Below are 54,853 nucleotides of genomic sequence, written 5' to 3'. Positions count from 1 at the left end.
TTCCACAGGTGGTGGCCGCTCGTGAGCGTGTTCGTGCCCCACAGCAGGATCAGCTTCGACTCCGCGAACGTCTCCGGATCCATCCCGGCGGCGGTGCCGGTGACGTACGTCGCGCCCTGCCGTCCGGCGACGCTGCAGGCCGTCATGTCATGCCGCGACGCGCCGAGCACGTTCCACAGCCGCTGGCCGGCGCGGCCCTCCAGGCCCTGGACGTATCCGAGCGTCCCGGTGCCCTGGAACGGCCAGATCGCCTCGCCGCCGTAGGTGTCCTTGACGTACTGCAGCTTGGCGGCGATCGTCGTGAGCGCCTCGTCCCACGAGATCCGCTCGAACCGCCCCTCGCCCTTGGCGCCGACCCGCTTGAGCGGGTACAGCAGGCGATCGGGCGCCTTCGTGTGCTCGAGATACCCGTTGACCTTCGCGCACAACGCGCCCGCGGTGAAGGGATGTGCGCGGTTGCCTTTGAGGTTGATCGCCTCGCCGTCGTCGTCGACCGTGACGACCCAGCTGCACCCGTCTGGGCAGTCGAGCGGGCAGGCGCCTAGGACCTCGTGCACACCTTCAGGCTACTTTCCCGGGAAACATGGATCTACCCCCACACGCCCGAGCGGTGCTCACCGGCCCCGATCTCGTCGCCCGCAACCTCGCGGGGCTCGAGCGGGACCCGCAGCGCAAGTGGATGCTGCGGCGCCCGCGTGCGGTCCGGCGCTCCTACGTCTCGGTGGTGGTCGACGGCGCGGGTGACGAGGAGCGCTGGATGCTCCTCCAGGACGAGGAGACCCGCGATTCCTACGTGGCCGACGTGCTGTCGCGCGAGGCCGAGCCGGACCGCCAGGCGATGTGGCTCCTCGGCCAGCCGCGGGCGGTTCGTGAGTCCTACGTCGCCGACGTCATAGATGCTCGATGAGGTCGGCGAGGATCTTGTCCGGGTGGGTCTCGACGTCATCCTCGGTGAAGCGGATCACCGTGTAGCCGGCGGCGCGGAGGGCCGCGTCGCGGATCCGGTCGTCGGTCTTGGTGCGTGCTCTTCGGTGGTTGGGGCCGTCGATCTCGACGCAGAGTCCCGGCCAGTACGCGTCGACCTCGAAGCCGTTGACGATCGTGTTGGTCTGGGGCGTGGGGAGGCCGGCACCGCGGACCAGGCGCTTGAAGCGCTTCTCGAGGCGGGTGCGGGTGCCGGCGCTGCCCGAGAGGTGCAGGCGCAGCGCCTCCTCGAGGACGTCGAGGTTGTGGCGGCCGTTGCTGCGATCGATCGCGGCGCGGGTCGCCTTGAGGCTGAAGATCTTCAGGTACGCGGCTTCGTGGATCAGGTTCGCGAGCTCGTCGGCGTCTTCGCCGTCGTCGCTGAGGTCGATCAGCATGCGCGGGATCGTGGTGACCGGGATGCGGTTGACGATCGTGATGTCGCACGGGTCGAGGTTGCGGCACGTCCGTAGCCGGAACCCGGCCTGCGGCCGGCGGTGCCCGGGCGCCACCACGTCGATCTCGTCCGGCTCCCGCTTCGTGAGCCGCATCAGCACCGCGCCACACAGGCCGGTGAGCGCGGAGCGGTCGCCCGCCGCGAGGATCGCGGCCATCCATTCTCCCTCCCGCGAGAGGTTGGGATGCCCGTAGGCGTAGACGCCGCGGTACTTCCTATAGAGCCGCCCAGCGCGTACCCAGTCGGCGATCGTCGAGCGCGGCAGCCCGAGTTGCGACGCCCTGATCGCCCCATGCTGGTGCGCCGCGAGGAGGGGTGCGCCACGTTTGTGCGGCCTGTCCGAGCGTTCGTGGATCACCCCCCGGACCATCGCCGAGAGGTACGAAACGGAACAAGACGCAAGCGTGCCGAAACACGCGCGGAAGCGTCACAAAATACGCTCACCCGCATGCGGATCATCGTGCTCGGCGCGGGGCATGTGGGGCGGGCCATCGTGGATGCGCTCTACGAGGAGCACGAGGTCACGGTGATCGACACCGACGCGGACCGCCTCCAAGCGCTTGCCGACCGCTACGACGTGCGGATCGTCGAGGGCAATGGGACGACCAAGCGGGTGGTCGCCGAGGCGGGCATCCAGGACTGCAGCCTCTTCATCGCCTCGACCTCGCGGGAAGAGGCGAACCTCGTCTCCGCGATGCTCGTCAAGAAGCTGAGCCGCGCGATGGTGGTGGTCCGGACGACGAGCGTCGAGTACCTCGACGCGTGGCGGGAGCGGGAGATCGACGTCGACTTCATGGTCTCCTCCGAACTGGAGACCGCGAACGCGATCAGCGGGCTGATCGGCATCCCGGCGGCGCGGCAGACCGACGTCTTCGCCGACGGGCAGGTGCAGATCGTCGAGTTCGACGTCCCGGCCAACGCGTCCGTCGTCGGCAAGCCGCTCAAAGCCGCCCCGATCCCCAAGGACTCGAAGGTCGTGAGCATCATCCGCGGCAACGCGATGCGCCATCCGAGCGGGGCCGAGACGATCGAGGCCGACGACCGCATCGTCGTGATCGCCTCACCCGCTTCCGCAAGACAGTGGAGCCGCGTGATGTCCGACGAGCAGGAGCGCGTGGACGACATCGTGATCTTCGGGGCGGGCCAGATGGGCACGACGATCGCCCGCGTGCTGCTGGACCGCGACATTCGCGTGCGCTTCGTCGAGGGCAGGGCGGAGCGGGCGCGCGAGGTCGCCGAGGAGTTGCCGGACGCGCGGGTCTTCCACGCCTCCGCCTTCGACGGCGAGTTCTTCGCGCGCGAGCGGATCGGCCGCGCCACCGCCGCGGTGTTCGCGCTCAACGACGACCCCGGCAACCTGTTCAGCGCCGTGCTCGCGAAGGCCCACGGCGTGAAGCTGACGATCGCGCTGGCGCACGACCAGTCGTCGATCAAGGTCTACGAGAACGGCGGCGTCGACGTCGCGATCAACCCGCGTCAGGTCGTCGCCGAGGAGCTCGTGCGCTTCGGCCACGACCCGCGCATCCGCCAGATCGCGATGCTCGACGACGACCGCTTCGAGATCCTCGATCTCACGGTCAGAGGCGACTCCGAGCTGACCGACACGCGCTTCGACGAGCTGCCGCAGACCGGCTCGGTGATCGGCGCGATCATCCGCGACGGCACGCCGATCTTCCCCCACGGCGACGACGTCCTCAAAGCCGGCGACCGCGTGATCGTGTTCGTCGAGTCACGCCGCGCCTCGCTGGTCGAACGGGTTCTATGAGGACCGGCATCGACGTCGGCTCCGCCCTCGACCTCGTCGGCGGCGTCCTGAAGTGGCTCGCGCCCGCCTTCCTCGCGCCCACGGCGGTCGCGATCGGCTATGGCGAGCCGTTCTGGTCCTTCCTCGTGGCCGGTGCGATCACCGGCACCGCCGGCCTCGCGCTCGACCAGATCACCGGCGAGAAGCACGGCGCGGCGATCACGCCGCGGGAGAGCTTCCTCGTCGTCGCGCTGATCTGGCTGCTCGTGCCGATCTTCGGCGCGCTGCCCTTCGTCCTCGACGGCGGTCCGCAGCTCAGCCGCCCCGTCGACGCCTACTTCGAGACCGTCTCCGGCTTCACCGCCACCGGCGCGACGCTCGTGCCGAAGATCGAGGAGCTCGCCCGCTCGATGCTCTTCTGGCGCCAGCTCACCCACTGGCTGGGCGGCATGGGCATCATCGTGCTCGCCGTCGCGATCCTGCCGCGCCTGCGGATCGGCGGCCGGCAGCTGCTGCAGTCCGAGCTCGCCGGCCCGACCGAGATCGAGCAGCTCGGCGACACGATCCGTTCGACCGCCCGGCGGCTCTGGCGGCTCTACGTCGTCCTCACGCTGATCGCGATCGCGGTGCTGATGTTCTTGAGCGTCACGAACCTCGACGACGTGATGACGCCGTTCGACGCGGTCGGTCAGGCGCTCTCGGTCGTCGCGCTCGGCGGGTTCAGCACCCGCACCGTCTCGATCGCCGCGTTCGCCCCGATCACGCAGTACGTGATCCTCGCGTTCATGGTGATCGCGGGGATCAACTTCCTGCGCCTGTACCGCTTCTTCGTGCAGCGGCGCGTCGATGTGCTGGTCAAGGACGAGGAGCTGCGCCTCTATCTCGCGCTGATCGCGATCGGCACGACCCTGATCGCGATCGAGGTCATCGGCAGCGGCGTCGAGCACGGTGAGGCGGGCTTCCGCCACAGCCTCTTCCAGGCCACGGCGATCCTCACCACCACCGGCTTCGCGACCACCGACTACGCGCTCTGGGGACCGCTGGCGACGCTCACGCTGCTGCTGTTGATGTTCAGCGGCGCGAGCGCCGGATCGACCGGCGGCGGCATCAAGATCGTCCGCCACCTCCTGATGTTCAGGCTCGTCAAGCGCGAGCTCGAGCAGACCGTGCACCGCGAGGTGATCGTGCCGATCCGGGTCAACCGGCGCGTCGTGGACGAGAAGGCGCTGCGCAGCGCCATCGTGTTCGTCCTGCTCTACCTGCTGACGTTCGCCGTCGGGGCGCTCGGGCTGGTCGCCGACTCGCGCCGCGCCGGGGAGGAGCTGAGCGCCTTCGACGCGTTCGGCGCCGCCGCCGCGTGCCTGGGTAACGTCGGACCCGCGTTCGGCTTCGCCGGACCGTATGGCTCGTTCGCGCCCTTCAGCGATCTGTCGACCTGGATCTGCACCGTGCTGATGTGGCTTGGACGAGTCGAGATCATTCCTGTTGCCGTCGTCCTGACCCGCGCCTACTGGAGAGCCTGAACATGACCTTCGATCCGTCCGGCCTGACCGCCTACGTCAACGGTGAATACGTCGACGCCACCAAGGCGTCCGTGTCCATCTTCGATCACGGCTTCCTCTACGGCGACGGCGTCTTCGAAGGCATGCGGGTGTTCGACGGCGGACTCTTCCGCGCCAACCTGCACCTGGACCGGATCGAGCGCAGCGCCCGCACGATCGGGCTGCCGCTGCCGGTGCCGAAGGACGAGCTGCTGAACATCATCGGCGAGGTCGTGCGGCGCTCAGAGCTGCAGGACGCCCACGTGCGCCCGATCATCGCCCGCGGCTTCGGCGGCCCCGGCATCGACCCGCGCAACTGCCCCGAGCCGACGCTGATCGTCTCCGCCTACCCGTTCCCGCCCTTCCTCGGCAACGACCCGATCAAGCTCTTCACCAGCGCGGTCGTGCGCAAGGCGCCGCGCAGCCTCGGCGCGCACGTGAAGTCCCTCAACTACCTCGACGCGATCGTCGCCAAGCAGCAGGCGGGCGAGCTGGGGATGCACGACGCGGTCATGCTCGACCACCTCGGCGCGGTCGCCGAGTGCACCGGCGCGAACCTCTTCATCGTCGTCGGCGACACGCTCGTCACGCCGACCACGCGCGCCGCCCTGCCGGGCATCACGCGCAGGACCGTGCTCGAGATCGCGCGCGAAGAGGGGATCGCGGCGGAGGAGCGGGACGTGTGGCCGGCCGAGCTGCACTGCTGCGACGGCGCGTTCGTCTGCGGGTCCGGCGCCGGCGTCGTGCCGATCGGCTCCTTCGACGGGCGCCCCGTCGTCCAGCCCACCCACCCGATCATCACCCGCATCCAGGACGCCTACAAGGCACGCACGCGTGACGCCGCGTACCGAACGGAGCTCTACATTGCCGTCTCATGAGGTTCTCCGTCACGGTGCTGGCGCTCTTCGCGCTGCTCGCACCGCAGGCAGCACAAGCTAAGAGCGGGACGTTCGCCAAGCGCGACGCCCTCACCCACGGCGTCGCGGGTGACGAACGCTACGTCTTCGTCACCGAGCCCGGGATCGGCGTGGCGCCCAACGGCGCCCGCGTCGTCGCGCTCGATCGCTTCACCGGCCGCGAGGTCGCCGCGCTCCCGGCGCCCGAGGGCGGGTTCAAGCTCCCGTTCACGCTGCGCGTCCCCCGCACCGGCCACTTGGTCGTCCTGGACAGCGGAGGCTTCCCGCCGGTCGGACCGCCCGTCGTCTACGACTACAGCTACGGCGCCAAGCACGGCTTCACCGCCAAGCTGACGCGCACCGTCAACTTCGCGGGCAACCCGATGGGCTTCGCCGAGGACGTCGACGTGCTGCCCAACGGCGAGTACGTCGTGTCGGAGTCGATCTTCGGCGGTCTCTGGATCGTCGGCCGCGACGGCGCGATCCGCCGCGGTCTCGTCCCCGACGACGGAGCGTCCGCGCTGCGCAAGCTCGGCCCGTGCCAGGACAGCGGCGTCGCCCGGACGGTCGGCGACCTGCCGTTCGCGGCTCCCGGCGGGTTCCTCCCGGGCGCCGGCTCGCTCGCCGTCCACGGCAAGACGCTCTACATCAGCTCCACGTGTGAGGGCGGCATCCAGGAACTGCCGATCAAGGTGCTGCTCGACAGCAGCAAGCCGGCCGTCGAGCGCGCCGAGAAGATCAAGACGCTGACCGCCAAGGCGGACGGCGACCTCGAGAGCCTGAAGGGCATCACGTTCAACCGCTGGGATCCGAAGGACGACTGGATCTACGCCGGCGACCCGTTCCACCTCAAGCTGATCCGCGTCAACTCGCGCACGGGCAAGCGCGAGGTGCTCTCCGACGACTCGCGGCGCTTGGACTTCACGATCGCGGCGACGTTCCTCCCGCCGGTCCGCCACGGCGCGGCGAACCCGCTGATCACGACCTCCGATCAGGAGTACCGCTGGAGCCCCACCAACGCGGCGCTCAACGGCGTCGACCACTTCCAGCTGCCGTTCATCATGGCCGAGTTCTACCCGAAGGGCCGGCGCTAGGGGCGGTCAGATCCCGCAGCTCTTCGGGGAGGAACGGCAGGTCGAGCAGGCTGAGCTTGACCTGATTGCGGCGCTGGTGGCGGTCGCGGTCGAGCCGGACGACCTGGCCGGCGTTGGGGATCAGGCGGATCGCGATCGTCTCGCCCGCCTGGGTGCGGTGCAGGACGCGGCCGTCGACCTCCACCGCCGGCCGCCCGCTCCCCTCCAGCAGCGTCAGCTCCACCGGCTCGTCGGCCGAGACCACCATCGGCCGGCTGATGCCGGACATCGGCGCCAGCGGGGCGATGATCACGGCGTCCAGCAGCGGTGACACGACCGGTCCGCCCGCCGCGTAGGAGTACGCGGTCGACCCGGCGGGCGTCGCCACCACGAGGCCGTCGCAGCGGTAGCGGCCCATGCGCTGGCCGCCGACCGACAGGGCGGCGTTGACGACGCCGTCGTCGGGGACCCGCACGAGCGCGACATCGTTGAATCCGACGCTCTCCGCAGCACCCGCGCGCACCTGGAGCGCGCTGTGCTGCTCGATCGTGAACTCGCCGCGCTCGAGCCGGTCCAGCGCCGCGGGCAGCTCGTCCGGCTCGACCTCGACCAGGAACCCGAGGTTGCCGAGGTTGACGCCGAGCACCGGCACGGCCCGCTTGACCACCAGCCGCAGCGCGCCGAGCATCGTCCCGTCACCGCCGATGCTGACGAGCGCGTCCGTCTCCTCGGCCAGCTGGTCGGAGACGATGACGCCGGGAGGGAGCCGCGCGGCGTCCTCGGCGCGCGCGACGAGCCGGCTGCCGTGGGACTGCGCCCAGGCGACGATCGCCGTCGCGCTGGGACCGGGGTCCCGGCGCGGGTGCAGCACGAGGCCGATCGTCGGTGCGCGCTCCGGTGGGGTCATCGGCGCAGCATCTCGACGACCAGGAACGCGAGCTCCAGCGACTGCTGGGTGTTCAGGCGCGGGTCGCAGGCCGTCTCGTAGCGGTCGCTGAGCTCTGAGTGGGAGATCATCTGCGCGCCGCCCAGGCACTCGGTGACGTCCTCGCCCGTGTGCTCGATGTGGATGCCGCCCGGGTGGGTGCCGAGCCGCTTGTGGACCTCGAAGAAGCCTTCGACCTCGTCCATGATGCGGTCGAAGTGGCGGGTCTTGTGTCCGCTCGGGGACTCCTCGGTGTTGCCGTGCATCGGGTCGCACTGCCACACCACGCGATGCCCGTTGCGGCTCACCGCCTCGATGATCGGCGGCAGGTGCTCGCGGACCTTGTCGTTGCCCATGCGCGAGACGAGCGTCACGCGCCCGTCGACGCGGTTGGGGTCGATGCGCTCGACCAGCTCGACCGCATCGTCCGGCGTGGTCGTCGGCCCGATCTTGACGCCCACCGGGTTCGCGACGAGCGCGGCGAGGGCGACGTGCGCGCCTTCGAGCTGGCGGGTGCGGTCGCCGATCCACAGCTGATGGGTCGAGAGCAGGTAGAGCTTGTCCTCGTCGAGCCGCAGCAGCGCGCGTTCGTAGTCGAGCACCAGCATCTCGTGGCTCGCGTAGAGCTCGACCGTGCGCAGCGAGCTGTCGTCGACGCCGCAGGCGGACATGAACTGCAGGCTGCGCTCGATCTCTCCCGCGACGCGCTCGTAGCGCTCGCCCGCGCTGGACTGGCGCACGAAGTCCATGTTCCACTCGTGCAAGTGATGCAGGTCGGCCAGGCCCGCGCCGGTGATCGCCCGCGCCAGGTTCATCGCCGCCGCGGCGTTGGCGTAGGCGCGGACGAGCCGCGACGGGTCCGGCCGGCGGCCCGCCGCGGTGGGCTCGAGCGCGTTGACCATGTCGCCCCGGTAGGACGGCAGGCCCGTCGCGTCGGTGTCGGAGCTGCGCGGCTTCGCGTACTGGCCGGCGAAGCGCCCGAGCTTGACCACCGGCATCGCCGCGCCGTAGGTCATGACGACCGCCATCTGCAGCAGCGTGCGGATCGTCCCGCGCAGGTGCGGCTCGGTGTTGTCGTTGAACGTCTCGGCGCAGTCGCCGCCCTGCAGCAGGAAGGCCTCGCCGCGCGCGACCTCCCCGAGCCGTGTCTGGAGCCGGTCGACCTCGGTGGGCACGGCGATCGGCGGGACGCTCTCGAGCAGCAGCCGCACCCGCGTGACGAAGTCCGGATCCGGCCACGCGGGCTGCTGCGCGGCTGGTCGGGCGAGCGCGTCTCTGAGCGCCGCGGCCAGAGCCTGGGGGAGCGGGGGAAGCTCTGGAAGCGAGTCCACGGGCACGTCGACGGTCCAAGTCATGCCCGTCAGTAGAACAAAAACGGCCACCAGTTCTTCATCGGGCGCCCGTCGTCGTCCAGCGCCGTGTTGTCCAGGCCCGGCATGTTCTGCCGCCAGTAGACGACCCACCGGCCCATGCAGTCGGGCGCGAGGTCGCGGTAGCGGTCCAGGACGGCGGGGGTCCACGGCCGTGCTTCCTGGTCCGGCTGGCGCCAGGTCTCGATCGTCGAGAGGACCGGATCGGCGGCGTCGAGGTCGTAGTCGAAGCGGCCGTTGGGCATGAAGTGGACGTTGCCGCCGGCGGGGATGTAGTCCTCGACGCTGTGCTTGCGCCAGCCCGTGCGATAGCGCAGGGTCGTCGGCGTGGGGTAGTCGACCGGCTGCGGGCCCTTCAGGTACAGCGACTCGAACGGCAGCCCGTAGCGGCGGCCCAGATCGAGCATCGCGTACTCGCGGAAGTAGCGCTCGTAGTAGGGGATCGTGCCGGTCGTCGCCATCCGCTCCAGCGAGTGGCCGAGGCTCTCCATCGCGCAGCCGACGCCGCGGGTGAAGTTGACGAACAGGATCCGCAGGCTGCGGCCGATCCACGGCGCGCGATGGTCCCCGGAATTCCCGGCCTGGCGTTCGTAGCCGTCCTTCGGGCGCAACTGCGTGTCGTACGTGCGCTTGACCTCGACGGTCTCCCACGGCGCGCTGTGATCGGTGTGATCGGCGAGCAGCCAGACCTCGTTGACGAGGCCGCGCTCGGTCAGCTCGCCGAGGTTCAGGCCGTCGTGGAGCTTGAACTCGTGCAGCGCGCCATAGTCGAACCCGACGCCGTCCGCCGCGCGTGGGTACTGCGCGGAGTTGCGGTCGCGGCTGCCGCGCGGCTCGGTCAGGTCGACGATGTCCACCAGCTCGTAGTCGAGGAACACCGGCGCCCGCGGATCCCGGTACCCCTGCCAGCGCGAGGACTCCCGCAGCGCGGCCATCAGCGCGCGCAACGTGTCGCGAGCCGCCGCGTCGGTGAGGCCGTTGACGAAGTTGACCGCCAGCACCCGCGGCCGCAGCAGCCGGATCCGGTCGTGATTGCCGATCAACCACGGGTCCGAGTTCACCGCGCTCTCGGCGTTCGGCCAGACCAGATCGGAGTCAGCGGTCACGAGCGGCTACGCGCCATTTCCGTATCCGGCCAATGTTTTGCGCTGCGGCGGAGTCTTCCCATCCATGACCAGCAAAGCACTGAAGGCCACACTCCTCGCGACGGCGATCGCGCTCGTCGCTCCCGTCGCCGCGGCCAATGCCGCCACCGACGGAACCTCGAACACCATCATGGTCGCCGAGTCCGTCGCCCATAGGGAACAGTTGAAGTGGACGTTCGAGGACATCCTCGTGACCAGCGTGACCGTCCCGAAGGCCGGGTTCATGGACTACATCGACGACGTGTGATCAGATGGCGGCGAGCTCGCTCGCGGACAGGCCGTCGAGGCCGAGGGTGGCGACGGTCCGGACAGCGCCGGCCCGGAGGTCGCGCCCGAGCACGGCCGACGCGATCGTGATCACTCCGTCGATCACCGGCGTCGGAACGTCCACGTGGGCGGCGAGGTCGGCGAGGAAGACCAGGGAGAAGCCAACGTCCTCGGTCAGGTAGCGGTGCTCGAGCCTGTCCTGCGCGGCGATGCCGAGGAAGCCCGGGGCCTTGCTGTAGCCCGTCGAGTAGTTCAGCTCGGTCATGTAGCCCTGCTTGACGCCGATCTCGGGCTCGGAGAGGACCTTCACGCCGAGCGCGGCCGCGATCGCCAGCCGCTCGTTGTCGACGGCCTCGATCAGCCGCCCGACGCCCTCGGTCACGCCCTCCTCGTAAAACAGGAAGCCGCCGCTGGTGCGCTCGAGCAGGGCCGCGTTGAGCAGCGTCACCGCTGGGTGGATCACCGGGTTGCCGTTCTGCAGCGTGGTCTGGAAGACGCTCTCGGCCTTCTCGACCGCCGGCCAGACGTCCTTGATCAGGTCGTAGAGCCTGTCCGTCCCCGCCCGCGGGAGCCCCGCGAGATAGACGCCGGTCTTGAGCTTGAGGAAGACGTTGATGACGCCCGGCTCGGTGATCCGCACCGCGTAGGGCAGCGTGCTCGTCTCGCCGACGATGTAGCGCTCGTCGTCGAGATCGAACCCGGCGCTGCGCTTGAAGGCGATCGCGCCGGCGCACGACCCGGGGCAGATCAGCACCGCCGCGCCGTCGTCCAGGTAGGGCCCGGCGAGGAACGCGTGCGGCTCGGTGGCGTACGCCGGGCCGACGATCACCGTCAGCTCGGCAGCCTCCATCGCCTCGGCGATGTCGTTGCCGGCGTACCGGATCGGGGCGAAGCCCTCGAGATCGCCAAACGCGGTGACGCCGCCCGCCGCGTCGATCGCGGCCAGGTGCGAGCCGAACTGCGGCGGTGCGTAGAGCGAGACGTCGTGACCGTGCTGGGCGAAGTCGAACGCTGACGCGACCCCTCCGTTACCCGCTCCGAGAACTGCGACGCGCATCCAGACCTCCCGCCGTAAACCGTGCGCTCACCCTAACGGCGTGAACCGCAGCTCGAGCGGTGAGTAGCCCGGAGTGCGCGGGCCGCAGCCCGTCATCGCCACGACGCCCTCGTCGACGCCGTCGAGCCCGAGCCGAGCTTCGATGTCGTGCGAGTTGACCGCCAGCGTCACGTAGGAGCCGAGCCCGAGCTCGGCCGCGACGAGGTACTGGGTCTGACTGAGATGCCCGACCTCGGCGAGGATCGCGGCGTAGGCCTTGTCGGTCGCGCGGTACTTCCAGTAAGAACGCTCGAAGCGGCTGGTCAGGACGAAGGACACGTGCGCGTCGCCGAAGTAGTCCTGGCCGCAGGTGAACACCGTCGCCAGCTCGCGCACCGCGTCTCCAGGCAGCGGCGAGAGCAGGGCGAGCGCGTGCTCGCGCACGTCGTAGTGATAGATCCCGGGCGCAACGCCCTCGACCTGCGAGATCAGCGCGTAGGCCTCGATCGAGTGCCGCGCCCCGCCCGCCGGGCTGGTGCGGCGGATGACCGTGCCGAGGTCCGTCTCCGCCGTGCCGTGCGCGCCGAACACCCACTGCAGCACCGTCGCGAGATCGTCGGAGCGCATGGTCTCCGAGCGCGCGAACGACCGTGTCGTGCGCCGCGCCGCAAGCGCCCGGAACAGCCCCTCGTCCCGCGCCGCCCGGGGCAGCGCCACGCGCGGCGCATCCGCCGGCGCGGCCGAGTGAAACGCCGGCGGGGAGGCGCCGAAGGAGTCCACGAACGCCCGCTTGAGCTCGGGCGAGGCCGCGCGCTCACCAGGCTGGTACGCCGGGTCCTCCCGGAGGTCCATCCCCGAGCGCTTGGTCATGAAGTGGTAGCCGGCCGCGTGGACGTTCCAGCCGTGCTCGAGCAGATCGGCCTCGCGGGCGCGCAGCGAGGCGAACGGCTCGTCGTCGGAGTCTGAGATCAGCAACCCGCGGCGGGCGAGCGAGACGACGTGCTCGTCATCACCCGCATCGACGAACTGACCGGCGGGAACGGACAACAGCGCGCCGAACTCGGCGTGGGTCATCCGCTCCCGCCGGCCGGTGAGGAGCGCGAGCGCGTGAATGTCGGGCGGTTGCGACGTCAGGTCGACCACGCCGCCCAGGAGGGCGGCGAGGTGGACGCGCTGCTCGTCCACGAGTTCGAACAGGACGAAGCTCGCCCGCTTCACGCGCACGGGCTCGGCCTCAGTCGGACAGGTATGCGATCAGCGTCCGGAACTGCTTGCGGTTGTCCTGCATCGAGGCGTACAGGCCCTCGAACTCGGTCGCCGGGGCGAGCTTGAGCTTCTCCGGCGGCGTCCAGCCCGACGCGTCGACGTTGATGCTGGCGAGCGCCTTGACGGGGTCGGCTTCGAGGTGGTCCCGGAAGCCCTGGTCGTTCGCGAGCTTGTCCGCGAGGGTGAGAGCGTGGCCCTGGCTGATGGCAACGCCCAAGAGGTCGTCAGGCACGGCAGTCTCCTTCTGTTGTTGGCTGGCTGTGTCCGCGAGCGCTTCCAGCGCCGCCGAGACATTGATGAGACCGTGGCCGGTGGCCAGGTCGCGCCCGCGCTGCGCGGGATGGTTGAAGCGCGGGTGGTTGTGGCCGACGTAGACGTCCGTCGCGCCTGCGCAGAGCGCGTCGCACACCTGCTTCGGCGTCGCCTGCCTCCACATCCCGCGAAGCACCGCGGCCGCGCCCGCAACCTGCGGGCAGGCCGCCGACGTGCCGGAGAACAGCGCCCAGCCGTCATAGGGCGTCGTTCCGTCGGGCGGGTCGTCGCCACCCGCGAAGGCGCGCTCGAGGTCGATCCGGCACCCGCGCGGGACCGGCATCGCGATGTAGGAGGCGCGCGGGCGCATCCCCACGAGACCGGACACGGTCGGCACGTCCACGCCGCCGAACCAGTCGCTGTGGTACCCGCTCGCGTACGTCGACGCCTGCAGGTCGAGGTCGGCGTTGGCGTACACGCCGCCCGCGGCGATCACGCCCGGGACCTGCGCCTCGACCCCGCAACTGCCGTTGCCGGCGGCGAAGACGACGATGATGCCCTGGTCGATCGCGTCGAGGATCTCGAGCACGAGCGCCCGGTCGGCCGCGTGCGGTTCGGGCGGGAGCGGGTCGGGGTAGTCGCCGCCCCACGAGTTCGACAGCACGTCGGGACCGTCCATCTTCGCGCGCATGAACCCGGCGACCGCGGCGACCATGTCCCCCTGCTGGTTGGAAGCACGGACCGGCCACAGCTCGGCGTCCGGTGCGATCGCGAAGACATTGGCGGCCTCGCCGGTCCCGTGCCCGATCGGGTCGCCCGCCGGCGTCGTGCCGGGGACCACCGTGACCGGGGGCCGCACCGCGTAGGCGTGCGCCTCGAAGAACGGATGGGCGCCGTAGCCGCTGTCGACCATCGCGACCGTCACGCCGCGTCCCGTGTAGCCGGCGCGGTGAGCGGCCGGGGCCTTCAGGATCATGGCGACGTCGTCGGGAAGCCGCAGGTGAAAGCGCGAGTTCGGCGGCGGGATCGGGCCTTGCGGCGCCCGGGGGCGCTCGATGACCACGCCCTCGATCTCGTCCGGCTTGGCCTTGCCGGCGCCGGGCGCGTCGGGCTGGCCCGGGCCCACGATGTCGATGTGCGTGACGTCCTCGATCCGCCCGCCGCGCGCGCGGGTGCGCTGCTCGTAGGCGACGAGCTCGCCGTCGGTCAGCGCCGCCCAGGCCTGCGGCGGCCCGGCGATGGCCATGCCCAGCCGGCTCTCGGCCACGATGTGGAACTCGAGCTCCTCGAGCGTCTTGCGCGCCGCCGCGCGGTCCTCGTCCGTCGCGAAGAACTTCGGCAGGTCGGTCAGGTCGTCGGCGTCCAAGAACGACACTCCGCCCTGCGACCGGATCGAGACGTAGCCGACGACCACGCCCGGCAGGGCGTCTCCGGTCTCGAAATGGATGATCCCTGACGGGACGGACATCGCGGGGGCTCCCTCCTCTTACAGCGGACTCTCGTAGAAATGCTTCGGCGGGACGATCGCCGCGTACTCCACGTGCTCGCGCAGCGCGTCCGGGACCGCGAGGTCGATCGGGTCGCCGGGTCCGAACGCGGTCCGGACCGCCGTCGCGTCTCCCATCGCCAGCAGGCCGACCGCGAGCGGCATGACCTCGAGTCCGAACTGCGCGAGCCAGTCCGCGACGATCTGCGAGCTCGCGCCCTGCCGGAGCTCGACGACCACTTCCATGTGCTGCTTCTCCATTTGCTTGAACTTGAGTGGATCCGTCGACGCTCGAATACCTGGATTGTCAGCAGGAAGACAATCGGTTCGAACCTGGGGGCCACCGGCGCCATCGCGCGGTTGAGGTTCCTCGGCCAACGGGGGTAGCTTCCGGCCCACCGGCATGCAATTCCGAATTCTCGGGCCACTAGAGGTCGCCGGCGACGATGGCGTCCTGGCGCTTGGCGGGGTCAAACCGCGCGCGGTTCTCGCGGTATTGCTGCTGCATGCCAATGAACCGGTGAGCGCCGAGCGGCTCGCGCTCGCCCTCTGGGGAGAGGACGCGCCCGGCCGCGCGACCAAGACCGTGCAGGTCCACGTCTCGCGGCTGCGCAAGGCGCTCGGCGGCGGGGACATCGTGGCCACGACCCCCGGCGGGTACCGCCTGCGGGTCGAGCCGGGGGAGCTGGACTCCGAGCGCTTCAACGCGCTCGTCGCGACCGGCCGCGACGCGCTCGCCGCGGGGGAGCCCGAGCACGCGGCCGCCGTGCTGCGCGAGGCGCTGAACCTGTGGCGCGGGCCGCCGCTGGCGGAGCTGGCGTTCGAGCCGTTCGCCCGGCAGGCGATCACCCGCCTGGAGGAGCAACGGCTGATCGCGCTCGAGGCGCGCGTGGACGCCGATCTCGCCGCGGGCTGGCACGCCGCGCTCATACCCGAACTTCAGCAGCTCTCCGCCGCGCACCCGACCCGCGAGCGCCTCGCCGGGCAGCTCGTGCTCGCGCTGTACCGCTCCGGGCGCCAGGCCGACGCGCTCGCCGCCTACCGCACCACCCGCGACCTGCTCGTCGACCAGCTCGGCCTCGATCCTGGCCGTGAGCTGCGGGCGCTCGAGCAGCGCGTGCTCCAGCAGGACCCGGCGCTGGACCTCGTCACAGTCAAAGAGCGCCGACCGGTGCCGGTGGTGGTCGAGGAAACGCCGTCCGCGGTCGTCGTCGCTCCGCCGGTCATCCGTCGCAGCGTCACGGTGCTCGTCGTCACTTTGCGGACCCTCAGCCGCTACAACCACGCCGATCCCGAGGTCGGGCGCCGCCTGATGGCGCTCGGCCGCAACGAGGCCGTCCGGATCATCGTGCGCCACGGCGGCCGCTTCCACGCCGGCCTCGGCTCCCAGCTGCTCGGCGTGTTCGGCCTCTCCGCCTCGCACGAGGACGACGCGCTGCGCGCGCTCAACGCCGCCGTCCAGCTGCGCGAGGGCGTCACGACGCTGATGCATGGCGAGCCCGGCACGCTCGACCTGCGAATCGGGCTCGACGCGGGTGAGATCGTCGCCGAGGGCACCGGCGAGGAGATGTCGCTGTTCGGGAACCCGCTCGACGGCGCGGTCGGGCTGGCCAGCATCGCGCGCGAGGGCCAGATCCTGCTCAGCGAGGCGACCCGCCGGCTCGCGCCGGACGCGATCCGCGTGCAGCCCGCGGACCACGACGCGTGGCTGCTGAGCGCGATCATCCCCAACGCGCCCGCGGTGCGCCGCCGTCACTCGATGCCGATGGTCGGCCGTGACGAGGAGCTCGCGATCGCGTTGGCCGCGTTCGAGCGGGCGACGACGACGCGCAGCGCGCAGCTGCTGACCGTCGTCGGCGAGGCGGGGCTGGGCAAGTCGCGGCTCGCGCAGGAGTTTCGGCACCGCGTCGTCAAGCGCGCGACGACGCTCGTGGCGCAGTGCGGCGCGCTCGGCGACGGCAGCTCGCTGTGGCCGCTGCGCGACGCGCTCGCCGACCTCGCCGGCGGCGGCTCGCGCGATGCCATCCGGCGCCTGCTGGGCGACGCCGAGGACGCCGATCAGGTCGCCGATCTCGTCCACGCGGGGCTCGGCCTGGGCGACATCGCGGCCGATCAGGACCGGGTGCCGTGGGCGCTGCGCCGCCTGCTCGAGACCATCGCGGACGCGGGGCCGCTCGTGCTCATCCTCGAGGACGCGCACGCCGCCGAGCCGCGGCTGATCGACCTGCTCGAGTACCTCGTCGAGTGGCTCACGACCGCGCCGCTGTTCGTGCTCTGCCTCGCCCGTCCGGAGTTCCTGGAGTCGCGGCGCGCGTGGATCGGCGGGCGCGCCGGCGTCGCGGCGATCTCGCTCTCGCCGCTCAGCGGGGACGACGCCGCGCGGCTGCTCGAGCACCTCGTGGACGAACGCTCGGCACCGCTTTCGCGCCCCACCGACGTGCTCGACGCCGCCGAGGGCAACCCGCTGTTCATCGAGCAGATGTTCGCGATGCGCATCGAGGACGGGTGCGGCGGCGAGCAGCGCATCCCGGCCACGATCCAGGCGCTCGTCGCCGCGCGGCTGGACCGGCTCGGGGACGGCGAGCGGGCGGTGATCGAGCGGGCGTCGGTGATCGGCCGCCGGTTCGCCGCCAGCGCGGTGACGGAGCTGCTGCCGGTCGAGTCGCGGCCGGCGGCGGGGCAGCACCTGCGCGAACTCGTGCACCGCGGGCTGATCACGCCCGACCGCAGCCCGATCGGCGGCGAGGACGTCCTGCGCTTCCACCACATCCTGATCCGCGACGTCGCCTACGCCGTGTGCGCGAAGGAGGTCCGCGGGCGCGTCCACGAGGACTTCGCCAACAGCCTGGCGCGGCGCGAGGAGAACGTCGACGAGTCCGTCGGCTACCACCTCGAGCAGGCGTTCGGCTACCGCGCCGAGCTCGAGCGGGTCGACGAGGAGGCGCGCCAGCTCGCGACGAGCGCGGCCGAGCGGCTGGCGGTCGCGGGCCGCCGCGCGCTCGCCCGCGGCGACGCGAGCGCGGCCAGCCGCCTGCTGACGCGCGCCGCGAGCCTGTTCGAGGCCGGCGGTGACGTCCGGCCCGACGTGCTGCTCGCGCTCGGCTCCGCGCTGTGCGACAGCGGCGACTTCCCCGCGGCCGGCCCGATCCTGCGCACCGCGCTCAAGGCCGCCCGTGCCCAGCACGAGGAGACGCTCGTCGCGCGAACGATGCTCGAGCTCTCCAACCAGCGGCTGTTCGCCGACCCGCACCCGGACGTCGCCGCGATGCACGAGACGGCCGAGGAGGCGATCAAGATCTTCGACCGCTACGGCGACGACTCGGGGCTCGCGCGCGCTTGGAATCACATCGGCTTCCTGCACTGGACGCGGCTGCACATGGGGCTGGTCGAGGCGGCGCTGGACCGCTCGATCGTCTACGCCACGCGGGTGGGCGATGCGCGTGAGCGCTCCGAGGCGTTCAACACGCTGCTGCGCGCGACCGTCGTCGGCCCGAGCCCGGTCGACGTCGGCATCCGGCGCTGCGAGGCCGCGCGCGGGAACGTCGCCGAGGGCATCTCCCTCACCGCCGTGACCGACATCACGATGGCGGTGCTGGAGGCGATGCGGATGAACATCGACATCGCCCGCGACCTCTACCAGGGCGCCCGCCAGCGGTTGGAGGAGCACGGGCTCGGCCTCAAGCTCGCGGGCCTGGAGATCTACGCCGCGATGGTCGAGTTGATCGCCGGCGACCCGAGCATCGTCGAGCCGGGGCTGGAGCGCGCCTACGCGGCGCTTGAGCGGGTGGGCGAGCGCGGGCGGCTGCCGACCGTGTTGGCGTTCCTGGCCCGCACCCGCTGTGCCCTGGGCGCCTACGACGACGCGCTGCGCTTCACCCACCTCAGCGAGAAGCTCAACTACCGCCACGACGCGGCATCGCAGATCCTCTGGGCCGGCACCCGCGGGCGGGTGCTGGCGCGGGCGGGGGAGACCGGCGAGGCCGAGCGGCTGGCCCGCTTCAGCGTGACGACCGCGCAGAGCACCGACGCCGACTTCCTGACGGCACAGGCGCTGACCGACCTCGCCGACGTGCTCGACGTACTCGGCAAGGGCGACGAGGCCGTGGCGGCGCTCGACCAGGCGATCGTGCTGCACGAGGCCAAGCAGAACGTGGCCTCCACCCGCTCCGCCCGCGCGCTCAGGGCCGCGCTGGTGGGCTACTGAACGTGTGCTCGATCAGGTTGGCGCTCGCGACGCGAGCGTCGAGTTTCTCGCGCTCTGTTCACGAAAGTCGACGCTCGCTCACCTTCCCACGTGTCACGTTCGCCCTGGGCGGGGTGAGAACGCGGAACCTCCGACTCAGGACGCCTCAGAGCGCCCCTCGATGCATGCCAGCGCCGCTCGCTGGCGTGGGCGCAGCCACGGCGCGGCGAGGACCAGCGTCTCGTCTTCAGTGGCGATGCGCAGCGGCCGGGCCAACCCGCAGCCCGCTTCGAGCTCGATGTCGACGGCGTCCAGCTTCCAGCGCTCGAGCCGGGTGCCGGGCGCGCCGAGCAGCCACCGCACGCTCGCGACGAGCAGCAAGAGGTCCGTCTTGCGGAGCACCAGCAACATGTCGGGCGCGAGCGTCACGACCCGCGGCGCGGCGTCGGAGCACCGGACGAGCGCGGCCGCCCGGACATCTGCTTCGACCCAGCGCTGCGCCAGCCGCACCATTCGCCGTGTCCCGAGTGTGCTGGCCTGACGTCGCGTCATCACGGATGAGTCTCCGCGGACGCGGCGGTCCGGACAATCGGGAAGCGACCCCGAACTTGGCCGCGGGCGACCCCCGCACCGACTTCCGGTCGGTGGTTGACCCGTCGACGGGACCGGCGTAGCGTCACGCCGACCCCGAGGAGGTTGCAATGCTCGATCAATCACCGCCGAGCCGGCTCGAGCGGCTCCGTCAGCGCCGGCGTGATCGCAAGCAGCGCCGGGCATGGCGGCGCGAGCGGCGCAAGGTCGGCGTGGACCTGCACGACGCCTCGACGATGGCCGAGAGCAGTCAGTTCAAGAGCGGGTTCTTCACGAAGAAGTGAGAGAGGCGGAAGCGCTCATTCGAGGCGCTCGATGCTCACCGCGGTGGCGCCCGGGAGGACGTAGACGTTGCAGGTCGGCTCGCCTGTCAGCAGGCGCGCGAACCCGTTGCGGGCGTAGTTGCCGCCCGACGCTCCAGGCCCGCGGAACACCTGCGGCAAGATCCTGGTCGGTGAAGCCCAGCGCCGACATGAACGTCACGGGTCGCGGCACGCGCGCAGCATCTCCGCGGCGCCCGCCGGCTTCATGAGAGGACGGCGCGCTCGCTCATGTGGCTTGGAACCAGGCCAGGTCCGCGGCCCAGGGCGTCACCCGCTGCTGCGGCGGCGCGTAGGTCGTCCGCACGTGCTCGCCGACCGGGACGAAGAGGCGGCTGAACGCGGTCTTGGCGCCCGGCTCGGCCAAGGCCGCGAGGGCGGCGGCCAGGCGGCGCGTCCCGCGTCGGCTCGCGAGGAACGTGTCGACGATCGGGAGGCTCGCGTCGGCGCGGCGGGCGATCCGCTCGCGCGGCGAATCGCCCAGCGACGCGTCGGCGATCGTGTGGTGCAAGTCCCATGCCCTGCGGAACGGCGGCGCGTGATGGCCGACCACGCCGTCGGGATCGGTGTGGTAGAGCTGGTGATTGCTCAGGTTCAAGGTGCCGGGCCCGATCCCGGCGTCCATGTAGACCCCGCCGTAGGTGCGGACGGAGAACAGCCGGACGCGTTCCGCCGGCCACTGGTCGTCCACCTCGACGATCTGGATGCCCGCGCCCGCGAGCTCCTCGACCGCATCGACGCCTGGGCGCGTCCAGAGATACTGCGTCCACGGCGTGCCCGAGTCCTGGCTCTTGGCGACGACCTCCTGCATGGCCAGAAGGCATGCCTTGGTGGTCTCCGGCATCGGTCCGCCGGCCCAGAAGCGATGGAGGTTGCGCTCGATCTCCGCCGGACGCTGCCTGAAGCTCCCCAGCCCGGGCATCGGCCGCCGCGGCGGGATGTGCCGGAACGTGCGGAGGTCTGAGAGCACGCGGTCGATCTCCGTCCAGCCCCCCGGGTTCTTCACCCGCAGGTCGGCCATGACGAGCTGGATGTAGCCGTGATCGCCGAGCGCCAGGGCCGCGACCACCGACTCCTTAACGCGCTGGAGCTCGTCGCCGCCGAGCGTGTCGCCCTCGAAGCTGTCGACCGCCAGCGGCAGGCGCGAGACGCTGTGGGTGGCGCGGCGCTCGCGGCAGTGCGTAACGGCGACGGCGGGTGAGCGATGGAGTTTCTGGCGAGCGGCGAAGCGACGGTCGGCGATCATCGTCGGGTCAAGCTACGGTCGCCGCACCGCCCCCACCATGTCCTTTGACAGGGTCAGCCGTTGGGCACGAGCCGGAACCGCGTGGTGCTGGCGTCCTTACCCGTCTTGACGCACTGCGCCTGCGTGTAGCCCGTCATCGGCGTGTAGTGGCACTTGACCTTCCCGATCCCCCAGCGCGCGCCGTAGACCGTGATCGTCGCGGGCGGCGTCTTCCCGCCGCTCGCGCCCATCTGCACCTGCATCGCGACCGCCTCGGCGACCAGGCAGCGCGGGGCGTACCCGTCGGCCTTGGACTTGGCCATCTTGATCCGCAGCAGCTTGACCAGCGGGTCGCCGCTGGGATCGAGCAGCAGGTACTTCTTGCCGTCACACGCGTGGTACCTCAGCTTCGCGGCGGCCTGGCCGGTCGCCGGCGTCAGCGCGAGGAGCGCCAGCGCGGCGCCGACGGCGAGGAAGGAGAGTCGGGTGAGCACGCCGGCCACGCTAGATCCACCCGTCTTGCGCGGCAAGGGCCAGAAGGCCGCGGATGCGGGGGTTCGACACAGCCGTAATAAATGCGACACCATACGTCTGGCGCGCGAAGGCCGTGGTGGCAGCGCGCCGCGAAACGCCATGAGCGAACCCCCCGAGATCAATGACGGAGAGCTTCGGAGGCTGCGCTCGGAGGTGGCCGCCCAAAAGCGTGATCTCCACGAGCACGATGAGCTGGAGCACCGTCAGGAGTCGCTGATCACTCGCCTACGCCGAGAGGCCGAGGTCCGCGACGACGATCTCGCCGCGCTGCGCGCGCGCCTGGAGGTAGCCGAGCATGAACTCGACGATCTCCGCGCGATCCGGGACGCGCTGACCCCACCGGAGTTGCCGCAGCGCCCTGGCCTGGAACTGGCCGCGGCGTATCTCCCGGCGTCGGCGGAGCGTGTCAGCGGCGACTTCTACCTCGTCTGCGAAGGGCCGCAGGATTCCACGGTGCTGGTCGTCGGTGACGTCGTTGGCCACGGCCTGCACGCGGCCAGGCGGGCAGCGTTCGCGCGTACGACGTTCGCGGCGACCGCGCCCTTCTCCGACGATCCGTCGCGCCTGCTGAGCTGGGCCAATACCGCCCTGGTCGAGCGCGCGGGCATCACCGAGGACTTCGTCACCGCCGCCTGCGTCTCGTATCTCCCTAGTGAGCGCCTGTTGCGCTGGGCCTATGCCGGCCATCCGCCGGCGTTGCGGCTGGCCGACGGTCGCGAGCTGTTGGCGAGCGTGCAGGGAGCGCCGCTGGGCATCGCCGCGGACCCGGGTTGCGTGGAGGGTTCGCGACGGGTGGCGGCCGGTGAGGGCGTGTTGCTCTATACCGACGGGCTGACCGAAGCCCGGCACGAGAGCCAATTCCTCGGGCTCGATGCCGTGGCCGCCACGCTCGCGGGACTCCACGATCCATCGCCGGGCGAAGCGATCGCCGTCCTGCGTGCGCAGGCCGCCGATTTCGCCTACGGCGCCTTGACCGACGACCTCTGCCTGCTCGCCGCCCGCATCGTCTAGATCGGTCGCGACTCGCGACCCGCAGGTGTCAAGCTGGGCGCTTCGGCTGACTCCTGGATCGCCGCGCCCGCGCGAGTGGGCGCCGGGATCAGCGCGGCGCCGGTGAGGATCAGGGCGAAGGCCGTGACACGCACGCCGATCACGAAGGGATCGTTGCCCAGCCGATCGCCGAAGACCGCGAGACCGGCAACGATCGTGGACAGATTGGCCGCGACCGAGGTGACGGCGATCACCGCCACGCCGTCGCCGATCTGCAGGCTGCGAGCCGAGGCATAGAACGAGAAGACGGCCGCCGAGACGGCGACGGCGCTCCACGGGCTCAGCAGGCCGCCAGGCCCCCCGTCGAGGTCGCCGGAGAGCGCCTTGATCGCGACGTCTGAGATGCCGAATCCCAGGCCCGCGGCGATACCGAGCAGCACGCCGCGCTGTACCGGGATGCGCTCGATCAGGTGCGAGAGCATCAACAACAGGCCGACCGAGATCGCGATGCTTTCAAAGACGATCATGCCCGCGAGCGAATAGGCCGAATGGGCGCCCGTCTCACCTCCGCCGGTCAGCGCCAGCAGGCTCAGCGACACTGCGACCAGGCCGATCCCGATCCACTGTCGACGCCCGAGCTCGAAGCCGAAGAAGCGCTCGGCGAGCACCGCCAGGAAGACGAGGCCTCCGGCCAGCACCGCCTGGCCGATCGATATCGGCGCAAGCGTCAACGCGGCGACGTGCAGCGCGAACGCCGCGCCCGCCACGCTCCAGCCGATGGTCCACCACTTCGAGCGAAAGAGATCGGTCGCGCTGCGCAACGGGTGGCGCATGTCGACGTCGGGAGCCGCGAGCGCGCCCCTGTGTTTGAACAGGAAGGCCAGGTTCGTCCCCAGCGCCGACAGCAACGCACACACCAGACCCACGCCAACGGCGAGCGAGACGCCGCTCACGACGATGCCAGCTTCTGCGTGGTGATCGGGCGCAACACGCGCCACCCCTGGTTCGGGTCAGTGCTCCGAACCACCAACGTACATCGCTCGCGCGTGACCTGCGATGAGGTGAGACGACAAGGCATCAGGCCACGCCGATCGTCGACGTGCCGCTACGCGGTGGACGCCGGCACGGGCTTTGCCTCCACCTCCGGGCGGACGAAGCGGGTCCGCGGCTTCGGCGGGCGCTCCAGCGCTGGGTCGTGCGCGACGCGCGTGGCCAGGAAGGAGCCGAACGCGAGGATCGCCGCGAGCACCAGGAGGCCCGCATCGGTTGAGCCGGTGGCGTCCTTCATGAGCCCGACGAGGTAGGGACCGGCGAATCCGCCGAGGTTGCCGATCGAATTGATCAGCGCGATCCCCGCGGCAGCCGCGCTACCGCTGAGCAGCGCGGCCGGCATCGACCAGAACACCGGGTGCGCGCCGAGCAGGAAGAACAGGCCGACGGCCAGCGCGGCGATCGCCGCCACGGGCGAGACGATCGTGGAGGTCGCGAAGGCCACGGCCGCGATCGCGAGCGGGATCGCGGTGTGGAGCTTGCGCTCGCCGGTGCGATCGGAGCGGCGCGAGAGCAGCACGAGGCCGACGATCGCGGTCGCGTACGGGATCGCGACGACGAAGCCCTTGCCGACACCACCGACCCCGTCGATCTTGTCGACGATCTCGCCGATCCAGAACGAGATGCCATAGACATTGACGACCATGCAGAAGTACAGGAGGCCGAACGCGAGCACGCGCCGATCCTTCAGGGCATCGCCGATCGAGTGACGCTCGCGCGTGAGCCGCGTCTCCTCCTCGGCCTCGAGGCGGTCGACCAGCCAGCGCTTCTCGTCGGCCGCCAGCCATTTGGCCTCCGCGGGCCGGTCGGTGAGGTGGAACAGCACGAAGCCGCTGGCGAGCACCGCAGGGATCGCCTCGAGGACGAACAGCCACTGCCAGTCCTTGAGCCCCCACACCCCGTCGAACAGGGACATGATGCCGGCCGACAGTGGCGCACCGATGGCGTAGGAGATCGCGATCGCCGACATGAAGAAGCCGACGGCGCGGGCGCGCTCACGGGACGGAAACCACAGCGACAGGTAGAGGATCATCCCGGGGAAAAAGCCCGCCTCGGCGACGCCGAGCAGGAAACGGATGGCGTAGAAGCTCAGTGGTCCCTGCACGAACACCATGCACGCGGAGATGAGTCCCCAGGTGAGCATGATGCGGGCGATCCACTTGCGCGCGCCGAACTTGTGCAACGCGAGGTTGCTCGGCACCTCAAAGAGGAAGTAGGCGATGAAGAACACCCCGGCTCCGAAGCCGTAGACGGCCCCGGAGAAGCCCAGGTCCGCCTCCAGGCTGTCCTGCGCAAAGCTGACGTTCACCCGGTCCAGGTAGGCGATGATGTAGAGGCCCAGCAGGACGGGCATAAGCCGGAACGCGACCTTGCGCATCGTCCGCGTCTGCAGTTCGGATGTCCCGGCGCGCGGTTGCATATATCTCTCGGGTCCCCGTTTGCCGCGGTCCGAACCTAAGGTCGTAACAATTGCTACTACCGTTGCTCTCGATTGGCGGCGGCGGCTTCGCGGTCAGCCGCGGCGGCGTCGCGGTCTCGGGCGGCCGCGGCGCGGTCCAACGCCGATTCTGTGCGCAGCAACGCTCCCGCGTCGCGCATCGCCGGAGCTGGGTCGATCGCGCCGTCGTGGCCGACCGGGGCGGCGGACTGGCCTTCCCGCGCGTCGGCGGCATTGTCGTCGGCGTCGGCTTCCTCGTCGCGGGTGCGGGCGCTGCGGTCGCGGGCTGCGGCGGCGAGATCGCGCCCTCCCGCGACGTCGTCGCGTCGGCCTGCGGTGTCGCGCCGCTGGGCGGTCACGTTCGCGCGGCCGGCGGCCGCGGCATCACGCTCGTCCGTCGCCGCTTCGCGCTCAGCACGGGACGCGTCGTGCGCCCGGTCGCTCTCGAGACTCGCGGGAATCTGGGCCGCTTCCCAATCGGCCGCGACTTGGTCGCGATCGGAGGCATGCTGATCGCTCGCCGCCAGCACCTGCTCGGCATCGGACCTCGATTGGTCCGTATCCGACGACAGCTGATCGGTATCCGCGAGCGTCTGATCGAGATCTGCCGCCGTCTGCTCGGCGTCGTGTCGAGCCCGCGACTGCGCCTCGCCCCGCAGCCTCGACCGCGGCGCTTGGCGATCGTTCTCGGCGCTCATGACCGTGCCAGCGACCCGTGCGAAGCGGTTCCCAGTCGCTCGAGCGCGGTATGGATCGTGCGCGAGACGTGCATTTGTGAAATCCCGACGATCTCGCCGATCTCCGATTGGGTGAGGTCTTCCCGGAAGCGCAGGCGCAGGACCCACTGCTCGCGTGACGTGAGGTCGCGCATCAGGTCGGCCAACACGATCGCGTCTTCCGCGGTCGCGAAGCCCGTCTCGTCACTCGCGATCTCAAGGTCGCGGTCATCGAAGCCGTCGCCGTGGATGTGGGATCGATCGAGCGAGACGCTGTGGCGCGCAGCGGCGGCTTGCAACGCTTCAAGCACCTGTTCGACCGAGCCGTCGGCGCGCTGGGCCAGTTCGGCCACGGTCGCGGCGCGCCCGAGCTCGGTCTGCAACACGACCGAATCGCGACTGATCCGGCTGGCGAGCTCTTGCACACCGCGCGGTGGCCGGACCGACCAGCCGTGATCGCGCAGGTGCCGCTTGAGCTCACCGAGGATCGTCGGAAACGCAAACGACGAGAACGCGATCCCCCGTTCAGGATCAAAGCGCTCGATCGCCTTCATAAGCCCCATCGCGGCGACCTGCTCGAGATCCTCGATGTCCTCGACCCCGCGGTAACGCCAGGCGAGCTTGCGGGCCAGCGGCATGAACTGCTCGACGAGCGAGTCCCGCGCGGCCGCGCTGCGGTCAGCGGACAAGCGCGCGAACAGCTGGTGCTCGTGGGCGCGGGGAAACGCGTCCCGGTGCCGCGGCGGCCACTCCCGCATCGATGTAGTGCCAGACAACGCAACCCAACCTCCGAAAACGCTCGCACGCCCGTTCGGGAAGTCAGATGGCGATGCTCACACAACCAGCCGCGCCCTGCGATGCCCTCCACCACTCAGTGTAGGGCCGCGAACCGTGAACGCGAGGGCTGCTGAGGAGCGGCGTCCGAACGCGATTGATACCTTCCAAGTACGGAGGGCATCCGCGCCGGGGTCCTGCTCTTAGGAGCATGGGCAGCGACGCCTGACTTCTGAGTTCCCCGCGACTCGGAGACAATGTGTCAGCTACCCCCGCGTGCCCCCCGACCGACGGTTTCGCGCACATCAGCGCGCTCCTCGGATTCGATGACCCCGACTGGTGCGCCCCGCGCCGCGAAGCGGTCCTACCGGCCCTGAAGACCGCAAGCCGGCTCCAGCCGGCGCAGCTGCGAACGATGCTGCGCACGCAACACGGGAAGCTGACGATCCGCGCCCCGGGAAACGTGTCGCTCGGCGGCGAGTACCGAGACGCGCTCGCATCTCTGCGCGAAGAAGCCCGCCGACACGGACGGCTGGTACCGCTCGGCCAGGCATGGGCCGCCAGCAACCAATTGATCACCATGCTCACACCGCACCAGCCACCGGTCGTCCGGCACGTCCTCGCGGGTCTCGTGGCGGGCGAGATCCTCTGCCGCGTGCTCGACGACGTCGCCGACCGTCGCTTCCTCAGCGCCCGCGATGAAGAACTCCTGCGCCGAGCATGGCGCGCCGCGCACCCACTCCCCGCCTACTTTCAACGTCCCGCGCAACGAGGACGCGCCACGACTCGCTTGGGCGCGCGCTGAGGTCTAACAGGCCGCGACGAGGTCGAACTCGGTGTTGGCCGGGATCTCGCCGACGCCATTGACCTGCTCGAACGTGAAGACGTCGACGGACGTCGCCTCCGGGGCCTTGAGGGCGTACGCCCGGTGGTGCTTGGCCGTGGGCGACGATCCCTGGGTGTCGAACTCCGGGCTGACGACGACGGCGCAGCGGTCCAGGTTGAGCGCGTTCAGATCGCTCTGCGGGCGAAACGCGACCCGGTAGTGGCCGGTCGAGAGGCGCTGCGTGAACGCCGCGTCGCCGCCGAACCGCAGCTTCCCGGCCGCGTCGACGCTGGCGCGCAGGTGTGGGTTCGCCTGGTCCTGCTGCTGGACGACGCCGTTGGCGAGCTGGTTCGAGGAGGTGATGATCTCGCCCGCGGCGATCGCGGTCCCGCTCGTCGCGATCACGACGGCGGCGGTGGCGATCAGGGTGGAGGGGGAGAGGAGCGTTCGGATCTTGTTCATGCCGGACTAGACGCCCCTCGCGGCGCGCGCCATTCGGGGGGAATCCCCTCCCGTCAGCGATGAACGAGCTCCAGCCAGCCGAGCAGGAGCTGGTTGACGTCGTCGGGGCGCTCCTGCGGGAGCCAGTGCCCGGCGCCGTCGAGGATGTGCTGGGAGACGAGGCCGGGGAGCGTCCGCGGGTGGGCGGCGATGGCGTCCGCCAGCCAGGTCGTGGAGGGGTCGCGCTCGCCGCCGACGAACAGCGAGGGCTGCGGGATCGCCGCGCCGTCGAGCGGTTCGAGGTCGATCCAGTCGCGGTCGACGTTGCGGTAGCGGTTCAGCGCGCCGCTGAAGCCCGTCCTTTCGAAGGCGCGGACGTAGACGTCGAGGTCGGCTTCGCTGAGCCAGGGCGGGAGCGGCCGCTGCGTGAAGCGGTCGCAGAGGCGGGCGCCGTGTGGGACCGTGAAGGCCTCGGGCCCGGCGGTGATGAAGCCTTCGAGCCACGCGCGGACGTCGGGCTCGATCTCGGCCTCGGCGCGGCCGGGCTCCTGGAAGTAGGAGACGTAGAACTCCTCGTCGCCGCCCGCCAGCGCGAACGCGTCGGTCGGCCGGAAGTCGTTGCGCGGCGTGTAGGGGACGCTCAGCAGCGCGACGGCGCTGAACGTGTCGGGCGCGAGCAGCGCGGAGTTGGCGGCGATCGGCGAACCCCAGTCGTGGCCGACGATCACCGCGCTCTGCTCGCCCAGCGCGTGCACGACGCCCACGTTGTCGCTGACGTGGTGGCGCATGCCGTAGGCCTCGATCTCCCTCGGGACGGAGGACTCGCCGTAGCCGCGGACGTCGATCGCCGCCGCCCGGTAGCCCGCCTCCGCCAGCGCGGGGAGCTGGTGCCGCCAGGAGTACCAGAGCTCCGGGAACCCGTGCACGAACAGGACCAGCGGGCCGGTTCCCAGCTCCGCAACGTGGATCTGCGCGCCCTCGACCTGGACAAGATGGTGCTTCATGCCACCGAGGCTGACGACCGCCGGACGGCTCTGGCAAGGTGTTTGCCATCTTGGCAAGTGAAACCGTACGGGCCGCCGGGGGCGTGGCCCTCCGCCACGGCAAGGTGTGCATCATCCACCGGCCCGACTACGAGGACTGGTCGCTGCCGAAGGGCAAGCTCGACGGGAGCGAGTCGCACGAGGAGGCCGCGCTGCGCGAGGTCCACGAGGAGACCGGGCTGCGCTGCGTGCTCGGCGCGGAGCTGTCCTCGCAGGAGTACATCGACCGCCAAGGCCGCCCGAAGACCGTGCGGTGGTGGGCGATGACGGTGCTCGCCGACGACGGCCTCACCCCGAGCCACGAGGTCGACGACCGCCGCTGGGTCACCCCCGAGCAGGCCGAGCGGATCCTCGCCTACGAGCACGACCGCGAGCTCGTGCGCGAGGCGTTGGCGAGTCAGACCTGAGGGGGGATCGCGACGCGGTCGCCCTCGCCGATCTCGCGGACCGGCCGCGCCGGCACACCCACCGCGACGACCCCGGCGGGCAGGTCCTTGGCGACCACGGCGCCCGCCCCGACCACGGTGTCGTCGCCGATCGTGACGCCCGGGCAGACCGTCACGCCGGCACCGAGCCAGACGTTGTCGCCGACGACGATCGGCTTCGCGTACTCCCACCCGATCCGTCGCGGCCCCGGGTCGATCGGATGCGTCGCGGTGATGAACTGGACGCGGCTGGCGATCTGACACGTCGACCCGATCCTCACGGACATCACGTCGAGCATCAGGCAGTCGTAGTTGAGGAACGTGCCCGCGCCGATGCTCACGCCGTAGCCGTACTCGAGCCGGAACGGCGGCCGCACGTGCACGCCCTCTCCGACCGCGCCGAGCAGTTCCGCGAGCAGCCGGTCCCGCAGCTCCTGCTCGTCGAACCGGCTGCCGTTGTAGCGCTCGAGGATCTCCTGCGCGCGGGCGTAATCGGCGGCGGTGTCGTCGTCGCCGCCGATGTACAGCTCCCCACGCAGCATGCGGTTCTTCGTCTCGCCCATACAGGCGATGGTGCCGCAAAACCCAACGCGAGGAGCGCGGCGCAAGGTGCTTGAAAGTCAACTGCGCCGGGTGGCGGAGGGGGGAGCGGCTCGCCCCGCGGGTCTGGCTGACGTGAGTCCGCCGCGCGGCTCGGCTCTGCCGGCTTTGGGTCGCCGAGCCGGGACACCGGCAGTTACGGGCTACGGAGACAGAAAAGTGTGTTCTCACGCACGCCGATCCACCGTCGGTGAGGGGGGTGTGTAACCACAGCTGCCTGTCAGGCAGCTCTCGTTCCGCACCCCTATCTACGCGCCAGCTAGTAACTGTCGGTATCCCGGCACGGCAACGCGAGCCAACCGAGCCGAGCCGCGCGGGGCCGCCAACGGCGGGCAGCAACGAAGGGCGCGCCAGTTCACCCTCCCCACCCGGCGCAGTAGACCTACGTCAGGCGATGGCGCAGCCACCAGAACGAGAACGCGGTCAACGCGCCGGTGAGCGCGAGGAAGATCGCGAGCTCGATCGCCTGCAGCGTCCAGTAGCGGCTCGCCGGCTGGAACGTGATCCGCTGCCTCCAGCCCTCCCGCTCAGCGCGGGCGAAGCACGCGGCCGACTTCTGCGGGTCGGGACCCGGCCCGAGCCCGAGGCCCCCTTCGCGGCCCGGGACGCAGAACGCGAACCAGTCCGGGAGCGTGGAGTGGGCACGGCCCGAGCGGTCGACCGTCTCGTTGGCGAGCGTCCAAGCGCCCGGCTCGTCGGCCCGCACCTGGAGGTCGTGCGCCTCTTGCGGCACGTTGCCCGGACCGACCCTCGCCGACATGCCGGTCATGTTGTCCGGCTTGATCGTGACCAACTGCGACGTCGCGCCGATGTGCCCGCGCACGAGCACCGGCATCAGGATCTGCACGGCCACGAACAGCGCGAGCGTGATCGCCATCGCGGGCACCACCCGCCGCACCACGAGCCCGGCGGTGACGCCGAGCGCGAGCGCGAAGAGCGTGTAGCCGATCGGCGCGATCCCGCGCGCCTCGAACATCGGCGGAGCGATCCGGCCCACCCGCAGCGGCCCGTCGTACGTCTGCCCGGCGTTGATCGCCTTGTCCAGCGACCCGCACCACCACGTCAGCCCCAGGCTCAACCCGGCGGTCGTGACGACCGCGACCAGCGCGATCACACCCGCCTTCATCGCCAGCCAGCGGGTGCGCGTGACCGACTGGTTCCACGCCAGCCGGTGCGTTCCGGCCTCGAGCTCGCGCGCGACCAGCGGCGCGCCCCAGAACGTGCCGACGATCGCCGGAAGGAACAGCACCCCGAAGCTGGCGAGGAAGAAGATCCCCTTCGCGAAGCCGTCGGTCACGAGCTCCTGGAGGTAGGTGTCGTCGAACGTCGGGAGCCCGGTGCCCGAGATCGCCAGGAACGCGAGCAGCGCCGCGACCGCCCCCGCCACCGACGCGACCTGGGCGCGCGACTGGCGCCACGTGAGCCAGATCATCGGACGGCCTCCAGTGCGCGCGGCTGCGGCCGGGAAGTCCGGCCCATGTAGGCGAGGACGAGGTCCTCCAAGGTGAGCTGCGAGATCGTCCAGGCGGGATCGAGGATCGGCGACTGGGTGCGCACGAGATACGTGCTCTGGCGATCCGTGTGGCTGGCGCCGACGACGTGCAGCTCGCTCGGGAGCGTGTCCTCGTCGCGCCGCGGCCCGGTGATGCGGTGGTGGGTGGCGAGCAGCGAGTCGAGGTCACCCGCGAGCTGCACCCGCGAGTCGACCAGCACGACGACGTAGTCGCACACCCGCTCGAGGTCGGAGACCAGGTGCGAGGACAGCACGACGGTCAGCGCGTGCTCGACGACCGCCTCCATCAGGTCCTGCAGGAACTCGCGCCGGGCGAGCGGGTCGAGGCTGGCGACCGGCTCGTCGAGGATCAGCAGCTCGGGCCGCTTGGCGAGGCCGAGCGTGAGCGCGAGTTGCGCCCGCTGGCCGCCGGAGAGCTTGCGCGCCCGCTGCGAGCCGTCGAGCCCGAGGCGGGCGATCCGGTCGCGCGCCAGATCCGCGTCCCAGCCCGGGTTCAGCTCGGCGCCGAAGCGCAGGTGCTCGTCGATCGACAGACCCGCGTACGTCGGCGTGTCCTGCGCGACGAAGCCCACCTTCGCCATGCCGGAGCGCGGCCGCTCGCCGAGGACCTCGATCGATCCCGCGGACGGCTCCAGCATCCCCACGGCGAGGTTCAGCAGCGTGCTCTTGCCCGCCCCGTTGGGGCCGACGAGCCCGACCACCCGTCCCTCCGGGATCTCCAGCGTGCATTCCGACAAGGCGGTTCGCCGTCCGTAGCGCTTGGTCAGCGCGTCGGCCCGCAACACCATGGTCATGCAACCTCCCGATTCAGCGAACGGCGAAAGGTGGTGGTGAACAGGGCCTCGATGCTCTCTTCGTCGAGGCCGGCCAAGCGCGCCTTCGTGAGCCAGCGCTCGAGGTCCTTGCGCAGCGGCCCGTGCGACGGGAGCGTCGCGTCAGTCAGCGTGCGCATGACGAACGTCCCGACCCCCGGCCGGGCGGCGACGAGGCCGTCGCGCTCGAGCTCCCGGTAGGCCTTCAGGACGGTGTTGGGGTTGATCGCCAGCTGCGCCACGACCTCCTTGACCGTGGGGAGCTGATCGCCTTCGTGCAGGAGCCCGAGGCGTAGCGCATGCCGCACCTGCCGCACGAGCTGCAGATACGGCGAGAGGCCGGAGCCGGCATCCAGGTGGAATTCAATCATTCAACTAGGAAGGTAGCACTATAGGTCAATAGGTTGACGCGACTTCGTTTGCCATCCTCGGACGCCGATGCGCGCCTTCACCTGCCCGGTCTGCCGGCACCTCGTCGTCTTCGAGAGCACGCAATGCCTGAACTGCGCCACGCTGCTGGCGTTCGACTGGGACGCGCGGACGATCGACCGGCTCGGCTACGGCTGCACGAATCGCGAGCTGATCGGGTGCAACGGCGTCGGGCCGGGGCTCTGCCGCGCGTGCGCGCTGACCCGCACGCGACCGCCGGATCAGGCGAGCGTCCAGTGGTCGATCGCCGAGGCGGCGAAGCGGCGGCTGGTCTTCGAGCTGCTCGAGCTCGGCCTGCCGGTCGGCGGGGACCTGCAGTTCGACCTGCTCTCCAGCGCGGTCGGCCCGGTCACCACGGGGCACGCCGACGGCGTCGTCACGCTCGATCTGGCGGAGACCGACCCGGTGCACCGCGAGCGGACGCGGACCAAGCTCGACGAGCCCTACCGCACCGTCCTCGGGCACCTGCGCCACGAGATCGGTCACTACTACCAGCCGATCCTCGCGCCCGATCCCTCCGACGCGATCGACCGTTGCCGCGTGTTGATGGGCGACGAGCGCGCGGACTACCAGGCGGCGCTCGATCGCCACTACGAAAACGGGCCGCCGCCGCAGTGGGCCGATCGCTTCGTCTCGGCCTACGCGACGATGCACCCGTGGGAGGACTGGGCCGAGACCTTCGCCCACTACCTGCACATCCGCGACGTGCTGCAGACCGCGGTCGCCTACGGCGTCAGCGTCTCCGGTCCGGCCGTGCTCGCCGCCGACGCCGCGCCGCTGTACTCGTACCCCGGCGCCGCGCCGAGCGACTTCCGCGCGATGCTCGAAGCCTGGCTGCCGCTGACCTACGCGCTCAACGCGATCAACCGCAGCCTGGGGGAGGGCGATCTGTACCCGTTCGTGCTCGCGCCGGCGGTGATCGAGAAGCTGACCTTCATCGACGGCTTGATCCGCGACCACGCGTAAGCATATGCTTACGCGTCATGGAGGTCTTCGCGGCGCTCTCCGACCCGACCCGGCGCGCACTCGTCTCCCGCCTCGCCTACGGTCCCGCGACGGCCGGGCAGCTCGCCGACCTCGCCGCGATGAGCCGGCCCGCGGTCTCTCAGCACCTGCGGATCCTGCGCGAGGCGCGCGCGATCCGCGGCGTCCGGGAGGGCAAGTTCATCTGGTACGAGCTCGAGGGCACGGCGCTCGTCGAGGCCGAGCATTGGCTGCGTGAGCTGACCGAACGCTGGGCCGTCGCACCCACGCGCCGCGTGCCACATCCGCGCCACAAGGAGTCCGTGTGACCGTCCCCGTCAGCTACGTCGAGCTCAACAGCCCCGACCTCGAGCGCAGCACCCGCTTCTTCGAGACGGTGTTCGGCTGGGAGCCGCAACCGTTCGCCGCCCCCGACTACCTCGTCGCGCCGCACGGCGACGCGCCGGGCATCGACGCCGGCCTGCTCGCCTCGCGCGACGGGACGCCGCGCACCGTCCCGATCCTGCGCGTCGACTCGATCGCCGCGCTTCGCGGGCCGCTCGAAGCCGCCGGCGGGGCGGTCGTCGTCGAGCCGTTCACGTTCCCGGGGGTCGGCAGCGGGTGCTACTGCACCGACCCGGCGGGCGTGCTCTTCGGGTTGCACGAGTACGAGTGATTCACACCGTCGACGCGACGCGGTTGCGGCCGCCGCGCTTGGCGTCGTAGAGCGCGCGGTCGGCGGCCTCGGTGAGCGCGTCGGCGGTCGTCGGCGCGTCGGCGGCGGCGACGCCCGCGCTGATCGTCAGCGGGATCGCCACGTCGACGTGCGCGACCCGCTCGCGCAGGCGATCCGCGAAGTCGTAGGCGCTCGCGAGGTCCGCGCCGGGCAGGACGATCGTGAACTCTTCGCCGCCGACGCGGGCGATGACGTCCGCGCCGCGGGTGTGCTCGCACAGCGTCGCGGCGAGCCAGACGAGCGCGCGGTCACCCGCCTGATGGCCGTGCTCGTCGTTGATGCGCTTGAAGTGGTCGATGTCGATCGCGACGACGGCCAGCGGACGCCGCTCGCGGGCTGCGCGTGCCAACTCGACGTCGAAGCGCTCCTCGAGCCCGCGGCGGTTCAGGACGCCGGTCAGCGGATCGATGCGGGACTCGACGGTCAGGCGCCCGACGAGCTTCTCGTTGCGGGCGGCGAGCGAGCGCACGACGGCGGCGACGACCGCCATCGACGCCGTGACGTCGAACCACTGGTCGAACGTGCCGCCCGGCATGTGGACCACCACGGCGCCCTGGACGGCGCCGACGGTGAGCACGATCGCCACGGCCTCGGCCGTGCCGAAGAAGCTCGCCACCCACAGGACCGACCACGCGTACATGACGGCGCCGTCGCCGGGCGGGCTGGTCGCGATCGCGCAGCCGAGCAGCACTGCGCCGATCGGCCCGAGCCCGAACAAGAGGCGGCGATCGACCCGCCCGCCGTAGCGCCACAGCAGCGCGGCGACGAGGAACGCGATCGCGATCGGCAGCGGCGAGCTGGTCGGCTCGCCGGCGACCACGCTCTCGATGGCGCCGACCGCGGCGGCGCCGGCGTAGATCACCGCGCCTGACTTTCCGACGACCGACGCTCCAGCTAATTGCGGCAGCGGTTCCGTTGGAGGCATGCCTGCTGTATCGGTTCAGTCGCTCAAGCCGGCGTCGCAGAACCGTCAAGAATCGGTCAAGGCGCCCGTTCACACGGCGATGACAAATCGGGCGCGTCCGAAGGACAGGATCGCGGTATGTCATTGACGACGAAACTTCTCGCGGCCGCGCCGGTGGCGGTCAGCGCGGCGCTGGCCCTCGCCCCGGCGGCGAGCGCGGACACCACGCCGGTGTTCACCTTGCAGGGCAAAGGCATCTGGAACGCCGCCCAGCCGCTGATCGGGGGCAACGTCTACACGCCGCCCGTCGTCGAAGGCGGGTGGTCCGCCTTCGCCCCGATCGACGATCGCACGTACTGGACCGTGAGCGATCGCGGCCCCAACGGCCAGCCGACGGTCGGCGGCGCGACCCGCCGCACGTTCCTCACGCCCGGCTTCACGCCCACGATCTACAAGGTCGCGGTCGCCGACAACGGCTCGCTCAGCGTCCTCCAGCGCATCCCGCTGCACCTGAAGACGGGCGCGGTCGACCCCGCCCGCGCGGCGACCGGCGGCCCCGCCAACGAGATCACCGGCCTGCCGCAGATCTCGACCGTCGCGCAGACGGCGGCGTCCGGGCTCCCGGCCGACGCCGGCGCCTACAAGCAGACCGCCGCGCGCGACGAGATCCCGTACGCCGCCGACGGCGTCACGCTGATCGGCACCGATCCGTACGGCATCGACTCCGAGTCGATCGCCGTCGACCCGCGCGACGGCTCCTTCTGGCTCGGTGACGAGTACCGCCCGTCGCTGGTGCGCGTCGCCGCCGACGGCACGGTCCTGAACCGGATCATCCCCGCGGGCGTGACCGTCCCGGGCGCCGACGACGCCGTCGTCGCCACACAGGGCCTGCTCCCGCGCGCGTTCGCGTACCGAAAGCAGAATCGCGGCATGGAGGGCGGCACGCTCACCAAGGACGGCAAGACGCTGTTCGGGATGATCCAGTCCTCGATCGAGCCGCCCGCCGGCAAGGGCGACGGCCGCACGCTGCGCCTCGTGCGCTTCGACGTCTCCGACTCGCTGCACCCCGTGCTGACGGGCGAGTTCATCTACCGCCTCGACGTCCCGGCGCCAGGCAGCGGCATCACGCAGGCCGACCTGAGCAACTCCGACATCTACGCGCTCGACGCGACCCACCTGCTCGTGGACGAGCACGACAACGTCACGTCGACCCCGGGCGCGGGCCAGAAGCGCGTGATCGCGATCGACCTCGCGGGCGCGACCGACATCTCGGGCAACGCGGCCGAGAACGGCGAGAACCCGCTGCTCGAGTCCACCAACGCCGCCGGCATCACGCCCGTGTCCAAGACGCTCTGGCTCGACCTGAACCAGTTCGGCTACGACCACGACAAGCCCGAGGGCATCGGCCTCTTCCCGAACGGCGACCTCGCCGTCCAGGACGACAACGACTTCGGCTTCAACCAGGCCAACGACCCGCAGACCACGGTTCCCGGCGACCCGCCGTTCAAGGTCACCGCCAGCGGCAAGACGACCGAGTTGCAGCGCTTCAAGGTCACCAATATCGTGGGCGGCGGCGTCGGCGGCACGGTGCCGGCCACGCTCTCCCTGGCGGTTGGCCCCAACGCGTCCTTCGGCGCGTTCGCTCCGGGCGTCGCGAAGGACTACACGGCGTCCACGACGGCCACCGTCGTCAGCACCGCGGGTGACGCGGCGCTGACCGTCAGCGACCCGGGCCACCTCACCAACGGCACGTTCAGCCTGCCGTCGCCGCTGCAGGTCGCGTTCTCGAAGGCCGCCTGGACGGCGCCGGTGACCAACGACCCGGTCACGATCACGTTCAGCCAGCACATCGACGCGACCGACGCGCTCCGCACCGGCGCGTACTCCAAGACCCTCACCTTCACGCTCTCGACGACGACTCCGTAGTCGCGTCACGATCGCGCGACCCGGGCCTAGACTCGGGTCGCTGCGATCGAACCAGTGGAGGAAGCAAGGATGCGCAGGAGGTCCATTGCGGCTGCGGCAGTGCTCGCCGCGGCCGCGTCCGGTCACGCGTCGGCGGCATACGCCGGCGGCGTGGTCAGCACGCCGATCAGCGGTCTGACGGGCCCGACCGACCTCGCGTCCGCCGACTTCGACGGCAACGGCCTCGACGACCTCGCGATCTCCGAAGGCGCGGGCAGCGCGCTGGTCGTGCAGCTCAACCAGGGCGCAGGCGGCTTCACGAGCCGGCGAATCCCGCAGAGCGGCCACCCGGACGAGGTGGCGACCGGCGACCTCGATCACGACGGCCGGCCGGACGTCGTGACGCTCGCGAAGGCCGAGCGGTCGGTCGACCTGAACCTCCGCGACACCGCCGGGGACTGGCAGACGCTCACGCTCGCGAACGTCGGCACCGACCCGGCGGGCATCGCGGTCGGCGACCTCAACGGCGACGGCTGGGGCGATGTCGCGGTCACCGATGCGGGCGCGGACGCGAACGACGACTACGCCCTGCGCCTCTTCCTCCGCGACCCGCTCAGCGCGGACTACGACGAGACCACGCTGACGAACTTCCACGACGCCGGGAAGGGCGGCCCGCTCGCGGTCGCGATCGGTGACCTCGACGGCGACGGCCGGGCGGACCTCGCGACCGCCAACGACGACAACGCCGTCACTGTGATGCGGTTCATCCAGCAGCCCGACGGCACCTTCACGCGCCGGCCGTTGTCGTCCTTCCCGCGCCAGGGAGCGGCAGCGATCGCGATCGGCGACCTCGGCGGGAACGGGCCCGGTGCCGACGTCGCCGTCGGGGGGTCGAAGAACGCGTGGGTCAACCGCCGTCCCGGCGCCACGTCCGACGACCGCTACTTCAGTGGCCCTGAGGAGGGCTTCGACGCGATCGCCATCCTCCGCGTCTCAGGCATTCCGGCACTCGCCGCCTCGAGCACGCACCCGGGCCGGAACGTGACCGTCTGGTCGGGATACAACCTGCAGACGCCCGAGACCTTCGGAACCGCCGCCGCGGCGAGGGCGCTCACGTCGGGGGACTTCGACGGCGACGGCCTCGCCGACCTCGCGACGTTGCAACCCGCCGACGGCAAAGTGCTGCTGGTCACGCGACTCAGTTGGCCGATCGAGTACCCGCTGTGCGGAACGGCGGTGGCGTCGATCGCGCGCCGGGTCCGGTGCAGTTGGGTGGTGCCCACCCTCTACCTCCTGCTGGACCAGGGCCCGTTGTCGTTCGGCACCTTCACGCCAGGTCTCACGTCGGACTACACGGCGACCGCGAACGCCCACGTGATCAGCACGCTCGAGTCCGCGTCGCTGACCGTCTCCGAGCCCGGCAAACTGACCAACGGCTCCGCGACGCTGGACTCGCCGCTGGCGGTGTCGTTCAGTAAGGCCGCTTGGACCAAGCCGGTCGCCGACGACCCGGTGACGATCACGTTCAAGCAGCACATCGACGAGCGGGAGATCTTGCGCACCGGCGCCTACAGCCGGACGGTCACGTTCACGCTCGCCGCGACGGAGCCGTAGCGTAGTGGCGTGCCTCCCCTGCGCGCCGTGATCGCCGACGACGAGTTGCTGCTGCGTGCGGGCGTGGCGCGGCTGCTCGAAGACGCCGGGATCGAGGTCGTGGGGCAGGCGGGGGACGCGCCCGACCTGCTGCGCAAGGTCGGCGCCCACAAGCCCGACGTCGCCGTGATCGACATCCGGATGCCGCCCGACCTCACCGACGACGGCCTGCGGGCGGCGATCGAGATCCGCCGGCGGCAGCCCGATGTCGGCGTCGTCGTGCTCTCCCAGCACCTCGTCGAGCGGTTCGTCGCCGAGCTCGTGGGCGACGATCCAAGCGGCGTCGGCTATCTGCTCAAGCACCGCGTCGCGGACCTCGGCTACTTCATCGAGGCGGTGCGCACGGTGGCCGCGGGCGGGACGGCGCTGGACCCCGAGGTCGTCGCGCGGATGCTCGGCCGGCGCCGCCGCGAGAACCCGCTCGACGCGCTCACGCCACGCGAACGCGAGGTGCTCGCGCTGATGGCCGAGGGCCTATCGAACCAGGGCATCGCCGACCGGCTCACGGTCGGCCCGCCCGCCGTCGAGAAGCACGTGACGTCGATCTTCAACAAGCTCGATCTCGGCCACGACCGGTCGGAGTCGCGCCGGGTGCTGGCCGTGCTCGCGCTGCTGCGCGCGTCATAGGAGTCGGTTGATGAATGGTCGGTCCGACCGATGTGGTGCAGCCGCCAGGTGCCGCGGATGTGCCGCAGCGGGCGCACCGACATTCTTCAACCGGCTCCTAACGGAAGGGTCGCCGCGACGGTCGTCCCGGGGGCTCCCGCGAGCTCCAACGTCCCGCCGAGCACGGCGACGCGATCTTCGATCCCGCGCAGGCCGGAGCCCTTCGCGGGGTCGGCGCCGCCGCACCCGTCGTCGCTCACCGCGATGCGCAGCGTGTCACCGTCGCGGGCGACCGTCACGTCCACACCGGTCGCGCCCGCGTGCTTGACGGCGTTCGTGATCGCCTCGGCGACGAGGAAGTACGCGGCGGCCTCGACCTCGGGCGCGAAGCGCTCGTCGGTGACGTCCAAGCCGACCGGGAGCGGCGTGCCCGCCGTCAGCTCCTCGAGCGCGGCGCAGATGCCGCGGTCGGTGAGGACGAGCGGGTGCAGCCCGGTGGCGAGCTCGCGCAGATCGCGGATCGCGTGGCGGGCGTCGGCCGCGGCCCTGGTCAGCGCCGCCTCCGCGCGTGCCGGCTCGCGGCGCGCCTCATCGATCCCCATCAGCGCGCGGACCAGACGCTGCTGCGCGCCGTCGTGCAGGTCGCGCCCGATCCGCCGGCGCTCGGCGTCGGTGGCCGCGACGATCCGCGCCCGCGACGCCGCCACCTCGTCGGAGGCCAGGCGCTCGGTCAGGTCGCGGAAGACCACCACGGCGCCGCGCCCGTCGGCCATGTCCATGGGCGCCGACGCGTAGCCGACGGGCAGGAACGAGCCGTCACGGCGCACGAAGTGGTCGAGCTCCACCCGCACGGTCTCGCCGGCGACGAGCGGCCTCAGGAGCGGGCATTCGCCTTCCGGGAACGGTGACCCGTCGGGGTGGTGGGAATGGATCGTGGCGTGGCTCGGGCGGCCGAGCAACTCGGCCTCGGCGGTGTAGCCCAGCAGCCCGACGGCAGCGGGGTTGGCGAAGCGGACCTCCCCCGCCGGCCCGACGAGGTAGACGGCGTCCGCGAGGCTGGCGAGCAGCGCGTCGAGGAACTCAGATCCGTGGGAAAACCCGATGGTCATGCGGCTCGACCGCCTCGATCATAGGTGTATGCCATCGCTTCCGAACCACCGCCTCGGAGCTCTTCGCTACGGCTTGCCGGCGTTGCTGGTGGCCATTGGCTTCGTGCTCCTGTTCGCCGTCGACGGCCCGATCCGCTGGGACGGCTGGGCCATGTGCGTCGGCTCCGGTCTCTCGATCCTGCTGCTGAACGGGCTCTTCCGCTACGGCGCCAAGGGCGACCGTGAACGCGACGCCGAGGTCGCCGCGCGCGACTACCTGGCCCAGCACGGTCACTGGCCCGACGAGGAGAGCTAGGCGCGACGCGCAATGAACACCGCCTTGAAGTGCTCGCCCTCGTCCACGTCTGAGACGAGCTCCGCGCCGGCTTGGGTCTGACCGAGGAGCTCGAGCACCTCGAGGCCGGCTTCGCGCGCCAGCCGCGTGATCTCCGCGACCGGCCAGTGGCGCTGGCGGTGCCGGCTCGTCGACCGCAGCCAGGTGGCGCCACGGTGGCGGAACGCGTCGATGCGGGCCTCCGCGACACCGCCCCGACCGAGGTCGCGCGGCCCGGTCCCATGCCAGGCGAGGAACCATTCGCCGCGGTCGGCGACCCAGTCGCAGGAGAAGCACGAGCGGATCAGCGCGAGCGTGTTGACGTCCCACACCGCGAGCCCGCCCGGCGCCAGCGAGCGCCCGATCCCCTGCAGCGTGGCGCGCACGTCATCGGCATGCAGGAGGCAGTTGAACGCGTCCTCGAGGCAGGTGATGAGGTCGAACTGACCGAGCACGGGCAGGCTGCGGATGTCGGCGATCAGCACGGCCGCGTCGGGCGCCTTGCCGACGGCGCGGCGGACCATCTCCGGCGAGATGTCGCACGCCGTGACCGCGTAGCCGCGATCGAGCAGCGGGATGAAGCTGGCGCCGGTACCGCAGGCGAGATCCAGCGCCCGGCGCCCGTCGAGCCCGTGACTCTGCGCGATCAGCTCGAGCTCGGCCAGCCAGACGTCGTCGTCGCGCAGGCCCGCCGTGAACGCGTCATACGCGGGCGCGAGCGCGTCATAAGCGACCCGGACGGCGTCGGCGCCGGCGGGCGTGGCGCGGTTGGGGAAGGGGATGAGCCGGGTCACGTGCTGCCCCGTAAGACCCGCTAGGGCGAAACCTGTGACAACTGCGGGCACGCCGGCGCCGGGAAGGACCGGGTATCAGGCCCGCGGCCGGGACGCTCTTTGCGTGTATGGCCTCGATCGCAGCGGAAATCGGTGAGCCCCGGACTCGCGAGCCGACGACCGCGGTGTGGCGCGAGCAGGCGATCGCGGAGATCACGCAGATGGAGTTCGCCGTCAAGTGGCTGACGTCGCCCGCGCACACCGGGACGCGGCTGGACGACGAGACCGCGAGGGAGATCCTCGCCATCCTCGACCGCGCGCATGACGCCGCGGTCGACCGGAGCCTCGGCTGGATGCAGCGCATCAAGTCGACGCTGCGCGGTGCGAGCGTCGAGCGCGCCTGGGGCCATATCGACGCCGCGGCGGAAGCGCTCGTGCGCGCCGCTCCGCCGGAGTTCGTCGCCGGTCAGCTGCCGCGTGTCGAACGCCGCGTCGAGCGGGCGCTCAAGTGCGACGACGCGCGCCGGATCCATCTGCGCGAGGTGGCCAGGCGCTACGCCGCACCGGCCGAGGGCGCCGCCGCGCCGGGCCCCGTCACCGAGTCCGACCGCGAGGTCATCGCGACGGCGTTGCACGCCGCCAACTGCGAGGCCCGCCGCAAGCAGAGCCGCGTGCGCAGCTTCCGCAACATGCTGCTGATCTGGGGCGTGGTCCTGACGATCACGGCCACCGGGCTCGGCATCCTCGGCTTCCTCAAGCCCGATCTGGCGCTCTTCTGCTTCCAGCCGAGCGGCCAGGCGGTGTGCCCGACCACGGTCGCCGTGACCGACAAGTCGCTGGCCGTGAGCGGGCAGCCGGCCGCGGCGCAGGACCCGCGCGCGGTCGCCGAGCAGGACGAGGCGACCCGGGTCGCGGCCCGCAAGGGCGACGTCCTGCTGATCGAGGCGATCGGGCTGGCGGCCGCCGCGCTGGCCGCCGCGGCCGCGGTGCGCCGCATCCACGGGACCTCGACGCCCTACGGCGTCCCGTTCGCCGTCGCCGTGGTCAAGCTCCCGAGCGGGGCGCTGACCGCCGCGCTCGGGCTCCTGCTGATGCGGGCGAACTTCGTGCCCGGGCTGAGCGCGCTCGACTCGCCCGCCCAGATCATCGGCTGGGCGATCATCTTCGGCTACGCCCAGCAGCTCTTCACCCGCCTCGTCGACCAGCGTGCGCAGACCGTGCTCGACGGCGCCGGTCCCGAGAGCCCACCGCGCGAAGTTACGGCAGTCGCCCGCGCCAGCGCAGCGACGTGAACGCGGCGCCGCCGAGGAGCAGCAGGCCGAAGGCGGCGAACCCGGCGCTGACCTCCTTCTTCTCCTTCTTGGTGCCGATCTTCGAGCCGAGCGTCTGGTAGACGGCGTCGAGCGCGTCGGAGTCCTCGGCGGTGAACGCCCGCCCACCCGAGAGCTGCGCGATCTGCGCGAGCGCCTGCGGATCGGGGGCGACGTTGAGGACCTGGCCGCCCTGCTGGATCACACCGTCCGGCGTGCCGAGCGCGACCGTGTAGATCGGGACGCCCGCAGCCTTGGCCTCCTGCGCGACCTCGTTGGGATCGCGGCCGGTCTTGGACGCGCCGTCGGAGAGCAGGACGATCGCCGCCGGCGGGCTGTTCTTGCCCCGCTTGCCGAGGGCGTTCAGCGCGGCCTCCAGCGCGTCGCCGGTGGCGGTGCCGCCGTCGGCCTGGAGCGCGTTCAGCGTGCCCTTGACCGTGTCGCGGTCCTGGGTGGGCCGGAGCACCGTGTTCGGGCCGTCGGCGTAGGCGACGAGGCCGGTCTGCAGCGACTTGGGCACGCGGTCCAGGAAGTGCGTCGCGGCGGCCTGGGCGGCGCCGAGGCGGGTGGGGGAGACGTCGGTCGCGTTCATCGAGCCCGACGTGTCGGTGACGAGCATCACGCTCGCCTTCTCGATCGGCACCGCGATCGTCGCCTCGGGGCGCGCGAGCGCGGTCACGAGGCCGGCGAGGCTGAGGCTCAGCAGCGCGGGCGGGATGATCCGCCGCGCGCGGCCGGTCCTCCCCACGACGGCCGCCAGCGTGGCCGTCGCGGGGAAGCGGATGACGTACTTCGCCGGCCGTCGTCGCGCCGCCCACAGCGCGAGCAGCGCGAGCGGGATCGCGACGAGGCCGATGAGGAAGAGCGGGGCCTGAAAGCTCAACGAAGGCTCCTTCCGAGCGCGCGCAGCCAGTCGGCGTCGGTGGCGACCTCGAGGTGGCGTGCGTGGGCGCGGCGTAGATGGGACTTGAGCTCGTCGCGGCGGGCCAGCTCCGCCGCCGCGAAGCGCCGCCGCAGCTCCGGGCTGGACGAGTCGACCTCGACGCGCTTGCCGGTCTCGGGATCGGCGAGGACCAGGTGACCCACGTCGGGCAGCTCGCCCTCACGGGGGTCATTGACCTCGACGGCGAGCACGTCGTGGCGGCCGGAGAGGGCCGCGAGCGCGCGCGCCCACTCCGGCCGGTCACGATCGCTCCCCTCACGGAAGTCGGAGACGACGACGATCAGTCCCGGGCCGCGCGCGAGGCGGCCGATCCGGCGCATGCCGGCGGCGAGCGCGTCCGGCTCCGGGACGTGCCCGTCGGGAGCCACGCCCGCGGCGAGCGCGCGGCGCAGCGAGATGAGCTGCCGGCGCCCGCTGTGGGGCGCGAGCTGCTGGGCGGTGGGCGCGCCGCAGGTGAGCAGGCCGACGCGGCCCGCGCGGCGCACGGCCAGGCGGCCGATCACGAGCGCGACGCCTTCCGCGACATCGGACTTCAGGCGGTCGGCGGTCCCGAACGCCATCGACGCGCTCACGTCGAGCAGGATCCACGTGGTCAGCGTGCGCTCCGGGACGTGGTCGCGGACGTGTGGGTGGCCGGTGCGGGCGCTTGCGGCGGCATCGATCTTGCGCACGTCGTCGCCGAACTGGTACGGACGGATCTGGGCGAGCTCGGTGCCCGTCCCGCGTCCGGCCGCCCGCCGCTCGCCCGGCAGCGCGCCAGACGCACGCCGGGCGAGGACGAGGTCGAGCGCCTCGACCAGCGCGCCCTGCATCGGGCCCGGGCCTTGCCGCCCGGGCGGGTCGGCGACGAGCTCACTCACGCGTGCACCGGCTCCTGGGCGCGGATGCCGCCGACCGTGTCGAGGATGCGGTCGAGCAGGTCGTCCGGGCGCACGTTGTCGCCGAGCGCGTCGTACGTGAGCACGAGCCGGTGGCGCAGGATGTCGGCGGCGAGATCGGCGACGTCCTCGGCCACGCAGTGGTTGCGGCCGCGCAGCAGCGCGAGCGCCTGGGCCGCCTGGACCATGCCGATCGGGCCGCGCGGGGAGGAGCCGTACTCGATCAGGCCGCTGAGCTCGTGCAGGCCGTACTTGCCCGGGTGGCGCGTGGCGTCGGTGAGCGCGACGGCGTAGGCGATCACGTCGCGGTCGACGAACACCTCGCGGGCGATCTCGCGGTAGCGCTCCAGGGCGCCGATCGGCACCCGCTCGCGCACCTCGACCGGCTTGCCGATCGCGCGGCCGACGACGGCCGCCTCCTCACCCACGGTCGGGTAGTCGACGACGAGCTTGAACAGGAAGCGGTCGACCTGGGCCTCGGGCAGCGGGTAGGTGCCCTCGGACTCGATCGGGTTCTGCGTCGCGAGCACGAGGAAGGGCTTGGGCAGCGGGTAGGTCTCGCCCGCGATCGTCACCTGACGCTCCTGCATGACCTCCAGCAGCGCGCTCTGGACCTTGGCGGGCGCGCGGTTGATCTCGTCGGCGAGCAGGAAGTTGCCGAAGACCGGGCCGAGTTCGGTGTCGAAGCGTCCCGTGTCCGGGCGGTAGATGCGCGTGCCGACGAGGTCGGATGGCACGAGGTCCGGCGTGAACTGCACGCGGCGGAACTTCCCGCCCAGCACCTCGGCGAGCGTCTTGACGGTCAGGGTCTTCGCGAGGCCGGGCACGCCCTCGAGCAGGACGTGGCCGCCGGCCAGCAGCGCGACGAGCAGGCGCTCGAGCATCGCGTCCTGCCCGACGATCACCCGCTTGAGCTCATACAGCGCGTCCTCGAGCCCGGCGCGCGGGTCCTCGATGAGTTCGGTCCGTTCTTCGGCGCTCATCACAGGTCCGGGGTCGCGTTGGCGCTGGGAGCGCTCGGGGCGGGCGCGGCGGAGCCCTGGTTGTCGCCGCCACCGCCGTTGCCGCCCTCATCCGGGCAGAGATGGCCGTCGTGATCTCGATCAGGCGCCGTCTGGGTCGGCGTCGGCGTGGCGGACTGCACGGGCGTGGTGCCCGTGGCCGGCGACTGCGTCGCGGCGAACGCCGCGGGCACGCCGAGGGCGAGGGCGCCGCCGGCGGCGGCGATGGCGAGATACTTCTTCATGGCGGCGAGCCTGCCGCCACATTCGTCAGATCCGCATAAACAGCGTTGAGGGAGTCTTGATCACCCACTCCTACGTTGCTTCTCATGCGAATCCTGGTCGCCGAAGACGAACCCCGCATCGCCGCCGCGGTCGCGCGCGGGCTGCGGCGCGAGGGAATGGCGGTGGACGTCGCCCCCGACGGCGCCGTCGCCCTGTACAAGGCCCGCGTCAATCCGTACGACGTCGTGGTGCTCGATCGCGACCTCCCCGAGGTCCACGGCGACGACGTCTGCCGCACGCTGAGCGCCGAGCAGCCGCGCACGAAGGTGCTGATGCTCACCGCCGCGCGCTCGACCGACGAGCTCGTGCAGGGCCTGTCGCTGGGCGCGGACGACTATCTGACCAAGCCCTTTCGCTTCGCCGAGCTGGTCGCGCGGTTGCGCGCCTTGGGGCGCCGCACGGGCGATGCCCGCCCGCCGGTCCTCGAGGCGGGCGACGTCGTGCTCGACCCGGCGAAGCGCACCGCCTCGCGCGGCGGTGTCGAGCTCGACCTGACGCTGAAGGAGTTCGCCGTCCTGCAGGCGCTGCTCGAGGCCGATGGCGCCGTCGTCACGCCCGAGGAGCTGCTCGAGCGGGCGTGGGACGAGCAGCTCGATCCGCTCTCCAACACCGTCCGCATGACGGTCATGACCCTGCGCCGCAAGCTCGGGGACCCGCCGCTGATCCAGACGGTCCGCGGGAGCGGCTACCGCGTGTGATCCCGCACCTACGCGTCCGCCTGACCGCGATCTACGGCGGCATCTTCGTCGTCTTCGTCGCGATCCTGCTGTCAATCTCGTATTGGCTGATGGCGCGCCACCTCGATCGGACGCTGGGGATCGACGAGGCCGCCACCGCGCTGGAGCAGCTGCGCATGCAGTACCTGCTCGCGCTGGCGGGCGCGACGCTCGTGGCGACCGCTCTGGGCTGGGCGCTGGCCGGGCGCGAGCTCGGTTCGATGCAGGCGGCGTTCGACGCGCGTGAGCGGTTCGTCGCCAACGCGTCGCACGAGCTGCGCTCACCGCTGACGGTGATCCGCACCGAGGCCGATGTGACGCTCTCGAACCCCGACGCCGACGTCGAGGAGCTCCGAGCCATGGGCCGCACCGTCATGGGTGCGGCGGACGAGATGGACGCGCTCCTGGAGGGCCTGATGGTGCTCGCGCGCTCCGGGCACTCGCTGCCCAACTGCGCGTACGTCGACCTGGCCGCGGCGGCGGGTGCGGCGGCGCGGCGGGTGCGCTCCCCCAGCGGTGTGCGGGTGCGGCTGGAGCTCGAGCCGGTGGGCGTGAGCGGCGAGCGCCAGCTGCTCGAGCGCCTGGCGGGCAACCTGATCGAGAACGGCGTCCGCTACAACGCGCCGGGCGGGTTCGTCGCGGTGCGGACGTCGGCCTCGCCGGAGGGCGGTGCGGTCCTCGACGTCGTCAACTCCGGCCCGGTCATCTCCGCCGACATCGCGGCGCGCCTGGTCGAGCCGTTCGAGCGCGGCGGGCGGACGGGGCGTGGCGGCGCAGGCCTGGGGCTCTCGATCGTGCGCTCGGTCGCCGAAGCCCACGGCGGCCGCCTCGCGCTCACGCCGCGCCGCGAAGGCGGGCTCGCGGTGCGGGTCACGCTGCCGGCCGCGTGAGATAGACCAGCTCGTGCCCGGGCACGGGCTCGCGGCGTGTCTCCTCGAACCCGTGGCGGCGGTAGAGGCGCAGGTTGGCCTCGCTGCGGTCGCCCGTGAAGAGCCAGGTGCCGCCGTGCGCGATGGCGGCTTCCAGCAGCCGCGTCCCGAGCCCTTCGTGCTGGCGGTCGGGTGCGACCGCCAACCGGGCGATCTCCCCGTCGGGCTTGATCCGCACCGTCCCGATCAGCCGGCCGTCGTCGCGGATGCCGAGCACCGTGATCTCCGACGCGAGCACGTCCTTGACCTCGTCGAGGGTCTCGAACAGCGGCGGCAGGAACTGGTCGTAGATCATCGCCTCGCCGACGTAGGCCGCGCGTTGCAACGTCAGCACTTCTCCGGCGTCATCGGCTCCGAGCGTCAGCATCAGGTGTCTGTACGGCGCGCGACCCAGATCTCCTCGACCGGCCAGCGCTGCGCCCATTCGGGCGTGACCCACTCGAACTGCGTCTGCTGCGCGCCCTCGGGCGCGTAGAGCTCGTGCAGCGCGGTGACGGCGAACCCGTGCCGGGCGAGCGTGTTGATCCAGTCTGAGTGCGCGAGGTGGAACTCGACGCCGTCGTCGCTCTCGTACTCGACCACCCGTAGACCGCGTTGGCCGCGCAGCAGGCGGTCGGTGGCGGGGCCGACGTCGGGTGCGCAGAGCGTGACCATCAGCGAGTTGGTCAGGAACACGAGCCAGCCGTCGGCGCGCAGCAGGCGGGAAGCCTCCCGCAGCCACAGATCCGGGTCGCACCACAGGCTCGCCCCGTACTCGCTGATGACGAGGTCGGCGGACTCGGCCGAGAGCGGGACGTCCTCCGCGCTGGCGTGGACGAGCGGGAACTCGAGCTGGTGTTCGGCCTGCATCCTGCGCGCGGTGGCGAGCTGGTTCTCCGAGAGGTCGATGCCGATCGGGCGCGCGCCCCGGCGCGCCAGCCACGCTGAGACGTAGGCGGTGCCACAGCCCAGCTCGACCACGTCCATGCCACCGACGTCCGGCAGCGCGCCGACCTCGCTCTCGGGCACGTTCCAGATGCCCCACGAGATCTCGTCGGTGCCCCAGTTGCGCTGGGCGGCCGCGGCGTAGTCGGCGGCGGACACGTTCCATGCCGCCCGGTTGACCTTCGCGTGCTCTGAGAGGTCCATGCGCTGTAGCCTCGCAAGGATCAGGAAAGATCGCTGACCGTTGCGAGCAAACTTCCCGCCGGCATGGGAAGATCCCGTCGAACCGGTCGATTTGATGCGATGAACCACGATCTGGCCCCGATCCCGGCGTTCGCGGAACCCACTCCGCCGCCCGCCGACGACCTCGTCGCCATCCTGGCGCGAGCCGAACGCGTCGGGATCGCTCCCGAGCGCGTGCTGCTCGCGCTCGGCTACCCGCCCGACAGCACGGCGACCGCGCCCGCGAGCAAGGGACCGTAATCATCCGGTTCGGATGAGGCCGGGCTCGGTGCGGGTGCTTGAATGGCGCGATGAAGCTCGAGTTGGGCTGTCCCGTCGCGTGTGCCGACGCGCCGTTCGGCGAGTTGGCCGACGTCGTCATCGACCCGCGTTCGCGCCGCGTCGTGCACTTGGTGGTTCAGCCCAACGGACGTCATGTGAGCGCCCGGCTCGTCCCGATCGAGCGGGCGCGGAGCGCCGAGCCGGGCATCGCGCTCGATTGCACGGTGGCCGAGCTCGAGGCGATGGACCCGCTGTTCGAGTCGGCGTATCTGCGCCTCGGTGTACAGCCCGTGGCCGATGCCGATTGGGACATCGGCATCCAAGACGTTCTCGCGCTGCCCGTCTATCAGGAGCTGGACGGCTTTGGGACTGTGGTCGACCCTGACGCGCACGTCGTCGTCAACTACGACCGGATCCCCAAGCACGAGGTCGAGATCCGCCGCTCGAGCTCGGTCTTCTCGTCCGATGCTCATCACCTCGGCCACGTCGACGGCTTCCTGATCGGCGCAGGCGACAAGGCCGACATCGTCCTCGAACGCGGCCATCTCTGGGGCCGCCGCGAGATCGTCATCCCGGCTGACGCCGTCGCGTCGGTCGAGAATGACCGTGTGACGCTGAAGCTGACCAAGGAAGCGGTCGGCGGGCTGGACACGCGTCACGTCCATCGCTGGTTCTAAGCCGATCGGCGATGCCCGCCTTCACAGCAGCCCGTCGACCCCGTGGTCGCGGTGGTAGAGCTCCTTGTGCTCGCCGTCGGGCCCGACGCCGATGATCTTCGCCCGTGCGCGGTCCAGCGTCAGCAGCGGCGTCAGCGGCACCTCGGTGCCGCGGAGATAGGCGCCGCAGCGGATCGAGCCGGCGGCGCGCACCGCGCATTGGATCGCGGTTCCGGCCACCGCTGCGGCGTCCCCGGTGTGCAGCGTGAAGGTCTTCGGGCTCTGCGTGCGTTGCCTCGGCCGCGCGGCACCGCTGCGCGGCGACGAGAACGAGTTGCCGTGCCGCATGCGCAGCCCGTTGTCGGTGCTCTCGACCACGATCGCCTTGTCCGGCGTCATGCCGATCGCGAGCGAGCCCTCCGGATAGTTGCCCTCGGCCTCGAACCCACAGACGACCGCGCGGTCGCCGCCGGCCGAGCAGGTGAGGTTCGAGTCGGCGACCTTCGCGCTGTCGCCGGGGGCGAGCACGAACGTGCGCTTCGGCGCGATCACGGGACGCGTGGTCACCGGCTTGGGCGCCTGGCTGTCGAGCGCGCAGGTCGCCCGGTAGGCGTCGTCGGGCAGCGTGTTGTCCCACTCGTCGTGCGTGAGGTTGCGGCCGATCCGCTCGCAGACGAACCGGCGCATGGCGCTCAGATCACGCGTCCACAGGATCGAGTTCCAGAACTGCACGGTGTCCCCGGCGCCGCTGACCAGCAGCTTGCCGTCGGGGCTGAACGCCAGGCCGGCGACGTTGCTGCTCTGGGCGGTCAACGGCTCGCCGATCGGCGCATGCGTGGCGACGTCCCACAGGCGGATCGACCCGTCCTGGGCGGCGGACGCAAGGGTGCGGCCGTCGGGCGTGAAGGCGACGCTGGCGACGATCGACCGATGCCTGGTCATCGGCGCGCCGATCTGCCGGCGCGTCGCCACGTCCCACAGCCGCACCGACTGGTCCCGGCCGCCCGTGGCGAGCAGGCGGCCGTCGGGGCTGAACGCCACCGTGCGGACCTCGTTGGCGTGGCCGCGGATCGGGCTCCCGAGCAGCTTGTGCGACGCGACGTCCCACAGCCGAACGGTGTGGTCGAGGCTCGCTCCGGCGAGGGTCTTGCCGTCCGGGCTGAACGCGAGGCCCCACGGGAAGTCGTCGCCGGCGACGATCGGCCGGCCGATGAGCTTCTGCGTGCGGAGGTTCCAGAACCGGACCTTGTTGTCGATGCCACCGCTGGCGGCGATCGTCCCCGCGGGATTGACCGCGAGCATCGTCACGGCCCCGGAACAGTCGCACGCGATCGCTCCGGTCACCGTGTGATCGGCGACGCTCCAGAGCCCGATCAGGCCGTCGAGCCCGCCCGAGAGCAGCGTGCGGCCGTCGGGGGTGAAGGCGACGGTCGAGACCTTCTCGCTATGGCCCTTGAGCGCGGGCTTGATCTCGACGCGCCGGGCCGCGTCCCACAACCGCACGGACTTGTCGTGCGCGGACGCGATCAGCTTGCCGTCGGCGCTGACGGCCACCGCGTGCACCGGATCGCCCTTCGCAGTCAGCGCTTGATCGAGTGACGGCGTGGAGACGTCCCAGACGCGCACGCTGCGATCGTCCGCACCGGACGCCAGCAGCGCGCCGTCGGGGCTGAACGTGACGTCGTTCACCGCGTCCGTGTGGCCCGGGAGCAGCCGCGCGGTGGGGTTCTCGTCGCCCAGGTCCCAGACGCTGATCGTGTGGTCGGAGGCCGTGGCGATCGTTCGCCCGTCGGGGCTCACGGCGAGTTCGCTCACGCCGTCCTCGGGCACCAGCGGATCACCCGCCGGACGGTGCGAGTCCACGTCCCAGCGGCGGACGGCCGAGCCGCCGGCGGTCAGCAGCGTCAGCCCGTCGCGGGTGAACGCGAGGGCGAACACGCCGTCGTCCTTGGCGCCCTGCTGCATGTCCTTCCCGACGGCCTTGCGGGTCGCGACGTCAAAGATCCGGATCTTCCCGTCGAGGCCGCTGGTGGCGATCATCTGGTCGTCGGGGCTCAGGGCGACATCGAGCGCTCCGCCCACTTTGGCCTGGATCGGCTCCCCGAGCGCGCGCCGGCCCGGGACGTCCCAGAGCCGGATCGTGTCGTCCACGCCCGCGGACACGAGCATGTCGCCATCCGAGCTGAACGCCAGGCTCATCGCGCCCCGGTGACCGCGCAGCAACCCGATCTGCTCGCGGCCCGCGACCTGCCAAAGGCTGATGTTCCCGTTGCGCTCGGCGACCGCGAGCACGTCGCCCCGCGGCGAGAACGCCACGTCGTGGACGATGGCTCCGGCGCGCAGCGGCTGCCCCGCGGGGCGTTGGCGGCCGGCGACGCTCCACAGGCGCACCGTCGAGTCCTCCCCGCCGGAGGCGATCAGCTTGCCGTCCGGGCTGTACGCCACCGAGGTCACCGGCGCGGTGTGCAGTGTGAGCGCATGGCGCATCGGCGCGACCAGCGGCAGCACGGCGTGCAACGCGTCGCGTGCCTCGTCCGTGGGCTGCTTGCGCGAGGCTTCCACGGCCAGCAGGGCCGAGAGGTCCACGTCGCGGCTCAACGCGGCACTGGACTGGCGCGCGAGCGCGCGCGACGCGGCCGTGTTCTCGGCGACGATCGCGTCCGATTGGTTGACGAGCCCCCACGCCGTGAGGCCGCCCGCGACGGCGACGACGCCTGTGGCGAGCGCGACGGCGCCCCGCCGGATCCGCCGCCGGCGCCGTCGCGCCGCGGCGGCGAAGCGCTGGTGCACCGCCGCGGGGCGCGGCTCGCGGTTCTCGGCGTCCTTCGCCAGCCAGTCCTGAAGGTCGCGCAGATCGTGCCCGGCCGGCAGGCTGCCGCGGCGCTCAGGGTCCTCCCAGCGCACCGCCCGCGCGGTCCAGTACGTGTGTGCTCGCGTCCACTCCGGGTCGTCGCCGACGGCGCGCACGATGGCGGCGGCCGCCGCCGTCACGTCCAGCCGGTCGGCCCGCACATGCTGCACGTGTCGCAGCGACTCGGGCAGCGCCTCCACCGGTCGCCACAACACGGGGATGATCCGCTTGCCCAGCTCGAGCGCGCGCTCGAGCTCCTTACGGCATTCGTCGGAGGCGATCGAGTCCGGGCTGATGACGAAGACCAGCGCCAGCGCCGCCTCGATCGCCGAGCCCAGCTCCACGCGCCACGGCGCCCCGGGCGGGATGTTGTCCTCGTCCTTCCACGCCGTCAGCCCGTTCGCCTCCAACTCGGCCTTGAGCTCGGCGACGAACCCCTCGTCGCGCCGGGAGTAGGAGATGAACGCGCCGAGCTCGCCGGGAGTCGCCGAATCGCTCACTGAGATCGCCTTTCGTCTCGCGCAAGTAACGCTGGGTGCTCATGGGGGCAACAACGGTCCGGCGCCACGACGCTAGCCCCGCCCGAGATCTGGTGCAAGGATGCTTAATCGATCAGGCAATGCAGCACCGGAGCGAATTCCGGCGCAATGCGTGCTCGCGCTCTGAACGGGGAGGCCGCGCGGACGGGTCATCGAACGCCGTCCCCGCCGGGGGTGTTCGCGTGCAAACACCCACGCAAATGGAGAAACGCCGCCTACGGCGTTGTGACACCGGCAAAGGTGACGAGGTCCGCCACCGTGAAGGCTCCGGGCGTCGCCGACGGAAGCATCGGCGCGAACCCGCCCGCGACGTTGAGGTAGGAGGAGGCGTCGCGTTTGAGGATCCGGACGAACGTCTCGGCCACGATCTTCGCGCCCACCGGGCCCAGCCGGTTCCCGCCGGCGAGGACGGCGGCCTCGCGAAGCACGTAGTACCAGAGGGGCGTCTTCGCCAGCAGGAGTCCGCCGCCTGAATTGAGGACCGCGACTTCGGCCGGCGGCAGGCCGGACGTCAACTGCGCCGTGGTCATCGCGGGGATGCCCAACAGCTGTGCCATGCCCTGGCCGCTGGGCAGGCCGAGCGCCAGGCCCCGCCGCAGGTTGCGCGTCGCCAGGATCGCCATCATGCCCGTGAAGCCCGGGAGGGACTCCAGCCCGGGTGACAACACGCTGTCGATCCGGCGTGCCTTGTTGTGCACCGGCACCAAGACCGAAGCGGGGGTGTCGAAGAACGCGTTGAAGTCCACGACCCAGTTCGAGAACACGGGGAGCTGCGGGTTGCGGTTGAACTCGAACACCTGCCCGAGCGTCGCGGCCTTGAAGTTGAAGTTCACCCAGTAGTTGTCGCGGATCATGCTGTGTCCGAACCGGTAGGCCGCGACCGAGAACTCGACCGGCATCCGGAAGGAACTGCCGATCGGGGCCGACACCGTGTTGAGCGCATCGTCGACGGCGGCGTTGCCGCAGATCCGCCTCAGGTAGTCGTTGACGACCGCCCACTGATAGTGGTGCGTCACGATGCGCTTGGCCTCGGCGAAGATGTCGCCGGCGAACGACGCGGCCAGCAGGAGGTCGACGACGGCGTTGTGGAACCGCAGCATCGCGTGGTGGAACTGCACGACGATCAGGTTCTCGTCGTTGCGCGGGTCACCGATGACGGCCGTATTGGTGCCGGCGACGCGCGGGACGTCGAAGGTCGTCTGGAGGCCCATCCCGCCGGCATCGGTGGTGCTGCTCGGTCCCCCTGGCCCGAGGTTCCGGTTCGTTCCCACCGCGAGCTTGATCGCGGTGGGAGGCCCCGACGAAGGCATCGCGTAGAGGTAGGCGTCCAGTCCCGGGCCCCGGCCATAGACCGAGTCCAGGTCGAGGGTCGGGCTGCGCATGTTGTTGACGGTGTTCGCGTCGGTGGCCGCGTCGAGCGTCGACGAGACGTCGAGCGTGATGTCGTGATCGACGAACTGCCCGAAATAGACGTAGCCCGCCGGTAGCGAGGAGACGCCCGGGTCGCCGGGATTCTGTGACAGGGGATTCGGATCGCGGCCCGCGTCTCCCATCATGTCGCCCAACTTCGCGAGCAGCGCCTGGTTCGCGACATTGAACGGCAGCCGCGTCGCCGTGCGCACGGCGGTGGGAGCCCGGTAGCCGAAGCGATCCGCGCACGTCGACACGACCCAGGGAAACGGGAACCAGTAGAGCGGGATCCTGGTGCCATGGAACCGCTTGAGCCGCGCCTTCAGCGTCGACAGCGACTCCTTCTGCTCCTCCGGCAACTTCTCGACCTTGATGCGCGCCGGCTTGATCCGGTTGACGCTCTCGAGCAAGTCCTCCGGCGCCACGGTGGGCAGCAGATCGATCTCGTTCACCCTGCGCCGGAGGTCGTCCAGTCGCAGCGGCTTGGGGTTCACGAAGCCCTTCGGAATCGCCGTGTCGCGCAGAAACTCCTGCACGACACGAGGGATCTCCGAAGCCGGCTCGGGCGTCGGGTTCTCAGCCATCCAATCTTCTCCTTGTTCGCCTCTCACTCA

At 71.2% G+C, this 54,853-nt stretch carries 57 protein-coding genes (1 of these 57 running past the window's edge); 22 read left to right on the top strand and 35 right to left on the bottom strand.

Annotation, left to right across the window (positions count from 1 at the left end; genetic code table 11):
* Positions 1 to 557: the start of a molybdopterin-containing oxidoreductase family protein gene (locus OM076_RS45950; RefSeq protein ID WP_270038990.1), read on the bottom strand. Its footprint begins 1,525 nt before the window's first position; the window shows 557 of its 2,082 coding nt (coding positions 1-557); it begins with the start codon at positions 555 to 557; the stop codon falls past the left edge of the window.
* 26 nt (positions 558 to 583) lie between these two features.
* Here OM076_RS45950 and OM076_RS08065 point away from each other — a divergent pair, with 26 nt between their 5' ends.
* The gene (locus OM076_RS08065; RefSeq protein ID WP_270038989.1) at positions 584 to 907 is read left to right on the top strand and encodes a hypothetical protein; all 324 of its coding nucleotides are present in this window, start codon (positions 584 to 586) and stop codon (positions 905 to 907) included.
* Here the strand turns inward: OM076_RS08065 and OM076_RS08060 are convergent.
* A complete protein-coding gene (locus OM076_RS08060) occupies positions 891 to 1,778 on the bottom strand; it encodes a type IV toxin-antitoxin system AbiEi family antitoxin domain-containing protein (protein ID WP_270038988.1) in 888 nt (295 codons plus the stop codon). The genes OM076_RS08065 and OM076_RS08060 overlap by 17 nt on opposite strands.
* A 90-nt stretch (positions 1,779 to 1,868) precedes the next feature.
* On the opposite strand from OM076_RS08060, the gene trkA reads away from it, so the two are divergent.
* From trkA to OM076_RS08040, 4 genes are read left to right on the top strand one after another with little or no spacing between them, the layout of a single operon-like run.
* The gene (gene trkA / locus OM076_RS08055) at positions 1,869 to 3,185 is read left to right on the top strand and encodes a Trk system potassium transporter TrkA (protein WP_270038987.1); all 1,317 of its coding nucleotides are present in this window, start codon (positions 1,869 to 1,871) and stop codon (positions 3,183 to 3,185) included.
* Positions 3,182 to 4,687, top strand: a complete 1,506-nt coding sequence (locus tag OM076_RS08050) for a TrkH family potassium uptake protein (RefSeq protein ID WP_270038986.1) — start codon at positions 3,182 to 3,184, stop codon at positions 4,685 to 4,687. Before trkA ends, OM076_RS08050 begins: the two co-directional genes overlap by 4 nt.
* A gap of 2 nt (positions 4,688 to 4,689) precedes the next feature.
* Positions 4,690 to 5,583, top strand: coding sequence for an aminotransferase class IV (locus OM076_RS08045; protein WP_270038985.1), 894 nt, complete (start codon positions 4,690 to 4,692; stop codon positions 5,581 to 5,583).
* A complete protein-coding gene (locus tag OM076_RS08040; protein WP_270038984.1) occupies positions 5,580 to 6,695 on the top strand; it encodes a hypothetical protein in 1,116 nt (371 codons plus the stop codon). Before OM076_RS08045 ends, OM076_RS08040 begins: the two co-directional genes overlap by 4 nt.
* Here the strand turns inward: OM076_RS08040 and OM076_RS08035 are convergent.
* The 3 genes from OM076_RS08035 to OM076_RS08025 are packed head-to-tail and all read right to left on the bottom strand — an operon-like array spanning position 6,661 to position 10,075.
* On the bottom strand, positions 6,661 to 7,581 hold the full coding sequence (locus tag OM076_RS08035; protein ID WP_270038983.1) for an NAD(+)/NADH kinase: 921 nt from the start codon (positions 7,579 to 7,581) through the stop codon (positions 6,661 to 6,663). The two genes, OM076_RS08040 and OM076_RS08035, sit on opposite strands and share 35 nt — an antisense overlap.
* Complete coding sequence (locus OM076_RS08030) at positions 7,578 to 8,954, bottom strand: class II 3-deoxy-7-phosphoheptulonate synthase (protein WP_270038982.1); 1,377 nt, start codon at positions 8,952 to 8,954, stop codon at positions 7,578 to 7,580. Before OM076_RS08030 ends, OM076_RS08035 begins: the two co-directional genes overlap by 4 nt.
* A gap of 5 nt (positions 8,955 to 8,959) precedes the next feature.
* Positions 8,960 to 10,075, bottom strand: coding sequence for a hypothetical protein (locus OM076_RS08025; RefSeq protein WP_270038981.1), 1,116 nt, complete (start codon positions 10,073 to 10,075; stop codon positions 8,960 to 8,962).
* 64 nt (positions 10,076 to 10,139) lie between these two features.
* Here OM076_RS08025 and OM076_RS08020 point away from each other — a divergent pair, with 64 nt between their 5' ends.
* Complete coding sequence (locus tag OM076_RS08020) at positions 10,140 to 10,361, top strand: hypothetical protein (RefSeq protein WP_270038980.1); 222 nt, start codon at positions 10,140 to 10,142, stop codon at positions 10,359 to 10,361.
* Here the strand turns inward: OM076_RS08020 and OM076_RS08015 are convergent, their stop codons facing one another.
* Genes OM076_RS08015 through OM076_RS08000 form a run of 4 tightly spaced genes read right to left on the bottom strand, consistent with a single transcriptional unit; the run spans position 10,362 to position 14,682 of the window.
* A complete protein-coding gene (locus OM076_RS08015) occupies positions 10,362 to 11,438 on the bottom strand; it encodes an NAD/NADP octopine/nopaline dehydrogenase family protein (RefSeq protein WP_270038979.1) in 1,077 nt (358 codons plus the stop codon).
* Positions 11,439 to 11,465: 27 nt separating this feature from the next.
* Positions 11,466 to 12,641 carry a putative peptide maturation dehydrogenase gene (locus OM076_RS08010; RefSeq protein WP_270038978.1) on the bottom strand — a complete coding sequence of 392 codons (1,176 nt, stop codon included), beginning with the start codon at positions 12,639 to 12,641 and terminating at the stop codon, positions 11,466 to 11,468.
* A gap of 10 nt (positions 12,642 to 12,651) precedes the next feature.
* Positions 12,652 to 14,403, bottom strand: a complete 1,752-nt coding sequence (locus tag OM076_RS08005) for a S8 family serine peptidase (protein WP_270038977.1) — start codon at positions 14,401 to 14,403, stop codon at positions 12,652 to 12,654.
* A gap of 18 nt (positions 14,404 to 14,421) precedes the next feature.
* Positions 14,422 to 14,682, bottom strand: a complete 261-nt coding sequence (locus tag OM076_RS08000) for a hypothetical protein (protein ID WP_270038976.1) — start codon at positions 14,680 to 14,682, stop codon at positions 14,422 to 14,424.
* Positions 14,683 to 14,824: 142 nt separating this feature from the next.
* Between OM076_RS08000 and OM076_RS07995 the strand changes: the two genes are divergently transcribed.
* Positions 14,825 to 18,625: an ATP-binding protein gene (locus OM076_RS07995; protein ID WP_270038975.1), complete on the top strand. Its 3,801-nt coding sequence runs from the start codon at positions 14,825 to 14,827 to the stop codon at positions 18,623 to 18,625.
* Between the two features lie 135 nt (positions 18,626 to 18,760).
* Here the strand turns inward: OM076_RS07995 and OM076_RS07990 are convergent, their stop codons facing one another.
* On the bottom strand, positions 18,761 to 19,156 hold the full coding sequence (locus tag OM076_RS07990; protein ID WP_270038974.1) for a hypothetical protein: 396 nt from the start codon (positions 19,154 to 19,156) through the stop codon (positions 18,761 to 18,763).
* 149 nt (positions 19,157 to 19,305) lie between these two features.
* Between OM076_RS07990 and OM076_RS07985 the strand changes: the two genes are divergently transcribed.
* Complete coding sequence (locus tag OM076_RS07985; protein ID WP_270038973.1) at positions 19,306 to 19,479, top strand: hypothetical protein; 174 nt, start codon at positions 19,306 to 19,308, stop codon at positions 19,477 to 19,479.
* A 15-nt stretch (positions 19,480 to 19,494) separates the two neighbouring features.
* Here the strand turns inward: OM076_RS07985 and OM076_RS07980 are convergent, their stop codons facing one another.
* The 3 genes from OM076_RS07980 to OM076_RS07970 form a co-directional block, all read right to left on the bottom strand.
* Positions 19,495 to 19,629 (bottom strand): hypothetical protein, encoded by a 135-nt coding sequence (locus OM076_RS07980; RefSeq protein ID WP_270038972.1) that lies wholly within the window; start codon positions 19,627 to 19,629, stop codon positions 19,495 to 19,497.
* A 115-nt stretch (positions 19,630 to 19,744) separates the two neighbouring features.
* A complete protein-coding gene (locus OM076_RS07975; RefSeq protein WP_270038971.1) occupies positions 19,745 to 20,761 on the bottom strand; it encodes a hypothetical protein in 1,017 nt (338 codons plus the stop codon).
* A gap of 53 nt (positions 20,762 to 20,814) precedes the next feature.
* A complete protein-coding gene (locus tag OM076_RS07970) occupies positions 20,815 to 21,234 on the bottom strand; it encodes a hypothetical protein (RefSeq protein WP_270038970.1) in 420 nt (139 codons plus the stop codon).
* Between OM076_RS07970 and OM076_RS07965 the strand changes: the two genes are divergently transcribed.
* Positions 21,227 to 22,285 (top strand): PP2C family protein-serine/threonine phosphatase, encoded by a 1,059-nt coding sequence (locus tag OM076_RS07965; protein ID WP_270038969.1) that lies wholly within the window; start codon positions 21,227 to 21,229, stop codon positions 22,283 to 22,285. The two genes, OM076_RS07970 and OM076_RS07965, sit on opposite strands and share 8 nt — an antisense overlap.
* Here the strand turns inward: OM076_RS07965 and OM076_RS07960 are convergent.
* From OM076_RS07960 to OM076_RS07930, 7 genes are all read right to left on the bottom strand, one after another.
* Positions 22,282 to 23,217 (bottom strand): DMT family protein, encoded by a 936-nt coding sequence (locus OM076_RS07960; protein WP_270038968.1) that lies wholly within the window; start codon positions 23,215 to 23,217, stop codon positions 22,282 to 22,284. The genes OM076_RS07965 and OM076_RS07960 overlap by 4 nt on opposite strands.
* Positions 23,218 to 23,369: 152 nt before the next feature.
* Positions 23,370 to 24,668 (bottom strand): MFS transporter, encoded by a 1,299-nt coding sequence (locus tag OM076_RS07955; protein WP_270038967.1) that lies wholly within the window; start codon positions 24,666 to 24,668, stop codon positions 23,370 to 23,372.
* A 122-nt stretch (positions 24,669 to 24,790) separates the two neighbouring features.
* Complete coding sequence (locus OM076_RS07950) at positions 24,791 to 25,450, bottom strand: hypothetical protein (RefSeq protein ID WP_270038966.1); 660 nt, start codon at positions 25,448 to 25,450, stop codon at positions 24,791 to 24,793.
* Positions 25,447 to 26,226, bottom strand: coding sequence for a sigma-70 family RNA polymerase sigma factor (locus tag OM076_RS07945; protein ID WP_270039025.1), 780 nt, complete (start codon positions 26,224 to 26,226; stop codon positions 25,447 to 25,449). The genes OM076_RS07950 and OM076_RS07945 overlap by 4 nt, the downstream gene beginning before the upstream one ends.
* 380 nt (positions 26,227 to 26,606) lie before the next feature.
* Complete coding sequence (locus OM076_RS07940; RefSeq protein WP_270038965.1) at positions 26,607 to 26,978, bottom strand: hypothetical protein; 372 nt, start codon at positions 26,976 to 26,978, stop codon at positions 26,607 to 26,609.
* Between the two features lie 72 nt (positions 26,979 to 27,050).
* Positions 27,051 to 27,530, bottom strand: a complete 480-nt coding sequence (locus tag OM076_RS07935) for a hypothetical protein (protein ID WP_270038964.1) — start codon at positions 27,528 to 27,530, stop codon at positions 27,051 to 27,053.
* A 53-nt stretch (positions 27,531 to 27,583) separates the two neighbouring features.
* Positions 27,584 to 28,513 carry an alpha/beta fold hydrolase gene (locus OM076_RS07930; RefSeq protein ID WP_270038963.1) on the bottom strand — a complete coding sequence of 310 codons (930 nt, stop codon included), beginning with the start codon at positions 28,511 to 28,513 and terminating at the stop codon, positions 27,584 to 27,586.
* A 38-nt stretch (positions 28,514 to 28,551) separates the two neighbouring features.
* Between OM076_RS07930 and OM076_RS07925 the strand changes: the two genes are divergently transcribed.
* Complete coding sequence (locus OM076_RS07925) at positions 28,552 to 28,959, top strand: NUDIX hydrolase (protein ID WP_270038962.1); 408 nt, start codon at positions 28,552 to 28,554, stop codon at positions 28,957 to 28,959.
* Here the strand turns inward: OM076_RS07925 and OM076_RS07920 are convergent.
* From OM076_RS07920 to OM076_RS07905, 4 genes are all read right to left on the bottom strand, one after another.
* Positions 28,950 to 29,540, bottom strand: a complete 591-nt coding sequence (locus tag OM076_RS07920; RefSeq protein WP_270038961.1) for a sugar O-acetyltransferase — start codon at positions 29,538 to 29,540, stop codon at positions 28,950 to 28,952. The two genes, OM076_RS07925 and OM076_RS07920, sit on opposite strands and share 10 nt — an antisense overlap.
* Positions 29,541 to 29,959: 419 nt before the next feature.
* Positions 29,960 to 31,009: an ABC-2 membrane transporter-related protein gene (locus OM076_RS07915; protein ID WP_270038960.1), complete on the bottom strand. Its 1,050-nt coding sequence runs from the start codon at positions 31,007 to 31,009 to the stop codon at positions 29,960 to 29,962.
* Complete coding sequence (locus tag OM076_RS07910; RefSeq protein ID WP_270038959.1) at positions 31,006 to 31,884, bottom strand: ABC transporter ATP-binding protein; 879 nt, start codon at positions 31,882 to 31,884, stop codon at positions 31,006 to 31,008. The genes OM076_RS07915 and OM076_RS07910 overlap by 4 nt, the downstream gene beginning before the upstream one ends.
* Positions 31,881 to 32,273 (bottom strand): GntR family transcriptional regulator, encoded by a 393-nt coding sequence (locus tag OM076_RS07905; RefSeq protein ID WP_270038958.1) that lies wholly within the window; start codon positions 32,271 to 32,273, stop codon positions 31,881 to 31,883. The genes OM076_RS07910 and OM076_RS07905 overlap by 4 nt, the downstream gene beginning before the upstream one ends.
* 67 nt (positions 32,274 to 32,340) lie before the next feature.
* Here OM076_RS07905 and OM076_RS07900 point away from each other — a divergent pair, with 67 nt between their 5' ends.
* From OM076_RS07900 to OM076_RS07890, 3 genes are read left to right on the top strand one after another with little or no spacing between them, the layout of a single operon-like run.
* Complete coding sequence (locus tag OM076_RS07900; protein ID WP_270038957.1) at positions 32,341 to 33,297, top strand: zinc-binding metallopeptidase family protein; 957 nt, start codon at positions 32,341 to 32,343, stop codon at positions 33,295 to 33,297.
* Positions 33,298 to 33,314: 17 nt separating this feature from the next.
* Entirely contained in the window at positions 33,315 to 33,623 is a 309-nt protein-coding gene (locus tag OM076_RS07895; protein WP_270038955.1) for an ArsR/SmtB family transcription factor, read from the top strand.
* Positions 33,620 to 33,970, top strand: a complete 351-nt coding sequence (locus OM076_RS07890) for a VOC family protein (protein ID WP_270038954.1) — start codon at positions 33,620 to 33,622, stop codon at positions 33,968 to 33,970. Before OM076_RS07895 ends, OM076_RS07890 begins: the two co-directional genes overlap by 4 nt.
* Before the next feature lies 1 nt (position 33,971).
* Here the strand turns inward: OM076_RS07890 and OM076_RS07885 are convergent, their stop codons facing one another.
* A complete protein-coding gene (locus tag OM076_RS07885; protein WP_270038953.1) occupies positions 33,972 to 34,955 on the bottom strand; it encodes a GGDEF domain-containing protein in 984 nt (327 codons plus the stop codon).
* A 117-nt stretch (positions 34,956 to 35,072) separates the two neighbouring features.
* Between OM076_RS07885 and OM076_RS07880 the strand changes: the two genes are divergently transcribed.
* From OM076_RS07880 to OM076_RS07870, 3 genes are all read left to right on the top strand, one after another.
* On the top strand, positions 35,073 to 36,860 hold the full coding sequence (locus OM076_RS07880) for an esterase-like activity of phytase family protein (protein WP_270038952.1): 1,788 nt from the start codon (positions 35,073 to 35,075) through the stop codon (positions 36,858 to 36,860).
* Positions 36,861 to 36,929: 69 nt separating this feature from the next.
* Positions 36,930 to 38,453 carry an FG-GAP repeat domain-containing protein gene (locus OM076_RS07875; RefSeq protein ID WP_270038951.1) on the top strand — a complete coding sequence of 508 codons (1,524 nt, stop codon included), beginning with the start codon at positions 36,930 to 36,932 and terminating at the stop codon, positions 38,451 to 38,453.
* A 9-nt stretch (positions 38,454 to 38,462) separates the two neighbouring features.
* The gene (locus tag OM076_RS07870; RefSeq protein ID WP_270038950.1) at positions 38,463 to 39,119 is read left to right on the top strand and encodes a response regulator transcription factor; all 657 of its coding nucleotides are present in this window, start codon (positions 38,463 to 38,465) and stop codon (positions 39,117 to 39,119) included.
* 86 nt (positions 39,120 to 39,205) lie between these two features.
* Here OM076_RS07870 and OM076_RS07865 read toward each other — a convergent pair whose 3' ends face one another.
* Positions 39,206 to 40,207, bottom strand: coding sequence for a PAS domain-containing sensor histidine kinase (locus OM076_RS07865; RefSeq protein WP_270038949.1), 1,002 nt, complete (start codon positions 40,205 to 40,207; stop codon positions 39,206 to 39,208).
* Between the two features lie 28 nt (positions 40,208 to 40,235).
* Between OM076_RS07865 and OM076_RS07860 the strand changes: the two genes are divergently transcribed.
* Positions 40,236 to 40,502 carry a hypothetical protein gene (locus OM076_RS07860; protein WP_270038948.1) on the top strand — a complete coding sequence of 89 codons (267 nt, stop codon included), beginning with the start codon at positions 40,236 to 40,238 and terminating at the stop codon, positions 40,500 to 40,502.
* On the opposite strand, the gene OM076_RS07855 is transcribed toward OM076_RS07860, so the two are convergent.
* On the bottom strand, positions 40,499 to 41,314 hold the full coding sequence (locus OM076_RS07855; protein WP_270038947.1) for a class I SAM-dependent DNA methyltransferase: 816 nt from the start codon (positions 41,312 to 41,314) through the stop codon (positions 40,499 to 40,501). The genes OM076_RS07860 and OM076_RS07855 overlap by 4 nt on opposite strands.
* Positions 41,315 to 41,421: 107 nt before the next feature.
* Here OM076_RS07855 and OM076_RS07850 point away from each other — a divergent pair, with 107 nt between their 5' ends.
* Positions 41,422 to 42,585 carry a hypothetical protein gene (locus tag OM076_RS07850; RefSeq protein WP_270038946.1) on the top strand — a complete coding sequence of 388 codons (1,164 nt, stop codon included), beginning with the start codon at positions 41,422 to 41,424 and terminating at the stop codon, positions 42,583 to 42,585.
* Here the strand turns inward: OM076_RS07850 and OM076_RS07845 are convergent.
* From OM076_RS07845 to OM076_RS07830, 4 genes are read right to left on the bottom strand one after another with little or no spacing between them, the layout of a single operon-like run.
* On the bottom strand, positions 42,551 to 43,486 hold the full coding sequence (locus tag OM076_RS07845) for a VWA domain-containing protein (RefSeq protein ID WP_270038945.1): 936 nt from the start codon (positions 43,484 to 43,486) through the stop codon (positions 42,551 to 42,553). The two genes, OM076_RS07850 and OM076_RS07845, sit on opposite strands and share 35 nt — an antisense overlap.
* Positions 43,483 to 44,406: a DUF58 domain-containing protein gene (locus tag OM076_RS07840; protein WP_270038944.1), complete on the bottom strand. Its 924-nt coding sequence runs from the start codon at positions 44,404 to 44,406 to the stop codon at positions 43,483 to 43,485. Before OM076_RS07840 ends, OM076_RS07845 begins: the two co-directional genes overlap by 4 nt.
* Complete coding sequence (locus OM076_RS07835; protein WP_270038943.1) at positions 44,403 to 45,407, bottom strand: AAA family ATPase; 1,005 nt, start codon at positions 45,405 to 45,407, stop codon at positions 44,403 to 44,405. The genes OM076_RS07840 and OM076_RS07835 overlap by 4 nt, the downstream gene beginning before the upstream one ends.
* The gene (locus tag OM076_RS07830; protein ID WP_270038942.1) at positions 45,407 to 45,670 is read right to left on the bottom strand and encodes a hypothetical protein; all 264 of its coding nucleotides are present in this window, start codon (positions 45,668 to 45,670) and stop codon (positions 45,407 to 45,409) included. Before OM076_RS07830 ends, OM076_RS07835 begins: the two co-directional genes overlap by 1 nt.
* Before the next feature lie 84 nt (positions 45,671 to 45,754).
* Between OM076_RS07830 and OM076_RS07825 the strand changes: the two genes are divergently transcribed.
* Positions 45,755 to 46,408 carry a response regulator transcription factor gene (locus tag OM076_RS07825; RefSeq protein ID WP_270038941.1) on the top strand — a complete coding sequence of 218 codons (654 nt, stop codon included), beginning with the start codon at positions 45,755 to 45,757 and terminating at the stop codon, positions 46,406 to 46,408.
* Positions 46,405 to 47,316 (top strand): sensor histidine kinase, encoded by a 912-nt coding sequence (locus tag OM076_RS07820; RefSeq protein WP_270038940.1) that lies wholly within the window; start codon positions 46,405 to 46,407, stop codon positions 47,314 to 47,316. Before OM076_RS07825 ends, OM076_RS07820 begins: the two co-directional genes overlap by 4 nt.
* Here OM076_RS07820 and OM076_RS07815 read toward each other — a convergent pair.
* Together OM076_RS07815 and OM076_RS07810 are read right to left on the bottom strand one after the other, a co-directional pair.
* A complete protein-coding gene (locus OM076_RS07815; protein WP_270038939.1) occupies positions 47,297 to 47,722 on the bottom strand; it encodes a GNAT family N-acetyltransferase in 426 nt (141 codons plus the stop codon). The genes OM076_RS07820 and OM076_RS07815 overlap by 20 nt on opposite strands.
* The gene (locus tag OM076_RS07810; protein WP_270038938.1) at positions 47,722 to 48,483 is read right to left on the bottom strand and encodes a class I SAM-dependent methyltransferase; all 762 of its coding nucleotides are present in this window, start codon (positions 48,481 to 48,483) and stop codon (positions 47,722 to 47,724) included. The genes OM076_RS07815 and OM076_RS07810 overlap by 1 nt, the downstream gene beginning before the upstream one ends.
* A 99-nt stretch (positions 48,484 to 48,582) precedes the next feature.
* On the opposite strand from OM076_RS07810, the gene OM076_RS07805 reads away from it, so the two are divergent.
* Positions 48,583 to 48,762 carry a hypothetical protein gene (locus OM076_RS07805; RefSeq protein ID WP_270038937.1) on the top strand — a complete coding sequence of 60 codons (180 nt, stop codon included), beginning with the start codon at positions 48,583 to 48,585 and terminating at the stop codon, positions 48,760 to 48,762.
* A gap of 50 nt (positions 48,763 to 48,812) precedes the next feature.
* Entirely contained in the window at positions 48,813 to 49,460 is a 648-nt protein-coding gene (locus OM076_RS07800; protein WP_270038936.1) for a DUF2171 domain-containing protein, read from the top strand.
* Between the two features lie 21 nt (positions 49,461 to 49,481).
* On the opposite strand, the gene OM076_RS07795 is transcribed toward OM076_RS07800, so the two are convergent.
* On the bottom strand, positions 49,482 to 52,790 hold the full coding sequence (locus OM076_RS07795) for a toll/interleukin-1 receptor domain-containing protein (protein WP_270038935.1): 3,309 nt from the start codon (positions 52,788 to 52,790) through the stop codon (positions 49,482 to 49,484).
* Positions 52,791 to 53,044: 254 nt separating this feature from the next.
* Positions 53,045 to 54,823 carry a peroxidase family protein gene (locus OM076_RS07790; protein WP_270038934.1) on the bottom strand — a complete coding sequence of 593 codons (1,779 nt, stop codon included), beginning with the start codon at positions 54,821 to 54,823 and terminating at the stop codon, positions 53,045 to 53,047.
* Between the last annotated feature and the right edge of the window lie 30 nt (positions 54,824 to 54,853).

The organism is Solirubrobacter ginsenosidimutans, assembly GCF_027587205.1.
Note: the sequence above shows the minus strand (reverse complement) of the source record. Positions and strands in the feature narration are given on the sequence as shown.

Coding starts and splice junctions, on each gene's coding strand:
- OM076_RS07955 (WP_270038967.1), bottom strand. CDS start 24,668: ATGCCCGTCCTGCTGGGCCTCTACATCATCGCCTACCTGGACCGGGTG.
- OM076_RS07835 (WP_270038943.1), bottom strand. CDS start 45,407: ATGAGCGCCGAAGAACGGACCGAACTCATCGAGGACCCGCGCGCCGGG.
- OM076_RS07905 (WP_270038958.1), bottom strand. CDS start 32,273: ATGATTGAATTCCACCTGGATGCCGGCTCCGGCCTCTCGCCGTATCTG.
- OM076_RS07945 (WP_270039025.1), bottom strand. CDS start 26,226: ATGCGGGAGTGGCCGCCGCGGCACCGGGACGCGTTTCCCCGCGCCCAC.
- OM076_RS07790 (WP_270038934.1), bottom strand. CDS start 54,823: ATGGCTGAGAACCCGACGCCCGAGCCGGCTTCGGAGATCCCTCGTGTC.
- OM076_RS07830 (WP_270038942.1), bottom strand. CDS start 45,670: ATGAAGAAGTATCTCGCCATCGCCGCCGCCGGCGGCGCCCTCGCCCTC.
- OM076_RS08065 (WP_270038989.1), top strand. CDS start 584: ATGGATCTACCCCCACACGCCCGAGCGGTGCTCACCGGCCCCGATCTC.
- OM076_RS08005 (WP_270038977.1), bottom strand. CDS start 14,403: ATGTCCGTCCCGTCAGGGATCATCCATTTCGAGACCGGAGACGCCCTG.
- OM076_RS08015 (WP_270038979.1), bottom strand. CDS start 11,438: ATGCGCGTCGCAGTTCTCGGAGCGGGTAACGGAGGGGTCGCGTCAGCG.
- OM076_RS07800 (WP_270038936.1), top strand. CDS start 48,813: ATGAAGCTCGAGTTGGGCTGTCCCGTCGCGTGTGCCGACGCGCCGTTC.
- OM076_RS07920 (WP_270038961.1), bottom strand. CDS start 29,540: ATGGGCGAGACGAAGAACCGCATGCTGCGTGGGGAGCTGTACATCGGC.
- OM076_RS07985 (WP_270038973.1), top strand. CDS start 19,306: ATGCTCGATCAATCACCGCCGAGCCGGCTCGAGCGGCTCCGTCAGCGC.
- OM076_RS07825 (WP_270038941.1), top strand. CDS start 45,755: ATGCGAATCCTGGTCGCCGAAGACGAACCCCGCATCGCCGCCGCGGTC.
- OM076_RS07930 (WP_270038963.1), bottom strand. CDS start 28,513: ATGAAGCACCATCTTGTCCAGGTCGAGGGCGCGCAGATCCACGTTGCG.
- OM076_RS07815 (WP_270038939.1), bottom strand. CDS start 47,722: ATGCTGACGCTCGGAGCCGATGACGCCGGAGAAGTGCTGACGTTGCAA.
- OM076_RS08045 (WP_270038985.1), top strand. CDS start 4,690: ATGACCTTCGATCCGTCCGGCCTGACCGCCTACGTCAACGGTGAATAC.
- OM076_RS07865 (WP_270038949.1), bottom strand. CDS start 40,207: ATGACCATCGGGTTTTCCCACGGATCTGAGTTCCTCGACGCGCTGCTC.
- OM076_RS07810 (WP_270038938.1), bottom strand. CDS start 48,483: ATGGACCTCTCAGAGCACGCGAAGGTCAACCGGGCGGCATGGAACGTG.
- OM076_RS08035 (WP_270038983.1), bottom strand. CDS start 7,581: ATGACCCCACCGGAGCGCGCACCGACGATCGGCCTCGTGCTGCACCCG.
- OM076_RS07935 (WP_270038964.1), bottom strand. CDS start 27,530: ATGAACAAGATCCGAACGCTCCTCTCCCCCTCCACCCTGATCGCCACC.
- OM076_RS08030 (WP_270038982.1), bottom strand. CDS start 8,954: ATGACTTGGACCGTCGACGTGCCCGTGGACTCGCTTCCAGAGCTTCCC.
- OM076_RS07995 (WP_270038975.1), top strand. CDS start 14,825: ATGCAATTCCGAATTCTCGGGCCACTAGAGGTCGCCGGCGACGATGGC.
- OM076_RS07850 (WP_270038946.1), top strand. CDS start 41,422: ATGGCCTCGATCGCAGCGGAAATCGGTGAGCCCCGGACTCGCGAGCCG.
- OM076_RS07900 (WP_270038957.1), top strand. CDS start 32,341: ATGCGCGCCTTCACCTGCCCGGTCTGCCGGCACCTCGTCGTCTTCGAG.
- OM076_RS07880 (WP_270038952.1), top strand. CDS start 35,073: ATGTCATTGACGACGAAACTTCTCGCGGCCGCGCCGGTGGCGGTCAGC.
- OM076_RS07915 (WP_270038960.1), bottom strand. CDS start 31,009: ATGATCTGGCTCACGTGGCGCCAGTCGCGCGCCCAGGTCGCGTCGGTG.
- OM076_RS08000 (WP_270038976.1), bottom strand. CDS start 14,682: ATGGAGAAGCAGCACATGGAAGTGGTCGTCGAGCTCCGGCAGGGCGCG.
- OM076_RS07860 (WP_270038948.1), top strand. CDS start 40,236: ATGCCATCGCTTCCGAACCACCGCCTCGGAGCTCTTCGCTACGGCTTG.
- OM076_RS07910 (WP_270038959.1), bottom strand. CDS start 31,884: ATGACCATGGTGTTGCGGGCCGACGCGCTGACCAAGCGCTACGGACGG.
- OM076_RS07975 (WP_270038971.1), bottom strand. CDS start 20,761: ATGATCGCCGACCGTCGCTTCGCCGCTCGCCAGAAACTCCATCGCTCA.
- OM076_RS07875 (WP_270038951.1), top strand. CDS start 36,930: ATGCGCAGGAGGTCCATTGCGGCTGCGGCAGTGCTCGCCGCGGCCGCG.
- OM076_RS08050 (WP_270038986.1), top strand. CDS start 3,182: ATGAGGACCGGCATCGACGTCGGCTCCGCCCTCGACCTCGTCGGCGGC.
- OM076_RS07990 (WP_270038974.1), bottom strand. CDS start 19,156: ATGACGCGACGTCAGGCCAGCACACTCGGGACACGGCGAATGGTGCGG.
- OM076_RS08020 (WP_270038980.1), top strand. CDS start 10,140: ATGACCAGCAAAGCACTGAAGGCCACACTCCTCGCGACGGCGATCGCG.
- OM076_RS07805 (WP_270038937.1), top strand. CDS start 48,583: ATGAACCACGATCTGGCCCCGATCCCGGCGTTCGCGGAACCCACTCCG.
- OM076_RS08040 (WP_270038984.1), top strand. CDS start 5,580: ATGAGGTTCTCCGTCACGGTGCTGGCGCTCTTCGCGCTGCTCGCACCG.
- OM076_RS07895 (WP_270038955.1), top strand. CDS start 33,315: ATGGAGGTCTTCGCGGCGCTCTCCGACCCGACCCGGCGCGCACTCGTC.
- OM076_RS07885 (WP_270038953.1), bottom strand. CDS start 34,955: ATGCCTCCAACGGAACCGCTGCCGCAATTAGCTGGAGCGTCGGTCGTC.
- OM076_RS07950 (WP_270038966.1), bottom strand. CDS start 25,450: ATGAGCGCCGAGAACGATCGCCAAGCGCCGCGGTCGAGGCTGCGGGGC.
- trkA (WP_270038987.1), top strand. CDS start 1,869: ATGCGGATCATCGTGCTCGGCGCGGGGCATGTGGGGCGGGCCATCGTG.